The sequence below is a fragment of the Lentibacillus salicampi genome (assembly GCF_004565465.1).
Taxonomy (GTDB): Bacteria; Bacillota; Bacilli; order Bacillales; family Amphibacillaceae; genus Lentibacillus; species Lentibacillus salicampi.
The window spans coordinates 1-57,671 of the sequence record NZ_SRHY01000007.1 but is presented as its reverse complement, the minus strand read 5'-3'; the positions used below and the strand labels follow the sequence as shown (position 1 = coordinate 57,671).

General features: G+C 44.2%; 56 protein-coding genes and 1 tRNA gene. 3 read left to right on the top strand and 54 right to left on the bottom strand.

What is annotated here, in order from left to right; genetic code table 11:
* Nucleotides 1-158: 158 nt before the first annotated feature.
* Both E4U82_RS07635 and E4U82_RS07630 read right to left on the bottom strand, forming a co-directional pair.
* Complete coding sequence (locus E4U82_RS07635) at nucleotides 159-2,417, bottom strand: YhgE/Pip domain-containing protein (protein ID WP_135109613.1); 2,259 nt, start codon at nucleotides 2,415-2,417, stop codon at nucleotides 159-161.
* Nucleotides 2,418-3,001: 584 nt separating this feature from the next.
* Nucleotides 3,002-3,075: transfer RNA gene (locus tag E4U82_RS07630), tRNA-Arg, on the bottom strand.
* A gap of 365 nt (nucleotides 3,076-3,440) precedes the next feature.
* Between E4U82_RS07630 and clpP the strand changes: the two genes are divergently transcribed.
* Nucleotides 3,441-4,034: an ATP-dependent Clp endopeptidase proteolytic subunit ClpP gene (gene clpP / locus E4U82_RS07625; RefSeq protein WP_135109612.1), complete on the top strand. Its 594-nt coding sequence runs from the start codon at nucleotides 3,441-3,443 to the stop codon at nucleotides 4,032-4,034.
* 75 nt (nucleotides 4,035-4,109) lie between these two features.
* Here clpP and E4U82_RS07620 read toward each other — a convergent pair whose 3' ends face one another.
* The 7 genes from E4U82_RS07620 to E4U82_RS07590 form a co-directional block, all read right to left on the bottom strand.
* A complete protein-coding gene (locus E4U82_RS07620; protein WP_135109611.1) occupies nucleotides 4,110-4,367 on the bottom strand; it encodes an HPr family phosphocarrier protein in 258 nt (85 codons plus the stop codon).
* A 124-nt stretch (nucleotides 4,368-4,491) separates the two neighbouring features.
* Complete coding sequence (whiA, locus tag E4U82_RS07615) at nucleotides 4,492-5,445, bottom strand: DNA-binding protein WhiA (protein ID WP_135109610.1); 954 nt, start codon at nucleotides 5,443-5,445, stop codon at nucleotides 4,492-4,494.
* Between the two features lie 37 nt (nucleotides 5,446-5,482).
* Entirely contained in the window at nucleotides 5,483-6,445 is a 963-nt protein-coding gene (locus tag E4U82_RS07610) for a gluconeogenesis factor YvcK family protein (protein ID WP_135109609.1), read from the bottom strand.
* Nucleotide 6,446: 1 nt separating this feature from the next.
* The gene (gene rapZ / locus E4U82_RS07605; protein WP_135109608.1) at nucleotides 6,447-7,331 is read right to left on the bottom strand and encodes an RNase adapter RapZ; all 885 of its coding nucleotides are present in this window, start codon (nucleotides 7,329-7,331) and stop codon (nucleotides 6,447-6,449) included.
* A gap of 16 nt (nucleotides 7,332-7,347) precedes the next feature.
* Nucleotides 7,348-7,812: an NUDIX hydrolase gene (locus tag E4U82_RS07600; RefSeq protein WP_135109607.1), complete on the bottom strand. Its 465-nt coding sequence runs from the start codon at nucleotides 7,810-7,812 to the stop codon at nucleotides 7,348-7,350.
* 299 nt (nucleotides 7,813-8,111) lie between these two features.
* Entirely contained in the window at nucleotides 8,112-9,065 is a 954-nt protein-coding gene (trxB, locus tag E4U82_RS07595; protein ID WP_135109606.1) for a thioredoxin-disulfide reductase, read from the bottom strand.
* 99 nt (nucleotides 9,066-9,164) lie between these two features.
* Nucleotides 9,165-10,172 carry a tetratricopeptide repeat protein gene (locus E4U82_RS07590; protein WP_135109605.1) on the bottom strand — a complete coding sequence of 336 codons (1,008 nt, stop codon included), beginning with the start codon at nucleotides 10,170-10,172 and terminating at the stop codon, nucleotides 9,165-9,167.
* Between the two features lie 133 nt (nucleotides 10,173-10,305).
* Between E4U82_RS07590 and E4U82_RS07585 the strand changes: the two genes are divergently transcribed.
* Nucleotides 10,306-10,860, top strand: coding sequence for a hypothetical protein (locus tag E4U82_RS07585; RefSeq protein ID WP_135109604.1), 555 nt, complete (start codon nucleotides 10,306-10,308; stop codon nucleotides 10,858-10,860).
* Between the two features lie 71 nt (nucleotides 10,861-10,931).
* On the opposite strand, the gene E4U82_RS07580 is transcribed toward E4U82_RS07585, so the two are convergent.
* The 21 genes from E4U82_RS07580 to E4U82_RS07480 all read right to left on the bottom strand — a co-directional run bounded on the left by E4U82_RS07580 (nucleotide 10,932) and on the right by E4U82_RS07480 (nucleotide 33,615).
* Nucleotides 10,932-12,593, bottom strand: coding sequence for a glycerol-3-phosphate dehydrogenase/oxidase (locus E4U82_RS07580; RefSeq protein ID WP_135109603.1), 1,662 nt, complete (start codon nucleotides 12,591-12,593; stop codon nucleotides 10,932-10,934).
* Nucleotides 12,594-12,796: 203 nt separating this feature from the next.
* Nucleotides 12,797-13,171 carry a dihydroxyacetone kinase phosphoryl donor subunit DhaM gene (gene dhaM, locus E4U82_RS07575; protein WP_135109602.1) on the bottom strand — a complete coding sequence of 125 codons (375 nt, stop codon included), beginning with the start codon at nucleotides 13,169-13,171 and terminating at the stop codon, nucleotides 12,797-12,799.
* Between the two features lies 1 nt (nucleotide 13,172).
* Nucleotides 13,173-13,793, bottom strand: a complete 621-nt coding sequence (gene dhaL / locus E4U82_RS07570; protein WP_135109601.1) for a dihydroxyacetone kinase subunit DhaL — start codon at nucleotides 13,791-13,793, stop codon at nucleotides 13,173-13,175.
* Between the two features lie 16 nt (nucleotides 13,794-13,809).
* The gene (dhaK, locus tag E4U82_RS07565) at nucleotides 13,810-14,793 is read right to left on the bottom strand and encodes a dihydroxyacetone kinase subunit DhaK (RefSeq protein WP_135109600.1); all 984 of its coding nucleotides are present in this window, start codon (nucleotides 14,791-14,793) and stop codon (nucleotides 13,810-13,812) included.
* 88 nt (nucleotides 14,794-14,881) lie between these two features.
* Nucleotides 14,882-16,375, bottom strand: a complete 1,494-nt coding sequence (gene glpK / locus E4U82_RS07560; protein ID WP_135109599.1) for a glycerol kinase GlpK — start codon at nucleotides 16,373-16,375, stop codon at nucleotides 14,882-14,884.
* Nucleotides 16,376-16,429: 54 nt separating this feature from the next.
* Nucleotides 16,430-17,239 carry an MIP/aquaporin family protein gene (locus E4U82_RS07555; RefSeq protein ID WP_135109598.1) on the bottom strand — a complete coding sequence of 270 codons (810 nt, stop codon included), beginning with the start codon at nucleotides 17,237-17,239 and terminating at the stop codon, nucleotides 16,430-16,432.
* Nucleotides 17,240-17,461: 222 nt separating this feature from the next.
* Complete coding sequence (gene fdhA, locus E4U82_RS07550) at nucleotides 17,462-18,679, bottom strand: formaldehyde dehydrogenase, glutathione-independent (RefSeq protein WP_135109597.1); 1,218 nt, start codon at nucleotides 18,677-18,679, stop codon at nucleotides 17,462-17,464.
* Between the two features lie 110 nt (nucleotides 18,680-18,789).
* Entirely contained in the window at nucleotides 18,790-19,335 is a 546-nt protein-coding gene (locus E4U82_RS07545; protein ID WP_135109596.1) for a glycerol-3-phosphate responsive antiterminator, read from the bottom strand.
* 116 nt (nucleotides 19,336-19,451) lie between these two features.
* Nucleotides 19,452-20,891 carry a nicotinate phosphoribosyltransferase gene (locus E4U82_RS07540; RefSeq protein WP_135109595.1) on the bottom strand — a complete coding sequence of 480 codons (1,440 nt, stop codon included), beginning with the start codon at nucleotides 20,889-20,891 and terminating at the stop codon, nucleotides 19,452-19,454.
* A 127-nt stretch (nucleotides 20,892-21,018) separates the two neighbouring features.
* On the bottom strand, nucleotides 21,019-21,537 hold the full coding sequence (locus E4U82_RS07535) for an acyltransferase (RefSeq protein ID WP_135109594.1): 519 nt from the start codon (nucleotides 21,535-21,537) through the stop codon (nucleotides 21,019-21,021).
* A 5-nt stretch (nucleotides 21,538-21,542) separates the two neighbouring features.
* Nucleotides 21,543-22,178, bottom strand: a complete 636-nt coding sequence (gene ppaX, locus E4U82_RS07530) for a pyrophosphatase PpaX (protein WP_135109593.1) — start codon at nucleotides 22,176-22,178, stop codon at nucleotides 21,543-21,545.
* The gene (locus tag E4U82_RS07525; RefSeq protein WP_135109592.1) at nucleotides 22,153-23,112 is read right to left on the bottom strand and encodes a nucleoside recognition domain-containing protein; all 960 of its coding nucleotides are present in this window, start codon (nucleotides 23,110-23,112) and stop codon (nucleotides 22,153-22,155) included. Before E4U82_RS07525 ends, ppaX begins: the two co-directional genes overlap by 26 nt.
* A gap of 21 nt (nucleotides 23,113-23,133) precedes the next feature.
* On the bottom strand, nucleotides 23,134-23,976 hold the full coding sequence (gene lgt, locus E4U82_RS07520; protein ID WP_135109591.1) for a prolipoprotein diacylglyceryl transferase: 843 nt from the start codon (nucleotides 23,974-23,976) through the stop codon (nucleotides 23,134-23,136).
* Between the two features lie 5 nt (nucleotides 23,977-23,981).
* Nucleotides 23,982-24,920 carry an HPr(Ser) kinase/phosphatase gene (gene hprK, locus E4U82_RS07515; protein ID WP_135109590.1) on the bottom strand — a complete coding sequence of 313 codons (939 nt, stop codon included), beginning with the start codon at nucleotides 24,918-24,920 and terminating at the stop codon, nucleotides 23,982-23,984.
* 172 nt (nucleotides 24,921-25,092) lie between these two features.
* Nucleotides 25,093-25,449, bottom strand: a complete 357-nt coding sequence (locus E4U82_RS07510; RefSeq protein WP_135109589.1) for a phage holin family protein — start codon at nucleotides 25,447-25,449, stop codon at nucleotides 25,093-25,095.
* Complete coding sequence (locus tag E4U82_RS07505) at nucleotides 25,449-25,643, bottom strand: PspC domain-containing protein (RefSeq protein ID WP_135109588.1); 195 nt, start codon at nucleotides 25,641-25,643, stop codon at nucleotides 25,449-25,451. The genes E4U82_RS07510 and E4U82_RS07505 overlap by 1 nt, the downstream gene beginning before the upstream one ends.
* 23 nt (nucleotides 25,644-25,666) lie before the next feature.
* Nucleotides 25,667-26,335 (bottom strand): bacillithiol biosynthesis deacetylase BshB2, encoded by a 669-nt coding sequence (bshB2, locus tag E4U82_RS07500; protein WP_135109587.1) that lies wholly within the window; start codon nucleotides 26,333-26,335, stop codon nucleotides 25,667-25,669.
* Nucleotides 26,336-26,514: 179 nt separating this feature from the next.
* Entirely contained in the window at nucleotides 26,515-26,862 is a 348-nt protein-coding gene (locus tag E4U82_RS07495) for a YojF family protein (protein ID WP_135109631.1), read from the bottom strand.
* Between the two features lie 456 nt (nucleotides 26,863-27,318).
* The gene (uvrA, locus tag E4U82_RS07490) at nucleotides 27,319-30,198 is read right to left on the bottom strand and encodes an excinuclease ABC subunit UvrA (RefSeq protein ID WP_135109586.1); all 2,880 of its coding nucleotides are present in this window, start codon (nucleotides 30,196-30,198) and stop codon (nucleotides 27,319-27,321) included.
* A gap of 95 nt (nucleotides 30,199-30,293) precedes the next feature.
* A complete protein-coding gene (uvrB, locus tag E4U82_RS07485) occupies nucleotides 30,294-32,276 on the bottom strand; it encodes an excinuclease ABC subunit UvrB (protein WP_135109585.1) in 1,983 nt (660 codons plus the stop codon).
* A 229-nt stretch (nucleotides 32,277-32,505) separates the two neighbouring features.
* Nucleotides 32,506-33,615: an MGDG synthase family glycosyltransferase gene (locus E4U82_RS07480; RefSeq protein WP_135109584.1), complete on the bottom strand. Its 1,110-nt coding sequence runs from the start codon at nucleotides 33,613-33,615 to the stop codon at nucleotides 32,506-32,508.
* 95 nt (nucleotides 33,616-33,710) lie between these two features.
* Here E4U82_RS07480 and E4U82_RS07475 point away from each other — a divergent pair, with 95 nt between their 5' ends.
* Nucleotides 33,711-34,592 (top strand): metallophosphoesterase, encoded by an 882-nt coding sequence (locus E4U82_RS07475; protein WP_135109583.1) that lies wholly within the window; start codon nucleotides 33,711-33,713, stop codon nucleotides 34,590-34,592.
* Here the strand turns inward: E4U82_RS07475 and E4U82_RS07470 are convergent.
* From E4U82_RS07470 to E4U82_RS07355, 24 genes are all read right to left on the bottom strand, one after another.
* On the bottom strand, nucleotides 34,552-35,091 hold the full coding sequence (locus tag E4U82_RS07470; RefSeq protein ID WP_135109582.1) for a YkoP family protein: 540 nt from the start codon (nucleotides 35,089-35,091) through the stop codon (nucleotides 34,552-34,554). The genes E4U82_RS07475 and E4U82_RS07470 overlap by 41 nt on opposite strands.
* Nucleotides 35,092-35,317: 226 nt before the next feature.
* Nucleotides 35,318-36,502, bottom strand: a complete 1,185-nt coding sequence (locus E4U82_RS07465) for a PDZ domain-containing protein (RefSeq protein ID WP_135109581.1) — start codon at nucleotides 36,500-36,502, stop codon at nucleotides 35,318-35,320.
* A gap of 182 nt (nucleotides 36,503-36,684) precedes the next feature.
* On the bottom strand, nucleotides 36,685-38,142 hold the full coding sequence (locus E4U82_RS07460) for a S41 family peptidase (RefSeq protein WP_135109580.1): 1,458 nt from the start codon (nucleotides 38,140-38,142) through the stop codon (nucleotides 36,685-36,687).
* A gap of 166 nt (nucleotides 38,143-38,308) precedes the next feature.
* On the bottom strand, nucleotides 38,309-39,694 hold the full coding sequence (locus E4U82_RS20450) for a murein hydrolase activator EnvC family protein (protein ID WP_135109579.1): 1,386 nt from the start codon (nucleotides 39,692-39,694) through the stop codon (nucleotides 38,309-38,311).
* Nucleotides 39,695-39,751: 57 nt separating this feature from the next.
* The gene (ftsX, locus tag E4U82_RS07450; RefSeq protein ID WP_135109578.1) at nucleotides 39,752-40,645 is read right to left on the bottom strand and encodes a permease-like cell division protein FtsX; all 894 of its coding nucleotides are present in this window, start codon (nucleotides 40,643-40,645) and stop codon (nucleotides 39,752-39,754) included.
* Nucleotides 40,635-41,321, bottom strand: a complete 687-nt coding sequence (ftsE, locus tag E4U82_RS07445; RefSeq protein ID WP_135109577.1) for a cell division ATP-binding protein FtsE — start codon at nucleotides 41,319-41,321, stop codon at nucleotides 40,635-40,637. The genes ftsX and ftsE overlap by 11 nt, the downstream gene beginning before the upstream one ends.
* Before the next feature lie 471 nt (nucleotides 41,322-41,792).
* Entirely contained in the window at nucleotides 41,793-42,161 is a 369-nt protein-coding gene (gene cccB, locus E4U82_RS07440; protein ID WP_135109576.1) for a cytochrome c551, read from the bottom strand.
* 160 nt (nucleotides 42,162-42,321) lie between these two features.
* Nucleotides 42,322-43,423, bottom strand: a protein-coding gene (gene prfB / locus E4U82_RS07435; protein WP_135109575.1) for a peptide chain release factor 2 whose coding sequence is annotated in 2 segments (ribosomal slippage) — nucleotides 42,322-43,350 and nucleotides 43,352-43,423 — 1,101 coding nt in all. Because the reading frame shifts where the segments join, the coding sequence is not laid out codon by codon here.
* Between the two features lie 81 nt (nucleotides 43,424-43,504).
* Entirely contained in the window at nucleotides 43,505-46,024 is a 2,520-nt protein-coding gene (gene secA / locus E4U82_RS07430; RefSeq protein ID WP_135109574.1) for a preprotein translocase subunit SecA, read from the bottom strand.
* Nucleotides 46,025-46,428: 404 nt separating this feature from the next.
* On the bottom strand, nucleotides 46,429-46,575 hold the full coding sequence (locus tag E4U82_RS19835) for a hypothetical protein (RefSeq protein ID WP_167751355.1): 147 nt from the start codon (nucleotides 46,573-46,575) through the stop codon (nucleotides 46,429-46,431).
* Nucleotides 46,576-47,081: 506 nt separating this feature from the next.
* Nucleotides 47,082-47,639: a ribosome hibernation-promoting factor, HPF/YfiA family gene (gene hpf, locus E4U82_RS07425; protein ID WP_135109573.1), complete on the bottom strand. Its 558-nt coding sequence runs from the start codon at nucleotides 47,637-47,639 to the stop codon at nucleotides 47,082-47,084.
* Between the two features lie 370 nt (nucleotides 47,640-48,009).
* Complete coding sequence (gene fliT, locus E4U82_RS07420) at nucleotides 48,010-48,363, bottom strand: flagellar protein FliT (protein ID WP_135109572.1); 354 nt, start codon at nucleotides 48,361-48,363, stop codon at nucleotides 48,010-48,012.
* Complete coding sequence (fliS, locus tag E4U82_RS07415; RefSeq protein ID WP_135109571.1) at nucleotides 48,363-48,764, bottom strand: flagellar export chaperone FliS; 402 nt, start codon at nucleotides 48,762-48,764, stop codon at nucleotides 48,363-48,365. Before fliS ends, fliT begins: the two co-directional genes overlap by 1 nt.
* 254 nt (nucleotides 48,765-49,018) lie before the next feature.
* The gene (gene csrA / locus E4U82_RS07405) at nucleotides 49,019-49,249 is read right to left on the bottom strand and encodes a carbon storage regulator CsrA (protein WP_135109570.1); all 231 of its coding nucleotides are present in this window, start codon (nucleotides 49,247-49,249) and stop codon (nucleotides 49,019-49,021) included.
* A 4-nt stretch (nucleotides 49,250-49,253) separates the two neighbouring features.
* Entirely contained in the window at nucleotides 49,254-49,703 is a 450-nt protein-coding gene (fliW, locus tag E4U82_RS07400; protein WP_135109569.1) for a flagellar assembly protein FliW, read from the bottom strand.
* 15 nt (nucleotides 49,704-49,718) lie between these two features.
* Nucleotides 49,719-50,291: a DUF6470 family protein gene (locus E4U82_RS07395; RefSeq protein WP_135109568.1), complete on the bottom strand. Its 573-nt coding sequence runs from the start codon at nucleotides 50,289-50,291 to the stop codon at nucleotides 49,719-49,721.
* Nucleotides 50,292-50,353: 62 nt separating this feature from the next.
* Nucleotides 50,354-51,238, bottom strand: coding sequence for a flagellar hook-associated protein FlgL (gene flgL / locus E4U82_RS07390; RefSeq protein WP_135109567.1), 885 nt, complete (start codon nucleotides 51,236-51,238; stop codon nucleotides 50,354-50,356).
* Nucleotides 51,239-51,247: 9 nt separating this feature from the next.
* Complete coding sequence (flgK, locus tag E4U82_RS07385) at nucleotides 51,248-52,834, bottom strand: flagellar hook-associated protein FlgK (RefSeq protein ID WP_135109566.1); 1,587 nt, start codon at nucleotides 52,832-52,834, stop codon at nucleotides 51,248-51,250.
* 24 nt (nucleotides 52,835-52,858) lie between these two features.
* Nucleotides 52,859-53,347: a flagellar protein FlgN gene (locus tag E4U82_RS07380; RefSeq protein WP_135109565.1), complete on the bottom strand. Its 489-nt coding sequence runs from the start codon at nucleotides 53,345-53,347 to the stop codon at nucleotides 52,859-52,861.
* A gap of 14 nt (nucleotides 53,348-53,361) precedes the next feature.
* Complete coding sequence (gene flgM / locus E4U82_RS07375; protein ID WP_135109564.1) at nucleotides 53,362-53,628, bottom strand: flagellar biosynthesis anti-sigma factor FlgM; 267 nt, start codon at nucleotides 53,626-53,628, stop codon at nucleotides 53,362-53,364.
* An 83-nt stretch (nucleotides 53,629-53,711) separates the two neighbouring features.
* Nucleotides 53,712-54,125 carry a TIGR03826 family flagellar region protein gene (locus E4U82_RS07370; protein ID WP_135109563.1) on the bottom strand — a complete coding sequence of 138 codons (414 nt, stop codon included), beginning with the start codon at nucleotides 54,123-54,125 and terminating at the stop codon, nucleotides 53,712-53,714.
* Between the two features lie 71 nt (nucleotides 54,126-54,196).
* On the bottom strand, nucleotides 54,197-54,880 hold the full coding sequence (locus E4U82_RS07365; protein WP_135109562.1) for a ComFC family protein: 684 nt from the start codon (nucleotides 54,878-54,880) through the stop codon (nucleotides 54,197-54,199).
* 1 nt (nucleotide 54,881) lies between these two features.
* A complete protein-coding gene (locus E4U82_RS07360; RefSeq protein ID WP_135109561.1) occupies nucleotides 54,882-56,252 on the bottom strand; it encodes an ATP-dependent helicase ComFA in 1,371 nt (456 codons plus the stop codon).
* An 80-nt stretch (nucleotides 56,253-56,332) separates the two neighbouring features.
* Nucleotides 56,333-57,175 (bottom strand): DegV family protein, encoded by an 843-nt coding sequence (locus E4U82_RS07355; RefSeq protein WP_135109560.1) that lies wholly within the window; start codon nucleotides 57,173-57,175, stop codon nucleotides 56,333-56,335.
* Between the last annotated feature and the right edge of the window lie 496 nt (nucleotides 57,176-57,671).

The following is a 57,671-nucleotide window of genomic DNA, read 5'->3' as shown; positions in this document are numbered from 1 at the left end:
TCGATTATAAATGAAATATTCGGTAACGATAAATTAGAAAACATTCTCTTTACACTTTATTGATCGTTGCTGTAGCAACGATCAATAAAGGAAAAAAAAACTTGTTTTCCGACCATTCATGCGCTTTTTAATTGATACTTTTTCTAAATCGATAAACATTAATGGAATAAACCAGCATCCTTGGACTTTTTCATCAGCTTGTCAGTATATTTATTAACCACATTTTTTAACAAGATACCGAATAACAGGAAGCCGAGTCCAAATAAACCCAGAATAGCCATATCGTATATTGCTGATTTCCATATAATGCCCCCGACTGCTTCGCGCATTAAATCAATGGCATAAGTGAACGGAAGGAATGGATTGATTGCCTGGAAAAGTTCAGGAAGCAAGACAACCGGATATGTGCCGCCCGCACCGGCAATTTGCAGAACAAGCAGGACAATGACCATTGCTTTTCCAACATCGCCAAAAAGTGAAACAAGTGTGAAGATAATCATCATAAACACCAAACTAATCAGCAGGCCGAATATCACAAACCAGACAGGATGCGCCATGTAAGCATCAACAATAAACCAATCACCCAGCGTCACAACAAGTGTCTGCAGTAATCCAATTGTAAGGAACGTAAATAACTTTCCGATATAACGCTCCCTGCCGGTTAGGTCTTCCCCACCATGAATATCTGCGGCCAATAGGGAAATCAGCAGCAAGCCACCGACCCATATAGCCAAAACAGTATAGAATGGGGTCATCCCGGAACCATAGTTCGGAATTGGAAAAAGCTCATTCTTGCTCAGCTTGACCGGCTCCTCAAAAAAGTTCCGTTCTGCCTCAGGGTCGTTCTGTAATAATTCAATAATTTCATTGATATCTGTTTCACCCTGGATATCACGAATTTTACCAGCAAGTTCGTTGATTTTACTATTCACGTACGGATATTCGTCAAGAATTGTATTCAGCATGTCCTGCCCCTCACCAATATGATTTTCGGTATTTGACAGGACTTGCCTCACCTCCGGAATTGTTGACTTGATTTCTGATAAAGTCCCTTTTGCATCAGATAGTGTCTGTTGCGCATTGTTGATTTTCTGTTTGACTATTGGCTCAATATTTTCTTTATAATCTTTTAGGAAATCTCCTATTCTGTTTGCCGTATTGCCGGATAATTCTTCTAAATCGGTGATAACGGAATCGATTTCCTGATTTTTATCCTCAATAAACGTTGTGATATTTTGACCATTCTTCTGCGCTTCTTCAAGGGCTCCACGCAGTTTGCTCAATCGTTCCATTGCATTATCAATGACCTGATTCTGATTAGCACTGCTATTTGGGCTGTTGTTCTGATTATTGTTTTCCTGACCGGTTGAACCCTCATCACTATTCTGATCATTGCCATGTTCACCGCCACCGGTCTGTTGCTCCTGATTCATTTCCTTCACCTGCTTCAACTTTGCCTCTATTTCACCGATGCGGCTGGTTGCATCCTCCAATGAACTGTCAATGCTCTGCTGCAGTTCTTGCCCCTTATTGAAATCAATGTTCACATTCTGGGCATCTTTAAGCAGTTTGTTGATGTCTTCAGCAGTGCCTTGTGCTTTTTTCAAATCCTCCTCCATTTTCGGTGCCATTTCATTTAAGCGGCCTTCAGCTTTTGACATTAAGTCAGCTGTTTCATTAACCGTTTGAATGCCTTCATTAGTTGTACGCTCAGCTTCAGGAAGCATGTTTTGCGCTTTATTGATGATAGATTGCGCATCTTTTGTATCCTGCAGGCCATTTGAAACCAAATCATGAATTTCCGGTAATTTTTTTTCCATCGTAAAAACATAATCCTCAAATTTTTTAATGTCAGGCAGCTTTTGATTCAGTTCTACACCAATTTCATCAAACATATCAAAAATAACGCCATTTACTGTGGAAATAAAGTTGCTGCTGATCTGCTCCACAATCGTACTGGCACCCTTATCTGTTATTTTCGGGGATATGGCATTGATTTTTTCATTTACATAGTATTCCATTTTGCTTTTTTTTGGATTATCTGTGATTACCGTTGACAGGTTATCGGAGAAATCCTCCGGTATGACAATGACAGCAAAATAATCGCCATATTTTAAACTTTCCATTGCCTTTTCACGGTTTGTAAAATGCCAATCCATTGAATCATTGTTTTTAAGTGTATTGACAAGGTCGTTACCAGCATTGATTTTTTCGTCCCTGATCTGCCCGCCTGCATCTTTATTCACAACACCGATTGGAATTTGATCGGTCTGACCATATGGGTCCCAGGAAGCCTTTATGTTAAACCATGCATATAATGATGGCAATATAATAAGCCCCCCAATCAACATAGCTGCAACCCAATTACGTGTTATATTCCTCATATCTTTTGAGTAAATTTTCCAGCCATTCTTCATGTATATACCTTCTTTATCATTTTGACAGTTTGGGGATTAATCACTTTTCCATATTTAAACATTTTAGCACTCATCATGTTGAAAACAAAATCGAAAGAAAAACCTTAGCGTTTCCTCATTAGTAGTATACTTGTTTTCAACAAATATTTGCCACAAAAACTAAAGGTCTTTAATGAGGTCTGTTTATAAGTTGTTTGATCGTCGATATATGATCTGGCAATAATTCGGCTTGCCCAAAGCGGAGCTGATATTATGGTTCAGCATAATTGGCTGGAACAACCACCTGGCATAAAAAATGCTAGAAAATTAACGAAGAACAAACAAAAAGGCTGACTTTAAAGGTTATTCCGAAAAATAGCCCTAAGTAAGCTTCAAGTAATCCCCACCTGTATTCAGATCGTCCTGCGATTAATAAGTTGCCTTGCCTTTCCGTGCCAACACAAAAAGCGCCCTTTCCACTACTCCGAAAAGTAACGAAAAGAGGACTCCTTGCCTTCCAGTATATACGATTGAAACCGTGCGCTTTTCCAGTTGGATTTCCCGGAAGATTCCGCTTTTAAGGGCGCGGCATGACGGTGATTAAGTGCGCTCGGAGGGACTCGAACCCCCGACTCCTGGTACCGGAAACCAGTGCTCTATCCAACTGAGCTACGAGCGCATATGACGATTGTTCATTTTAGACACAATTGATATTATAATACGTAAATCGTGAATAGACAAGTGTTTTATCAGAAGACAATATTTTCTGATTACAACATTTACGGATACAAATCCGAATAAAATCTTTATTATACATAAACAGGTAACTTTTATGAATCATTTTCAGTAACAGGTTTTATCTTCAACCTTTTAAGGGTATGATGGTAGATGGTAAATAATATAATAACAACTTTATTAGTTGTCACTGCGTTATAAAGGACGTGTCAATCCAGACGTTTTTGTTTGACCTTTTTTGACCTATTCGTTATGATAGGAATATCCACTATATGGGTAAATTTGAAATGAAATGAGGAGGATGAACATATGAATTTAATACCGACAGTTATTGAACAGACGAACCGTGGAGAACGCGCATATGATATCTATTCACGTTTATTGAAAGATCGTATTATTATGCTTGGAAGTGCCATTGACGACAATGTATCCAACTCGATTGTTGCACAGCTCTTATTCCTGGAAGCAGAGGATTCAGACAAGGATATTTCGCTGTACATCAACTCACCAGGTGGTTCCATCACAGCCGGTATGGCTATTTATGATACCATGCAATTCATTAAGTCAGATGTTTCCACGATTTGCACAGGTATGGCGGCATCTATGGGCTCCTTCCTGCTGGCAGCTGGTGAAAAAGGCAAACGGTATGCCCTGCCAAACAGCGAAATTATGATTCACCAGCCACTGGGCGGTACTCAAGGTCAAGCAACCGATATTGAAATTCATGCGCGCCGCATCATCCAGATCAAGGAAAAAATGAACAGAATTCTTTCCGAACGTACTGGACAGCCTATGGAGGTTATTGAGCGTGACACAGACCGTGATAACTTCATGTCCGCTGAAAAATCAGTTGAATACGGTCTGATTGACAGAGTTCTGGAACGAAATACAGATAAAAAATGAATAAAAGATAACGCTTAAAGGCTGCATCGAATACGGTGCAGCCTTTTATATTTTCACTCATACATATACATTCATTCACTTTCCATCCGAAACAAATTCGATCAGCTCATGAAGTGCCGTTTCCTCATCTTCACCATCTGCAATCATTTGAATGGTCTCACCCGGTGAAATGGCCAGACTCATCAGCCCCATAATACTTTTAGCGTTCACCCGCTTGCCATCTTTTTCGAGAAATAAATGTGCAGTATACTCATTTGCCTCCTGTACGAACTGCGCTGCTGGTCTTGACTGGAGACCTGTATCAAGCTCAACTTTTACCGATTTCTCAACCAACCATCTCACACTCCTTAACGTTTTATTTGTAACCGTTTTCATCATTTTCCTAAAACAGCAGTGGGATGAACCCACTTGCTGTCGCTACTATTTCATCATATATAGAGTATACCATATTGAATGCCTACTCATGTTGCAAAATGAACCCGTCTTCACGCAATTTTTCGGCGAATGCATCAATTTTTTTCAGCCGATGATTGACGCCGGATTTGGATATTTTCCCGCTGGATAAATGTTCGCCCAGGTCTTTTAAGGAAATATCCTGATGTTGGACCCTTAACGCTGCAACTTCCTGTAATTTCTCCGGAAGTGCCTCAAGCCCGACCGTTTCCTTAATCAATTTAATATTTTCAATCTGACGAAATGCCGCACCGATTGTCTTGTTCAAATTGGCTGTTTCACAGTTGACAAGCCGGTTGACTGAATTACGCATATCCCGGACAATCCGAACATCTTCAAATTTGAATAAAGCGTTATGTGCGCCAATAGCATTTAAAAAGTCAGTGATTTTTTCCGCTTCCTTCAAATAAGTGATATATCCGGTTTTCCGTTCCAATTTTCTCGCTCGGAGATCAAATTCGTTCAGCAATTCACACAAAGAATCATTATGTTCCTGATACGAATTGAAAATTTCCAAATGATAAGACGATGTTTCTGGGTTGTTGATGGATCCGCCAGCCAAAAAGGCACCTCTTAAGTATGACCGTTTACAGCAGTCTTTTGCGTAATACTGATCAGGGATTGTTCGAATTAAAGTATATGAATCCTCGATAATGCCTAAATCAGTGAGTAATGTCTGTACGTCCTGTTTCATCCGCACTATATAGACATTATTTTTTTTCAGCTTCATTTTCTTTCTGACAAGCAATTCAATCGATACGTCATAAAGTGATTTGATTAATGTGTATATGCGGCGGGCAATAGCTGCGTTTTCCGTCTGGACATCCAACGTGTACCTATTTCCGGACATATTGACGACGCCATTCATCCGGATCAATGCAGACAGTTCAGCATATTGACAGCATGAATTCAATTCAATGCCTGTCAATTCTTTTTTTATTTCCGATGCAAATGACACTTCTGACACCTCCTGAGCTCAGCCGTCAAATGCAGATCTATTCCTTATCAATCAGCGAATACAGCAGTTTGGCTATTTTCTGTGTATCGTGACGTAACGTCGTTCGTGATGGGTCGATTATATCCCCTTCAATAATCTGCAGTCCCATTTCAAGCAAACGATCCGTATCATAAATAACCGGTGTTGCATTTTCTTCAGCATATACTTGACGAACGTGTTTACTAATCGGTTCGTTATGGACAACAACTGAATCAATACACGCTTCACCGATGTGCCTGCGAATCGCCTGCACGTGATCTGCTGCGGTGTATCCGGTCGTTTCCCCCGCCTGGGTCATCACGTTGCAGACATAAACAACGTTGGCTTTGGTATTGCTGAGCGCCACATCAATTTGCGGAATGATCATGTTTGGTAAAATACTCGTATATAAACTTCCGGGTGCTACCACGATCAGATCTGCATGCTGGATCGCGTTTACCGCATCCGGAAGCGGTTGAACCGGTTGCGGACGTAAATAAACTCTTTCTACTTTTTTGTTTGCAAGCGGGATATTGGACTCACCCGAAACAATCGTTCCATCTGCCATCTCCGCATGCAGGGACATGCTCTCATTCGATATTGGGTAAATGTTTCCTTTAACGTTCAGAACGCGTGATATTTCCTGTATACCGGTAAAAAAGTTCCCGGTAACAGATGTCATAGCCGCGAGCAACAGGTTGCCCATCGAGTGACCGGACAGGCTGTTGCCGACTGTAAACCGGTGCTGAAATAATTCCAGCAGCATCGGCTCAGCATCCGACAATGCCGCAATCACATTTCGTATGTCGCCTGGCGCCGGAATAGACATTTCATCCCTAAGTCGTCCTGTACTGCCGCCGTCATCTGCTACTGTGACAAGTGCAGTCAAGTCAATCGGCAAATTTTTCAGCCCGCGCAAAAGCACCGGCATACCCGTACCACCGCCTATGACGACGACACTTGGTTGTTTCTCACTTCCCATATTAATGACCCTTTCTTTTATCAATGTCGCGGTGGCTGACATGTGTAATGTAATGTGTTGACAGCTGTTTGGCGAAATACTCAGCAATAGCAACAGAGCGATGCTGGCCGCCGGTACATCCAATCCCTACAACCAGCTGTGACTTGCCTTCTTTTTTATATTGGGGAAGCATGAACTGTAAAAGATCCAAGACCTTGTCATTAAATTTTTGGGTGTCCGACCATTTGAAAACATAGGACGATACTTCTGAATTAAGGCCGGTCAATGGCTGCATATGTGGAACATAATGCGGGTTTGGCAAAAACCGGACATCAAACAACAGATCAGCATCAATCGGGATCCCATATTTATAGCCAAACGAAACCATGTGAACCGAAAAGATGTCCTGTGTGTCTTCTGTATATGCTTTCAGGATTTTTTCCCGCAATGCCCTCGGCTTCAAATTGGTCGTATCAATAATTCGCTGCGCTCTGCCTCTCAATTCATCCAGGATTTTCCGCTCCTGCTGAATACCGTTCAACGGCAAGCCTTCAGTTGCCAATGGATGCGTGCGCCTTGTTTCTTTGTAACGTGTCACAAGTTCTTCGTCTTTGGCATCAAGAAAAAGGATATGTTCATTGAGCCAATCCTCTTCACCTAATATATCCAACGCTTCGAAAAGCGAGTCAAAAAACTCCCTGCCACGCAAATCCATGACAAGCGCCACATTTTTAATATTATTCCGCGAATCTCTCATGAGCTCCAAAAATTTTGGCAATAATGCGGGTGGCAAATTATCAACACAGTAATAGCCGAGATCTTCAAAACTTTGAATGGCCACTGTCTTCCCCGCCCCTGACATTCCGGTAATAATCACCAGCTTTGTTTCCTGTTCATTGTTTGACACGATACATTTCTCCTCTTCAGGGGCCTGGTGGATCCAGACGATAATGAATCAAATCGTAGTCTTCAGTATATGAAAACGACCCGTATAGCGTTTTATTGGAACCCAGGACATGGTCGAAAATTTTCCTGTCCCCTTCAGCCATTGGCAAGTTGCTTATAGCGTCGTGTGTGACCCATTGCAGTTCACCTTCACGGCAGTAATCCGCTAATGTTCCGGTGAACGAACGGCTAATAAACGTGAACATCATCCATTCCTGTACAATTGTCTCTCCACTATAGACCAGGAACGTAAAAGTGCCAGCGAGTTCCGGATCTGTCAGTTCCAGTTCGGTTTCTTCCCGGTATTCACGGACCACAGATTCTTTAATGGATTCTCCTTGCTCCATCTTACCCCCGGGAATCGCATACCAGCCGCGGCGTGGTTTTTTCAGCAATAAAACTTTATCATCGTTTAACAATATGCAATTCGTTACACGTTGCATTCTTATGTCACTTCTTTCTCTAAAAAACCATGACGCTTCTTCCATTATACACTGAATTCGATCCAGCCAACAACCATATAAATTGACGGTTGTTCGACATAATAGGACAAAGCGTCTGAATCCCTGTCCCAATTTGAACAAAAAAATACAGGTGAACGCATCACCTGCAAAGAACTAATTTATTATTAAAAGGGGGTCAATTAGTTAATTATAGTATACCCCATTAATGTTTCGTACGTGTTACAACGGCGTTAAAAAGTAATGACTTTTTGTGAAGTTGAGCTTACAAACCTGTCATGTCAGGACTGGGTCGCTTTCAACTCTTCATGAAGATCCTCAAGATACTTTTGTGCAGTTTCGGCAGCAATGCTTCCATCTCCGGTTGCTGTCACAATTTGGCGAAGGGATTTCTCACGGATATCCCCTGCCGCAAAAATGCCCGGGACCTGAGTTTCCATATTTTCATCTGTCGTAATATAGCCTTCATCATTCGTGATCCCGAGTGATTTGAATGGCTCATTCAGCGGCAGCATGCCAATATAAATGAACACGCCATCAATCGGATGCTCGTATTCTTCACCGGTTTTATTGTTGTATAATGAAATCGCACTGACTTTACCATCTGGACCATTAATGGTCTTCGCTTCCGTGTTCCAGATGAAATCAATTTTATCGTTATCAAAAGCACGGTCCTGCAGAATTTTCTGCGCACGCAATTCATCACGACGGTGCACAATCGTGACTTTATCAGCAAAGCGCGTCAAATACATACCTTCTTCTACGGCAGAGTCTCCACCACCGATGACAACAAGATTTTTCTCTTTAAAGAAAGCACCATCACATACAGCACAATATGAAACGCCTCGTCCGCCCAGTTCTTCTTCGCCAGGAACGCCAAGTTTCTTATACTGAGCACCGGTTGTGATAATCAGTGCGCGTGTGTGATACTGTTTTTTTCCTGCATCGATTGTTTTGTAGTCACCATGATCCTCCACGCTTTTGATGTCGCCATAAGCGTATTCAGCACCAAACTTCTTTGCATGTTCAAACATTTTATTGGATAAATCCGGACCCAATATGTGCTCATAACCGGGGTAGTTTTCCACATCTTCAGTGTTGGCCACCTGACCACCCGGGATGCCGCGTTCAATCATCAGTGTATCGAGATTGGCACGAGATGCGTAGACCGCTGCGGTCATGCCGGCAGGGCCTGCACCAGCAATAATCACATCATACATACGTTCTTCGGCCATATTATCAGCCCTTTCTCAACTATTATCTTCAAACCACATTCATCGTATTAAAGACTCAAGGATTCGTCTACTTTTATGCTCAACGTTTGCAGGCAGGATTCAGCTTGTTTTCCACGGACCTTCTTCGTCTGCCAACACCGGATGTTTCCGGCATCCTTCTTCCCATAATGAAAGAGCTTTCGATGGTCTTCCAAGCTTATAGGCTGAGATGCTGTACCATTTATAATAAGCCAAGTGATTTTTCACCTGCTGTTTAGCCAATTTGCCAAACCGCATATACGCCTGCTCATATTTACCAGTTGCCGCCAGCGTCACAGCTATTCGTAATTTCTGCTGTTCATGAATCGGATATACATTTAGTAATCCCTTAATGTGTCTTTCATATTCCGCTTTCCGTCCTGTTTCATAATAAAACAAGGCCAGATTGGTGTGACTGTGCAGTGAACCAGGCTGCTCCTCCAGTAAATCCAGCTCCATTTTGATTGCCTCATCAGGGGAACCGGAGAAAAACAAGGCATATGTATAATCGTGCCTGACCAATTGAAGATCCGGGAATAACATCATCATTTCGTCAAGCAGCCCGAGTGCTTTTTCCCATTCCTTGTTTTCCAAATGATGAAAAACCATGTCCTGGTAAATAATCAATTCATCTTCTTCATCAAATTCCCATTCATTGCCTTCTTCTTTATCACTATGCATTAAATCCAGCAGATGTTCAGCATCTTCGCGAAAATCGCCATCTTCCTGCTTATTAAGATACATTTCGGCATATTTTTTGGCGTCGCTTAATAGACCTAAATGGGCGTAATTATTTGCAAGCAGGTAGTAACAATCGGTGTATTGTTCAGCAGTTGCCTGCAGCACTTCATTCAGCAGCTGATTGGCAGCATGATAAGCCCCAATTTCGGTGTAAACAATTGACATCTGACACTGGTATAACGGATTGTCCGGTACTGCTTCAATCGCCTTACGCAGCCACTTGATAGCGACATCAAATTTATTTTTTTCAAACGCTTCGACACCTTTTGTGAAATAAAAATCACCGTCCGGAATATAGGGGATAATATTCTCCTTTTTTCCTTGCACATTATTGTCTGATTGTAGCATACATCATCCCCCTTTATTGTCGAATCTCATCGAACAAAAGTATATCATAATTGTTGAAAGAATTATACACGGAATTGATAAAATAAGAAACGGTTCAAGCTGCCTGGGCCCAATTTTGGGGGAGGGGGCCTCCTTGTGGGTTGATGTTGGTGCCTTGACCGTTGATGTTGGTGCCTTGACCGTTGATGTTGGTGCCTTGACCGTTGATGTTGGTGCCTTGACCGTTGATGTTGGCGCTTTGACCGTTGATGTTGGCGTCTTGACCGTTGATGTTGGCGTCTTGACCGTTGATGTTGGTGCCTTGACCGTTGATGTTGGTGCCTTGACCGTTGATGTTGGTGCCTTGACCGTTGATGTTGGTGCCTTGACCGTTGATGTTGGCGCTTTGACCGTTGATGTTGGTGCCTTGACCGTTGATGTTGGTGCCTTGACCGTTGATGTTGGCGTCTTGACCGTTGATGTTGGCGTCTTGACCGTTGATGTTGGTGCCTTGACCGTTGATGTTGGTGCCTTGACCGTTGATGTTGGTGCCTTGACCGTTGATGTTGGCGTCTTGACCGTTGATGTTGGCGTCTTGACCGTTGATGTTGGCGTCTTGACCGTTGATGTTGGCGTCTTGACCGTTGATGTTGGCGTCTTGACCGTTGATGTTGGCGTCTTGACCGTTGATGTTGGGGGAACAAAATGAGTTCCGCCAACATCGCCACATCAATGAAAAAAGGGCGAGAGGCTGCAAAAACTGCGTCTCTCGCGCCTGATTTACTTCATCGGATTCACGGCTTCATACAGTAATTGATCAAGCTCTTCGGTATAGCGCTGTTTCTGCTGGTCACTCCACTGCAGAACCTGTGCCATATAGTCGATCACATGATCTTTATGGGCTCTGACAAATTCAATATCGAAAAACAGTGCCCCAGTCCGCCGTACAAAAAAGTCGACCGGCTTGTACGTCATTTCATGCTTCAGGGCGTAAGTCAATTCTGCAAACACAATCGGTTCAATGCCTACTTCTTCTGCGCGTGTTTTTTCGCTCTGATACAATTCAAAAATCTGGTCAATATTGGCGCCATACTTTTGAATGAGAAATGTAGCCGTTTCTTCGGCAATGCCTAAGCCAGCAGCTTCAGCTATTTTTTGTTCCTTAAACCGCTGAAATCCGTTTGAACCGCCTACTTCCCCGCCGGAAATCGGCAAATGCTCTGTATCTGAATCAGAATATAAAATACCTTCTTCTTCTTTCAACTGTTTCACAACCGTGTCCACAGCATTCTCAGCCATTTTTCGGTATCCGGTCAGTTTCCCACCAGCCATGGAAATGAGACCTGAATCTGAAATAAATACTTCATCTTTCCTTGAGATTTCATCAGGATCGTCCTGGCCTTCTTCTGCAATTAACGGACGCAATCCAGCATAGCTTGAATCAACATCATCTTTTGTCATATCAAGTGACGGAAACATATAGTTGATCGCATCCAACAAGTAATCACGGTCATCTTCAGTCATTTGCGGATGGGCAATGTCTCCTTGATAACTTGTATCCGTCGTCCCTACATACGTTTTTTTATTTCGTGGAATGGCAAAAATCATCCGGCCGTCCGGTGCATCAAAATAAATTGCCTGCTGCAGTGGGAAGCGTTCTTTCTGAAATATCAGGTGAACACCTTTCGTCAACTGAAGTGTTTTGCCTTTTTTGGAACCATCGACTTCCCGCAGATCGTCCACCCATGGTCCGCCTGCGTTAACAATTTTTTTCGCGTAGATATGATGCTGTTCACCTGTGATTTGGTCTTCCACGACAGCACCGCATATCTTGCCGCCATCATAAATGAAATCAGTGACTTTCGCATAATTGACCGCGTGGGCACCCTTCTCGACCGCTTTTTTCATAACCTCAATCGTCAGTCGGGCATCATCTGTTTTGTACTCAACATAGAAACCCGCCCCTTTCAAATTGTTCCGTTTAACAAGCGGTTCTTTTTCAAGAGCTTCCTGGGGTTTTAGCATTTCCCTGCGTTCCGATTTTTTAACCCGTGCCAAAAAATCGTAAACGCGCAGGCCAACATTTGTTGTGAATGGACCAAACGTTCCGCCTTTATAAAATGGAAGCATCATCCACTCGGGTGTGGTGACATGCGGCCCGTTTTCGTAAACGATCGCCCGTTCCTGCCCGATTTCTGCAACCATCTTTACTTCAAATTGCTGTAAATAACGGAGCCCGCCGTGCACCAATTTGGTTGAACGACTTGATGTACCAGCTGCAAAATCCTGCATTTCCACAACAGCGGTATTCATCCCGCGTGTAGCCGAATCCAGTGCAATACCTGATCCGGTAATCCCGCCACCAATGACGAGCACATCATGTGGCTGTTGCTCGATTTGCTGAAAAATGGTATCCCGCTGAAGACTTGAAAATACTGCCATATTCATTCACTCCTTGTCGTCTGTATCTATTAATAAACTGATAACTGCTATTCCATATATTCCCGAAAAAAAGAAACCGCAAAACAGACTAATGAAAAGATATCATCAGTTATTTGCGGTTTCTCCACTTCTCCGGCACATTTATTAACTTGCCACTATCATATCACACTTACTTGCATGGTGTATAGTGATTGACTGCGGTATTAACCGAATTCTTTCTCAACAGCAGCGGCAACGCTTTCCTTATCTTTATCCATGCCGGATTCAACCGCCGCAACATAGGAACCTTCCACCAAGGGCGCTTCCATGACTTTGACATCTTCTGCTTGTGACATCTCCACAGCCATTTCCGCATTCATTTTGGCACTGCCAATATCATAAAACACGACGGCACCCTGGCCTTCATTGGCACGGTTGATTGCCTGCTGGATCTTATCTATACTTGTTCCGATTTCATTTTCATCTGTTCCACCGGCAGCCTCAATTGGGACATCTTTGATCACTTGGCGGATCATATCTTGAATGCCTTCCGCAACTTTTGGGCTGTGGGAAATGAGCACGACACCAACATAGGACATATTAGGACTTCCCTCCAATAACATCGGCTAATGCCTTGAAAATGTAACATGAGGAAGCAGAACCCGGATCGATGTGGCCGTCTGACCGTTCTTTAAAATAGGCTGCCCGGCCTTTCGTTGCTGTCATAGTCTTTGTCTGTTCCATCGCATTCTTTGCCTCTTCTGCGATTTTTTCGCCATCGAAATCCGCTTGCCGACTGAAAAAGTCCGCCATCGGTGACCATACATCAACAAGGGTTTTTTCGCCTTCTATTGCTTTCCCCCGTTGTTTAATGCCATTCACAGCTTCTTTCAGACCGGTTGTAAACGTTGCGTAATCAACCGGGTCATTTCCTTTAACCGCTGTGGATAACTTCAAAAACGCCGTGCCGAATAACGGGCCTGATGCACCGCCAATTTTGGACATGAGGGTCATGGCCGTATCTTTTAATACATCCGCACTGCTCGTATAATTCCCATCAGCAATTTTTGCAGCAGCTTCCTGAAAGCCACGGGCCACATTAATGCCGTGGTCGCCGTCACCGATTGCCTGGTCAAGCGTTGTAAGATAGTCTTTATTCGTCTGGATTGTTTCGTTTGATTTATCTATCCATGCCACAACATCCTGTACCGTTAATGCCATGTTCAAAACCCCTTTCTCAGCTGCGAAAAGCAGGTGCCTGTGATGGTTCATTCAAAAGTGTTTTTAATTCATCATCCAGCTTTAATAAGGTGACCGAACAACCGGTCATTTCCAATGATGTCATGTACTCGCCGACAAATGTAGTGTAAACGGTAATGCCCTTTTCAGCCAGGATTGCTTGTACTTGTTTGTTGACAATATACAATTCCATTTCCGGAGTGGACCCTAATCCATTGATCATAACGGCTACATCACCGCCAGTGAAATCAAAATCATCCAGGATCCTGTCGGTCAGCTCTTTCGCAATGTCATCCGCTGTGGTGATGGATTTGCGTTCGATCCCTGACTCTCCATGAATCCCGATCCCGATTTCCATTTCGTTTTCACCTAATTGAAAACTTGGTGTTCCAGCGGCGGGTACGGTACACGGCGTGAGGGCCATGCCCATGGACCGGACGTTCTCAACCACTTTTTCTGCAGCTGCCTTCACTTCCTTAAGGGTTCCGCCCTGTTCAGCTTTTGCTCCGGCCACTTTATGGACCAAAACAGTTCCGGCAATCCCTCGTCGTGACGATTCTTCATCCACTGCTACATCATCGTTTACGACCACTTTTTCCACGTCAATGCCTTCTGCTTCAGCAAGTTCCGCTGCCATTTCAAAATTCAGGACATCACCTGTGTAATTTTTAATGACTAAACATACACCTGCGCCTCCATCGACAGCTTTGATCGCTTCAAAAATCTGGTCAGGCGTCGGGGATGTGAATACTTCTCCGGCAACCGCAGCATCTAACATGCCTTTTCCGACATAACCGGCGTGGGCAGGTTCATGGCCGCTTCCCCCGCCGCTGACAATTGCAACTTTATTCTTGATCGGGGCGTTACTTTTCGCGATCACCGTCGTCCCAGGTAACTGTTGCAATTCATCGGGATGTGCAGCAATCAAACCTGCCGCCATATCCTGTACAACTTCATTTGGATCATTGATAATCTTTTTCAAATCCACTACCCTCCTTATCGTCCTGTTTGGTTAAATCAAAGGGGCGATCAGTTCTTACCTTCTCTTATTGATCTCCCCTGAGAAAAACTTATTTAAACACTCTCGCTGCCTCGACAGCTTTTTTCCAGCCGGCATAAAGTTCGTCACGTTTTTCTTCTGCCATATCGCTGTTAAATGTATGTTCATTTTGCCACTGTTCAGCAATCTCATTCTTATCTTTCCAATAACCTACTGCCAGCCCGGCAAGATAAGCTGCGCCCAGAGCCGTTGTTTCCTGAACGACAGGCCGCTCGACAGGGACGCCGACCATATCACTCTGGAACTGCATCAGAAAGTCATTTTTAACGGCACCACCATCAACGCGCAGTGTTTTTAATTCGATGCCGGAATCTTCTATCATAGCATCCAGGACGTCTTTTGACTGGTAGGCGAGTGATTCGAGAGTTGCCCGGATCATATGCTCTCTGGATGTACCGCGTGTAATGCCGAAGAAAGCACCGCGTGCGTCACTATCCCAATATGGTGTTCCAAGCCCGACAAATGCCGGTACCATATACACTCCATCTGTTGAGTCCACCGCTGTGGCATAGTCTTCACTCTGTGGTGAATTTTCGATGATCTTCAACCCATCACGCAGCCATTGAATCGCCGATCCGGATACAAAGATACTGCCTTCCAGCGCGTATTCCACTTTGCCATCGACACCCCATGCCAGCGTGGTAAGCAGGCCATTTTCAGATACGACGCCTTCTTCACCTGTATTCATCAACATGAAGTTACCGGTTCCGTACGTGTTTTTCGCCATACCTCTTTCAAAACAAGCTTGGCCAAATAGCGCCGCCTGCTGGTCTCCAGCAATACCGGCTATTGGGACTTCATGACCGAAGAAATGGTAATCAACGGTATTCGCATAAACTTCGGAAGACTGCTTGACTTCGGGCAGCATACTTTTCGGTACACCCAGTATGTCCAACAATTCATCATCCCATTTAAGATCGTAAATATTGAACATTAAGGTTCTGGCAGCATTGGAATAATCCGTGATATGTGTTTTGCCTCCGGAAAGCTTGTAAACAAGCCATGTGTCCATTGTACCGAATAACAATTCATCATTATCAGCTTTTTCCCGGGCACCCTCAATATTATCAAGAATCCATTTGACTTTGGTACCGGAGAAATACGGATCAATCAACAATCCGGTTTTGTCGCGAATAACCTCTTCATAGCCCTGTTCCCTTAATTCTTTACAAATGCCGTCTGTCTGGCGTGATTGCCAAACAACCGCCCTGTAAATAGGTTTCCCGGTATTTTTGTCCCAAATAACGGTTGTTTCACGCTGGTTGGTAATACCGATCCCGGCAACTTGCGATGGATCGACATCTGACTTGCGCAGCACTTCTGAGATACAAGCGAGTACAGACGTCCAAATTTCATTCGCGTCGTGTTCCACCCAGCTTGGATGATCGAAAAATTGCTCGAATTCCTTTTGCGCCGTTTCCACGATTTCACCTTTGTGATTGAAAAGAATCGCCCGTGAACTTGTGGTCCCTTGGTCTAATGACAAAATAAAAGTTTCACTCATTATGTTCTCCTCCTTAAAAATGCTTGTTTAGTCTATACGGTTTTATCCGCTGCTTTAGTCTGCTGCTGTTTTTGCTTTCTTCAACTCCGAACTTGCAGCGCCAATTAAAATAATGGCCACTACAACACTTAATACCCAAAATAGCACAGAATATTCACCTAGGAAAAACGCATTGTAAAAAACCGCACCATAAACGCCTCCTAAAATCGGGCCAACAATAGGGATCCAGGAGTAGCCCCATCCTGACCCGCCTTTACGGGGAATCGGCAGCAGCGCATGTGCAATTCTCGGGCCAAGGTCACGGGCAGGGTTGATGGCATAACCGGTCGTACCACCCAATGACATTCCAATCGCAACAATCAGCAGTCCGACAACCACTGGATTCAGTCCTTCAGAAAACTCATTTGCCCCGATAAACATAAGTCCCAATAAAAGGACAAATGTGCCAATCATTTCACTGACCAGATTGGAAAAGGGACTGAGTATGGCCGGGGTTGTGGAAAATACATCCCGTTGTGCCACTTGATCATCCGTTTCTTTCCAGTGTGGCAAGTAATTAAAGAACACAATCACCGCCCCAATAAAAGCACCAATTACTTGAGCGCTTATATACATCGGAACTTTTGCCCACGGAAATTCGCCCGCTGCGGCAAATCCAAGGGTTACTGCGGGGTTAATATGAGCATCAGTAACTACACCGGCTGCATATACCCCCATTGTAACACCAAGACCCCAGCCAATAGTAATCATCACCCAGCCAGTGCCTTCTGATTTTGTTTTCTTCAGGACAACGCCCGCAACGACACCGCCCCCTAATATAATCAGTACCATCGTACCAATCAGTTCCGCTAAAAACTCGGTCATTTTAACACTCCCTTAACAGTAATACAATCTCTTAAACAAGTTATGACCGCACATTATGACGGCAAAAAACCCACACTGCAATAGTCGTACTTGTCCCGAAAGTACTATTGCAGCGTGGGTCTCCATGTCTCCACCACGTTCTTAACTTGTTGACTATTACTTTACCACACAGTTGTAAACGCTGTCAACAGTTTTTCATAAGTCCTTTTTCATAAAATAGTCCTAACTTCTCACCAAACCGTGCGGGTCAATAACAAATTTTTTCGATACGCCGCCATCGAACTGTTTATAACCCTCAGGCGCCTCGTCAAGTGAAATGAGTGTCGCGTTGACTGCCTTGGCGATATTCGCTTTGCCGCTTAAAATCGCCTTCATTAAATCCCGGTGATATTTCATAACCGGCGTTTGGCCCGTTACAAATGTATGGGCCTTCGCAAACCCCAGCCCGAAACGGATTTTCAGTGTTCCCTCTTTCGCATCAGCATCCTCAGCACCTGGGTCTCCGGTTACATAAAGACCAGGAATACCCAGACGTCCGCCAGCTCTGGTTGCACCCATAATCGAATTCAGTACCGTAGCGGGGGCTTCACCACCATTTTCACCATGACCGCTTGCCTCAAACCCAACCGCATCAATGGCACAGTCTACTTCCGGAACCCCCAGAATTTGCTCAAGCTGTTCACCCAGATCATCATGCTCACGTAAATTGACGGTTTCACAGCCGAAGCTTCTCGCCTGTGCTAAACGTTCTTCAATCATATCCCCGACAATGACAACTGATGCTCCAAGGAGTTGTGCTGAATGCGCAGCTGCTAACCCTACCGGCCCGGCACCAGCAACATAAACAGTTGACCCCGTCTTAACACCGGCACTGACTGCTCCGTGATAACCGGTTGGAAAAATATCCGACAGCATGGTTAAGTCAAGAATTTTATCCATCGCCTGGTCTTTATCGGGAAATTTCAACAGCTGAAAGTCCGCATATGGCACCATCACGTACTCAGACTGGCCGCCTGCCCAGCCGCCCATATCCACGTATCCATACGCTGAGCCCGGCCTGTCCGGATTGACATTTTCACAAATATGCGTATCCTGTCTTCTACAGCTTGGACATCGTCCGCACGCAATATTGAACGGGACGGATACCAAATCACCTTTCTTAATAAATTCCACGTCACTCCCGGTTTCAACAACCTCACCCGTAATTTCGTGCCCCAGTACCAGCCCGCTTGGTGCGGTCGTCCGGCCTCTGACCATATGCTGGTCACTGCCGCAAATGTTTGTTGTAACGACTTTCAGGATGACCCCATGATTACACTTCCTGCCTACGTTGAGCGGATTAACCCCCGGACCGTCCCTTAGAATCAGCTCAGGATAATTGGTGTCCTGTACCTCTACTTCTCCCGGCTTTAGATAGACGACTGCCCTGTTACCTGCCATACAATCCCAACCCCCTCTAATGTTAGTGATGCCCTCCATGTAAGCGTTATCATTCTATGTTCTATTATATAAATTATGACTGAACATTTCAATAAATAAAGGGTGAGTTTTTAAGTATCCCACAATTCCGTGTTCGACGTCGATACCGCAATCGCTCCAGCACTCAATGCAGAAGAGACTTCTTCATTATTTCTGATCAGCCCTCCAGCAATGACCGGGACCCCGGATTCTTTATCAATTTCCTGAATAATATCCGGAATAAGTCCTGGCAGTAATTCAATGCAATCCGGCTGAAATCTGTCAATCAGTTTTAAATTGTGTTCAACCGCCATGCTGTCTAATAAAAACATACGCTGGATGGCAAACAGTTTATGTTTTTTGGCTAACTTAATAATATTACCTCTAGTTGAAATAATCCCATCCGGTTTAATGTCACGAATTAAAAATTCCATGCCGTACTCATCGGCTTTTAACCCCTGTATCAAATCAAAATGCAGCAGGACCTGTTTATGCTCCCGTTTGGCATACTTGACCAGACTTTTTAACTGGGCCAGACGGGTTTCAAGAAAAACAATCGTCTGATGATCCGTTTCAAGTGCTTTTTCAAAATCTTTCATTTGGCGAATGGCAGGAATGATTCCTTTCGGCAGTTCCATTTGACGCCTCCTCCATGTTTCATTTTATCCTATCAGAAACTTTAACAACAAAACGCGGTACCTGCACTGGAGAAGGATACCGCGTCGATTTGCTGTGGACATTATTTCCTTATACATTACTCCATCGAATGCTTCTCAATCATGTCCTGCTTCATCTTCCACAAATCATAGCTCAAATCAACGTAATAGGTTTGTGGATTAAGCAGTCTCAGCGTTTCCTCCCAAATATAGGAAAGCTGCTCTTTGTGATAACAATGAATTTCCTCAAGTGACGGGAGTGGATAGACTTGTTCTCCGTTGACGAAAATTGGCTGCAGCAGATCATGTGCTTCGTAGTCATTCACGTATTTGAATTTCTGGGGAAACAGCGGATCAAACATTTTGAGCGGTTTGTCATCTACTGTTTCACTATCTAACGCAACATAATCACCTTCCGATTTATTGGTCTTACGGTTAATAATCCGGTAAACTTTCTTCGGACCGGGCGTTGTTACTTTAGCAATATCGTCGGACAGCTTAATCACCGGAATCATGCCTTCTGCGTCTTCCCTGGCGACAAGTTTATAGACGCCACCGAGCGATGGCTTTCTGGCACCGGTGATCAATTTGGTACCGACACCCCATGATGTAATTTTGGCCCCTTGCAGCTTCAAATGCATGATAACTTCTTCGTCGAGATCATTCGAGGCCATGATCTCCACGTAATCCATATCAGCCTCATCAAGCATTTGCCGGCCTTCAATCGATAACCGGGCCAAATCACCACTGTCAAGGCGTATCGCTTTTAACTTTTTCCCTTGGGATTCGAGCATTTTCCCAGTTTTGATGGCATTGGGGATTCCGGATTTAAGTGTATCGTATGTATCCACCAGTAAGATTGACTGATCGGGCAGAGCTGTGGCAAAATTCATGAACGCTTCTTCTTCTGTGTCATGATCCTGAATCCAGGAATGCGCGTGCGTTCCCTTCGACGGTATGTTAAATAACTTGCCGGCGCGCATGTTGGATGTTGCGTGAAACCCGGCAATATAGGCACTGCGGGCGCCCCAAACCGCAGCATCAGCCTCTTGTGCCCGACGGGAGCCAAATTCAACCAGTGTATCATCATTGGCAACCTGCTTAATACGGCTTGCCTTTGTGGCAATCAAGCTTTGATAGTTCATGAAATTCAGAATGGCTGTTTCAATCAGCTGGGCTTCAAAAATACGCGCTTCAACTCGGATGAGCGGCTCATTTGGAAATACAATTTCACCTTCACGCATTGCATAGATATTCCCTGTAAAGGAGAACGCTCGCAGCTCGTCCAAAAATGCTTCTTCATAATTTTCTTCCTGCTGTTTTAAATAATCAATGTCCTCTTTCGTAAAGTGCAGGCTGTTTATGTAGTGCACAATCCGTTCGAGCCCGGCAAATACCGTATAACCATTCCGGAAAGGATTCTTGCGGATATACGCATCAAAAATCGCCCGTCTGTTGTGAGAGTTATTTTTCCAGTGCGCATACATCATATTGATTTGATACTTGTCCGTGTGCAAGGTTAAATTTTCGTAGTCCATTGTTCTCCTCCGTTACATGGCATTACTGCTATTGTATATTAAAACGCTTTGTGTTCAAACAAAAAGGATATTAGCCTTCGTTCATGATACGGCGACCTGTTCATTCAGAGATATTTTCAAGCCTCCACTATTCTCTATCCTCTTCCATCCGCTTGGCTATCTCTTCTTTCGTATAAATCACCTGCATCGGGTTGCCGCCCACAAACGATCCGGACGGGACATCCCGATTGACAAGCGTCGCTGAGGAGATAACCGCACCGTCACCAATTGTTACACCCGGAAGAATCGTGGTATTGGCTCCGATCATGACATCATTGCCGATCACGACGTCCCCGAGCCGGTATTCCTTAATTAAATATTCATGCGCCAAAATCGTCGAATTATAGCCAATCACACTGTTTGAGCCGACCGTTATTTTTTCCGGAAACATGGTATCGGGCATCACCATCAGCGCAAATGCTGTTTTTTCTCCAACTTTCATCCGTAAAAACGTCCGGTACAGCCAATTTTTCACGTTCAAAAAAGGTGTGTATCGTCCCAATTGGATCACGATGAAGTTTTTAACAACTTTCCAGAATGGGACGGTTTTATAGATTTGCCATAAGGAATTGGCCTGCTCAACAGGATATCGATTCGTTTTCCGCATATAGCTTACACCTCTGTGATATCCAGCAGATCCCGCATGTCTTCCAACATGTACGACGGGTTATAGGTCGCTAATTTTTCCCGCCCTTTCAAGGACCAGGCGACACCTGCCGTCTTCGTCCCGGCATTTTGACCTGCTTCAATATCATGCGAATTGTCACCGACCATTAACGTTGAATCCGTACTTGCATCCAACACCTTGAGTGCTTTTACGATTGGTTCGGGATGCGGTTTGGCGTGGGTGACATCATCAAGTGTAATGATCGTTTTAAAATCATGTTCAAGCCCTGTAACCTGGAGGCCCATGTCAACTGTCTTGCGCGTCTTGGTCGTTACAACACCGAGCTGAATACGTCTTTTCTGCAGTTCTGCCAGTGTATCGACAACATGGGGAAATGCCGTCACATAATCATCATGATGCTGCTGATTGTGCTGCCTGTACGTTTCAACCAGCGCGTCCACTTGTTCCGGGTCCGCTTGCTGAAATGTATCTCTTAATGGCGGTCCGATAAATTCAATAGCTTCCGAACGTGTGAGCTTTTTTCCATACGTGTCAAACGTATGCATAAATGATTCAATGATCAGTTCATTCGTGTCAATGAGTGTGCCGTCAAGGTCAAAGAGTATGGTATGAATGGTCATGTGCTGGTTCCTTCCTGTGTCGTTTTTCCAGTCGCTTCCAAACGAACGCGACCGACATTGTCAATAGAATGGCCGTTACCAAACGGATTAACAATAATGGCCAGACGGGAATCCCCAATGGTATAAATACGAGGGTATCTTCCACAACCGCGTGACAGGAAACCAAAAAGATTAGAGCCAAATACATATCCCGCCTTGATATCCCGTCTTCTTTCACCGCCTGGATCATCAGACCTGCACCATAGGCAAGCCCGATGGTCAGACCAGCGACAAGTGTCATGGACGTCTTTTTCTCCATCCCCAGTATTCTGGTGAACGGACCTAGCTTATCGGATATTGCTGTCAACCAGCCTTTTTCACGAAAAAATTGCATAGCGATCATTAACGGAATCACAATAAGTGCCAGCTGCACAATCGCAACAAGTGCTGTTTGCAGTCCGTGCAGTAAAATCTCAGACCATCCGTTCAACACAACATCCGATGACGAAATCAGGCCATACTGCGCTTGTTCCGCCCCACCATTCCACAGCAGGTTAATCACAGTGGCAGCAATCAGCGCAAGTGAAATGCGAATGCCGGAAATAAGCCACCAGCTGACGCCGACTTTAGATGCAACCGTTGATTCAATAAACAAATTATGCGAAAACGACATCATCACGGCCAATATAAAGACTTCTTTTACTGTAAATTCAAATGACACGATTGCTGCAATGCCAGCATATAAATTCAGGGAATTCCCCAGTACCAATGGCACCGCAGCTTCCCCGGACAAGCCCAAAAGACTCATTAACGGGCTGATTTGTTCAATTATCCAGGGCAGTACCGGTGTATATTGCAATATGGTTACAATCAGCGTAATAGGAAAAATGACTTTCCCTAATGTCCATGTCACCTGGAGCCCCTGCTGTGCTCCCCGCTGTAAAATACCAGTCAATTACCCATCACCCGCTTTTCATCATTTCTTCTTCTTTACCTTTGTACCGTCGTAATGTTTCGTGGTTTTACCTGTTCTGCGGCGGTACCACATAAGTGCTGCCAATCCTAAAATAATAAGGACCGAAATGAGTTGTGCCATCCGGATCTCAGTCCCAGGTACGTATAAGCTGTCGGTCCGCATGCCTTCGATTACGAGACGGCCGGCTGAATAGGCCATCAGATAGCTCAGGAATACTTCACCACGCAGCGGATTTTTGCGCCGCAAGACTAATAAGAATACAAGCACCAGGATGTTCCAGACCGATTCATATAAAAAAGTCGGGTGGTACATCACGCCTTCAATGCACATCTGGTTCATAATGAAATCCGGCAAATATGTATGAAAACTGTTAAACGTCTCCTCACTGATTGGTCCGCCATGCGCTTCCTGATTCATGAAGTTCCCCCAGCGTCCGATTGCCTGCCCCAAAATCAGACTTGGTGCAGCAATATCAGCCAGCTGCCAGAATGAAACATGTTTCACCCGGGCAAATATAACGGCTGTCAAAACAGCGCCGATCAGGGCACCATGAATGGCAATTCCGCCTTCCCATATAGCGAAAACGTCCCACCATGGCCCGCCTATATAGCGGTCCCATTCAAATATAACATAGTAAATACGGGCAAATATAATGGCAACCGGAATGGCAAACACAACCAGATCAACCATCAAATCTTTCTGTAAACCCAGTTTGTCAGATTCTTTTGTTGCGATATATAATCCTAAAAAAGCGCCAAACGCAATAATCAGCCCATACCAGTAAATGGTCAAAGGACCAATGTTTAAAAAAACCGGATCCAACGCTGGTGCATTGCATGTCATTTCAATCACCCCTCATCTAAAGCATTTCCCTGATCAATCATCTCTGTCAGCCGTTCAGAAAATTCCTCAGCAGCGTTTACCCCCATCCGCTTCAGCCGGAAGTTCATGGCAGCAACCTCAATAATAACAGCAAGATTCCGGCCCGGCCTGACCGGAATGGTCGCTTTCGGCAGTTTAACGTCCATGATTTTCATTGTTTCTTCATCAAGGCCAAGTCGATCATACTGTTTTTGATCATCCCATAATTCCAAATTGATGATCAATGATATTTTTTTATGACTCCGGACCGCACCGGCACCGAAAAGGGTCATAACATTAATGATACCCAGCCCGCGGATTTCCAGCAAGTGTTCGATTAACGGCGGTGAATTGCCGATTAACTGATCATAGTCCTCCTGCCGAATTTCCACACTGTCATCAGCGACCAACCGATGTCCCCGCTTGACCAATTCAAGTGCAGATTCGCTTTTGCCGACACCACTTTGCCCTGTCAAAAGTACCCCTACACCATAGATGTCAACTAAAACACCATGGATGGCTGTAAACGGGGCGAATTTGGCTTCCAGATAATTTGTCAGTCTGCTGATGACACGAGTTGTTTTCCGGGGTGAATGCAGAATCGGAACACCTGCCTTATCCGCTGTTTCCAGCATGACCTCAGGGATATCCATCCCGCGTGATATGACGATGACAGGTGTGATATCTGTGCATAGATGTTCCATGCGATCTTTTTGCTTTTCATCGGACAAATCAAGAAAGTACGCCATTTCCGTTTTGCCGATTAATTGAACACGTTCTTTTGGATAGTATTGAAAATAACCGGTCATTTCAATCCCGGGACGATGAACATCACTTGTAATAATTTCCCGGTGAACGCCATCTCCCCCTGCAACAAGGGTCAAGTTAAAATTTTCCAGCAAATCTTTCGTACGGACTGTCGACATGAAAAGAAACCTCCATTAACTCATACAATAAAATGAAACTCATTCAGTGGGTACGTTTTCCCATCCGTTACATGCGAGATAAGGCTGATTTATATTGTAGCATATTTTAGCATGATGGAATATTCTCATTACCTGGTAGAGCTGAAAAAATCGCAGGAAGTTTTGCCTGCGATTATCTGACGGTATCGTTGACAAGTTTGTTCAGCAGTAAGGTTAATAAAGATATCACAATGGCTCCAATAATGGCTGTTCCAAATCCTTCAATTACGAATGAGTCATCCATTATAGCCTGGGTAATCATAAGTGTGATGGCGTTGATGACAAATAAGAACAAACCGAGTGACAGTAATGTAATCGGCAGCGTCAAAACAACCAGCACCGGTTTAACAATGACATTTAAAATACCCAGAATAACACTGGCCAAAAGCGCCGTGCCAAAGCCATCAAGCTGGAAAGAATCAAACAGTTCAGCAACGACAATCAGTGCGACTGCGTTTAGAAAAACTGATATGACCCAACGAAGCAGCATTAACGCACCTCCCGTTCATTCGGAATAACGAAAATACCAATAATATAAGCGTAGATAGACGCACCCCCTGCGAATGCGAATGCCACAAACAGCAAGCGGATAATGGTCGGGTCAATATCGAAGTATTCCGCCAGGCCTCCGCAAATCCCTGATACCATCCGTTCGGAATTCGACCGGTATAATCGTTTTTTCATGATAAACCTCCTCTCACACTGGATTATTCACCAAAATCCCATATATAAAACGCTTCTTTACCTAATTGCTTTTTGGCTGCCTCATTCAGATCATCGGTGGACCAGTTTTCCTGAAATTGGCCCAAAATTCCGCTTGCCTGCGATTTATGGCAAAGAACAGCGTCCATTTTTTGCTCGAAGAAGGGCGTTACATCATTGATAATGTTCGGCCTGCCCAGTTCCTCAATGTGATTGTTACTGATCGCTTGTGCCCAGACAGTCGGGCGGGTCTCGGGATCCATCAGCCGAACTGCTTCAATGGCTGCTGCCCCCATAGCGTTATGATCAGGGTGTACAGCATATTCCGGATAATGCGTGATAACCAGACTTGGCTGCAGGTTATCCAGGATGCCTTTTAAATGCTTTGCTACTTCACGTCTGTCTTCAAATTCAACCGTTTTGTCCCGGTACCCGAGCATGCGGAGTTCAACATCCAATTGCTTGCATGCGTTCACCAATTCTTCTTTGCGGATTTCCGGCAACGTTTCCCGGTTGGCAAAAGGCGGCGCCCCCATATTCCGGCCCATTTCGCCCAGTGTTCCGCATAAATACGTGACAGGCACGCCCTGTTCGCGGTATTTCGTGATCGTTCCGGCAGCACCGAATGATTCATCATCGGGATGCGGATAAATTACAACAACATGTTTTTCCATTATTTTTCACCTGACCCTTTGCAGCAGAATAATTATAGTGAAGCTTATCAGGCATTTATGGACAGTTCACCCTCATTTTTGGAGGGCTTATTGTCCCATTACATGCGGGATAAAGTGGAACTTCATTCAGTGGAGGCGTCCCCTCCTTTACTGATACGATTTTTAGCTGTTGATTATGATTAACCCAGCGGCGTTTCACTGATATGCAAGGCAACCGTCAGCCGGCCTTCGTGATCATGCCCCGCCATCAATAACTGATGGTCTTTGTGTATGGTCCAATCCGTCAAGCCCTCAGCGTAGACCCAGCCCATTTCAGTTTTCAGTCCGGCCCGGTAACTATGACCGTCACCGATAATTTTTGCCTGTGAAAAATTGATCTTCGCATTGCGGATGTAAGCACCCACTTTATTCGCTTTATTAAAGTGACCCGCATAAGCGCCATTCGTCGTTTCCAAATGAATATAGACATCCTTATTTATGAACCCTTCCAGCAGTTGTTGAACCTTTTCAATTTCGATTGGTTTCATCATGACGTTCCTCCCCGGTAATCCTTCTTTTTTAACCTTATCGGAACGACGGGATTGCGTCAAAAGTTTTGACTGGATGTCGATCTCCGGCTCATGGTCAGTTTTGTTGATGGTCGCTGCTTTAGCGTTGATAGTTCCTCCTCCACCTTTGATGGTCACCGCTTTACCGTTGATAGTTCCTCCTCCACCATTGATGGTCACCGCTTTACCGTTGATACTTCCTCCTCCACCTTTGATGTTCAACTCTTTACCATTGATGTCCCTTGCCCCACCGTTGATGTTCACCGCACTACCATTGATGTCCCTCGCCCCACCGTTGATATTCACCGCACTACCGTTGATGTCTCTCGCTCCACCTTTGATATTCACCGCTTCACCGTTCATGGTTGCTGGCATGGCCCACTTCTAAAAATCAAAAAAGACAGTAAGCTCAAGCTAAGCTTACTGTCTGTATGACTATTTCGATCCGACTTCTTCCCGTTGCTTCATGTCTCGTTCCATTCGTTTGCGGTCTCGTTCCAAAATCGGTTTCAAATAGTGCCCTGTATAGGAGGCTCCGTTATCCGCGATTTCTTCAGGCGTTCCGGTCGCAATAATTTCGCCGCCGCCACCGCCGCCTTCTGGGCCAAGATCAATAATGTGGTCCGCTGTTTTGATCACATCCAGATTGTGCTCAATAATCAGGACCGTATCACCATTATCGACGAGCCGTTGCAGCACATCCAACAGCCGTCTGATATCGTCGGTGTGCAACCCTGTAGTTGGTTCATCCAGAATATAGAGTGATTTCCCATTAGACCGGCGATGCAGCTCACTTGCCAGTTTTACACGCTGTGCTTCACCGCCTGATAAAGTTGTGGCAGGCTGTCCCAATGTGATATAGCCAAGTCCGACATCGTAAACGGTCTGTAGCTTCCGTTTGATTTTCGGATGATTTTCGAAAAAGTTCAGTGCTTCTTCAATGGTCATTTCCAGAACGTCTGCGATATTTTTCCCTTTATAGGTCACTTCCAGCGTATCACGGTTATACCGTTTGCCATGACATACTTCACAAGGCACGTAAACATCCGGCAAAAAGTGCATTTCGATTTTGATGATGCCGTCGCCTTTGCAAGCCTCACAGCGGCCGCCTTTCACGTTAAAACTGAACCGGCCCTTTTTATAGCCACGGATTTTGGCTTCATTTGTCTGGGCAAAAACATCACGGATATCATCAAACACACCAGTATAGGTTGCCGGATTTGACCGTGGTGTCCGGCCGATTGGTGACTGGTTGATATCGATCACTTTCTCAATGTTCTTGAGGCCGTTAATCTTCTCGTGTTTTCCCGGTTTAACTTTAGCGCGATTCAATTGTTTGGCCAATGATTTGTGCAAAATTTCATTGACTAACGTACTTTTGCCGGAACCGGAAACCCCAGTCACAACCGTCAGCAGCCCAATCGGGAAGGATGCATCAATAGTTTTCAGGTTATTTTCTTCGGCACCGACAACTTTGATCTGCTTCCGCTTGTTTTGTTTGCGTCGTTTTGTCGGAATTGGCACATACTCGTCACCTGCCAGATATTTTCCTGTCAGTGACGCTTTGTTTTTTTTCACATTTTCCGGTGTATCGCTTGCAACTACCTCTCCACCGTGCTCGCCAGCTCCCGGACCAATATCGATCAAATGGTCAGCTGCCAGCATGGTATCCTCATCATGCTCAACGACAATTAATGTATTATCCAGATCACGCATCTGTTTCAGCGTATTGATCAGCCGGTTATTATCCCGCTGATGCAGGCCGATTGAGGGTTCATCCAGCACATACAACACACCTGTCAGCGCTGAACCAATTTGTGTTGCCAGCCGGATGCGCTGTGCCTCACCACCGGACAATGTGCCGGCAGTACGTGACAGTGTCAGATAATTAAGTCCCACATTGTTCAAAAATTCCAGGCGATCGATTATTTCTTTCAAGATCATGCGGGCAATGGTTTCTTCCTTCTCGGTCAGTTCGAGACCCTCAAAAAAAGCCTTGGATTCCGTAATAGCATAATCCGTCACTTCGCTGATGTGCTTCCCGTTCACTAACACCGCCAGTGCTTCTTCTTTGAGCCGGTGCCCGTGACATGTTGGGCATTTTTTGTTTGCCATGTATTTTCCCAGCAGTTCCCGGGTAAAATCAGACGGTGTCTCCCGGTACCTTCTGGCGATGTTATTCAAAACACCTTCAAAATAAATATGATTATCGCGCAGTTTGCCAAAGTCATTTTGATAGCTGAAATGAATTTTTTCCTTGCCGCTTCCATATAAAATTTTGTCCATCTGTTTCTTCGGAATATCCTTGACCGGAATCGTCATGTCAATTCCATAATGGTCACAAACACTTTTCAGGAGCTGCGGGTAATACTGTGAACTGACCGGTTCCCATGGTGCAATCGCATGTTGTTTAAGTGTTTTCTCCCAATCCGGAATCACCAGATCCAGATCCACTTCAAGATTTGTGCCGAGACCGTCACAAGACGGACACGCCCCAAACGGACTGTTGAATGAAAACAGCCGTGGTTCCAGTTCGCCGATGGAAAAACCGCAAATGGGGCATGCATGGTTTTCGCTGAACGTTAGCTCCTCATCACCGATGACATCGACGATAATATTCCCGTCACCCAACCCCAGTGCGGTTTCAATCGAATCACTCAGACGGCCGGAGACACCTTCTTTGACAACGATCCGGTCGACAACCACTTCAATTGAATGTTTTTTATTTTTTTCAAGCTGAATGTCGTCCGTCACCTCACGCATTTCTCCGTCAACACGAATCCGGACATAACCTTCCTGTTTCAGTTTTTCAATCGCTTTAACATGTTCACCTTTACGGCCGGAAACGACAGGTGCAAGGATTTGCATTTTCGTCCGTTCAGGGTACTCGAGTATCCGATCCACCATCTGCTGTACCGTCTGGGAACTAATTTCAATCCCGTGCCGCGGACATGTCGGGTGTCCCACACGGGCATACAATAAGCGTAAATAATCATAAATTTCCGTAACGGTGCCAACCGTCGAACGCGGGTTATTACTCGTTGTTTTCTGGTCGATTGATATCGATGGTGACAGTCCTTCAATGGCGTCTACATCAGGCTTATCCATTTGGCCTAAAAATTGCCGTGCATAAGCGGACAGCGATTCCACATAACGGCGCTGGCCTTCTGCATAAACTGTGTCAAAGGCCAATGATGATTTACCTGATCCGGACAATCCAGTCAGAACGACGAACTTATTTTTAGGAATGGATACATCGATATTTCGTAAATTATGCGCACGGGCGCCTTGGATTTTAATTTCTTTCGTTGGCATGAACAGGTCATCCTTCCACTTTGCTTGATCGGCTGCATTTAAAGATTGCCGTACTATTTATCGCCTTAATGGGCGCTGTATGAAGTTTCGCTTTATCAGGCGCCTTCTGCCTTTAGTTCAGACACAATATCCCGGAGCTCGGCAGCTTTTTCAAAATCAAGCGCTTTTGCTGCTTCCTTCATTTCCTTTTCCATATTGTCGATCATTTTCATTTTCTCTGTTTTTGACAACTCGGCAACGGTGTTTTTGTTTTCGTAATCTTCCGCGTCCTCGGCTGCAACGGTTGCCTGAATGACATCGCGGACTTCTTTGCGAATCGTTGTTGGTGTAATATTGTACTGTTCATTATAGGCCATTTGTTTTTCACGGCGCCGGTTTGTCTCATCAATCGCGACTTGCATGGAATTTGTAATCTTATCACCGTACATGATGACTTCACCACGTTCATTACGAGCCGCACGTCCCATCGTCTGGATGAGTGAGCGTTCAGAACGGAGAAAACCTTCCTTATCAGCGTCCAAAATAGCGACTAGGGACACTTCCGGAATATCCAGTCCTTCCCTCAGAAGGTTGATACCAACAAGCACGTCGTATTTACCGACGCGCAAATCCCGAATCGTTTCGAGCCGCTCCAATGTCTTAATTTCCGAGTGCAGGTAAGCAACTTTTATACCAATTTCCTTTAAATAATCTGTTAAGTCCTCGGACATTTTTTTCGTCAGCGTCGTGACCAGCACACGTTCATTCCGCTCAGAGCGCTTCTTAATTTCCGCAATCAAATCATCCACCTGACCATCGATTGGTTTAACCTGAACTTCCGGATCCAATAGACCGGTCGGACGAATGATCTGCTCCGTAACGTCCGGAGCATGCTCTTGTTCATATGGCCCAGGTGTTGCCGAGACATAAATCAGCTGATTGGTCGCTTTTTCAAATTCCCCAAACTTTAATGGGCGGTTATCGAGTGCAGACGGCAGACGGAAACCGTGGTCAACCAATACCTGCTTACGGGCCCGGTCACCATTATACATTCCTCTTATTTGCGGCAATGTAACATGTGATTCATCAATGACACACAGAAAATCATCCGGAAAAAAATCCATTAATGTGTATGGCGTTGACCCAGGTTCCCGAAACGTCAAATGCCTGGAATAGTTTTCAATCCCAGAGCAAAAACCCATCTCTTGCATCATTTCAATATCATAATTGGTTCGCTGTTCAAGCCGCTGCGCTTCCAGCAGTTTATTTTGTTCGCGCAACTCAGCCAGCTGTTCTTCCAATTCTTTTTTGATATTTTCAATTGCTTTTTTCAGCTTTTCTTCACGAGTGACAAAGTGGGACGCCGGGAAAATGGCCACATGTTCCCGGTCACCGATAATTTCACCAGTTAACGCATCAACCTCTCGGATCCGATCGATTTCATCCCCGAAAAATTCAATCCGGATACAATGTTCTTCTCGTGAAGCCGGAATGACCTCGACCGAGTCACCGCGAACGCGGAATGTTCCGCGTTGAAAATCGATATCGTTCCGGGCATACTGAATATCAACCAAATCACGCAAAAGCTGGTCGCGGTCCTTGTCCATTCCCATTCTTAACGAAAGCACCTGGCTCGCATACTCTTCTGGTGAACCCAGACCATAAATGCACGATACACTGGCAACGATCAACACATCACGGCGCTCAATCAGCGAAGATGTTGCCGAGTGCCGCAGTTTATCGATTTCGTCGTTAATGCTGGCGTCTTTTTCGATAAACGTATCGGTCGATGGGACATACGCTTCCGGCTGATAATAGTCATAATAGCTGACAAAATATTCGACAGCATTATTCGGAAAAAATTCCTTGAACTCACTATACAGTTGGCCAGCTAATGTTTTGTTATGGGCGATCACCAGTGTCGGCCGATTAATCTCCTGGATAGCGTTGGATACGGTAAATGTTTTTCCAGTACCTGTCGCACCCAATAATGTTTGATGCCGCTGTCCGGCTTTAACTTTTTCCACGATGTCCCTGATTGCTTCAGGCTGATCACCGCGAGGCTCGTATTGTGCTACCAGTTCAAATTTATTTTCCAAAACGAAAACCTCCGTTCATCATCTCAATCTATTCTATCACATTTAATGATTAACGAACAAATATTCGTTGTTCTATTCATTTCTTTTATACATTATCCATTTTACCCGATACGCGGGGGGAAAATCATTTATGAAGGGTTCGCTTGCCTTAACTGTTTCAGCTTAACCCGGGGGAGAAGGATGATGATCGCGGAGAACTACATACTAAAAAACATCAGCTTCAGGCCTGCTAATGTTTTTGCCCAATCATTTCTCTCATCAATACCGATGGGGGCCGTTTTTCAAGACATTCATGATAGATGTCAAGATTTTCGTCATACGCCCTTCGTTTCACTTCATCCGATAAAAATCGCAGCAATTGCTCCTCTATATTCTCACCTATATCAGCCGGAATGGCCACGTTCAGCTCCAGCAGTTGCCTGGCATTGATTCTTTCCTGTCCGGGCAATGGATGATATAAAAAAACCGGTTTTCGTTTCATGAGGCATTCACTGACCGTAACCCCGCCAGGCTTAGTCAAGACCGCATCAACTTGATCATACAGCAGATTCATTTCGGCTTTGTTTGCGATATACGGAAACGGTGTGACCATACGCGATTCGTTCGCGAGCAATTCCTGATACAATGCTTCATTTTTGCCACAAAGCACATAATAATGAATATTGTCGGACTTGGGCGCTATCAGCAAATGTCTAAGTGACCCCACTCCCAGACTGCCGCCGGTCACCAGTACTCTGGTAATCGTGTCGTCTGTCTTCACCTTTCCTGTCTCGGTCTGAAATACATGCCCAACTGGTATGCCAGTTACGTAAATTTGTTCGGGCCGCACGCCTTTTGCCATTAAATAGTCTTTGACCTGCATCGTCGGAGCAAAGTGGTAATCGATCCCCTCGATCCCCCAGAGGTCATTTACGAAATAGTCCGTATAAACATTGACCGTGACAGGTTTCAGTTTGTTTTTCATTTTTAAAACGCTTGCCATATTTGATGGCAGGGCGTGGGTACAAAATAAAATATGGGCGTTTTGCCGGTTCGTCAGCTGTTTAAAAAAATGAATGAACATAGCTTCATAAAGATACTGACGGTTATGGAAGGATGTTTTTTTATAAGCAGCACACCTGTACAGCCAGTCATAGACATCCGGGAAATATTTAATCCAGTTTAAATAGGCGAACGAAACAATTTTCTCCAAACTGCCATAACTATACGACAATATATCCACTTTGCTGCATACGATATCCTGAAGCTGGCGGGATTCGATGTCTTCGATTAAGGCATCTGCCACATGATGATGCCCGGTTGGAATTTGCATAAATGGTAAAAATAGTGCCGTTTCCATTGTGTTCCCTCCATTGCAAACCAGCTTGTTGGCTTCAATTACCAATGCGTGTTGATGATGTGAATGCTATAATCTGATTGGAAAGGAGTCGTTCAATGATCTATGTCTTAATAGGATTTATAATCGTATGTATTAGCTATTTCCTGTACAAAGCCTACAAAAATACACAGGATATACAGATAAATAAAATCAATATTCTTCCTGATTCGACTAAGCAGTTCCCGTCGTTATCCATCCTTCATCTATCCGATTTACACTTGGAAAACATATCCTTGACACCATCTCAGCTGGCCTCCAAGCTGAAAGATGAATCCGTTGATATCGTCGCTCTGACCGGTGACTTCCTGGATCGCAAACGCAGCATCCCAAAGCTATTGCCCTATTTAGACGTTCTCCAAGACATGAAACCCGCCTATGGTATCTATGCCGTTTTGGGGAATCATGATTATGTCCTGAAACCCGAAGATTTGGCCGAGCTAATGACCGTTTTGCAGGAGCATGATATCCATGTACTGCAAAATGAAAGTGAAACCATTTCCGTGCATGGGCAACTGCTCAACATCGTTGGGATTGATGACGACAGTACGAACCGAAGTGACGTGACGTTAGCGTATCAGGATGTTCAAGAAGGAACGGGAACGACGGTCGTCCTGACGCATGATCCCAACGTCGTTCTTCATATGCAGGGATACCGGTTCGATTTTTTAATGGCCGGGCATTTTCATGGTGGCCAAATCTGCTATCCGAAAGCCTACCATCTCGCTAAAATGGGCCGACTCGCAAAGCAAAATGTAATTAAAGGCTTGCATATGCATCATGAAACTCCCTTTTATATCAGTGAAGGACTTGGACAGACCGGGCTCAATATACGGATCGGTTCGAGACCCGAAATAACATTTCACCAGATTCCTCTTAGTCATTCCAAACGTGCCTCATTTAAACGTTTGAATAGTTCAGCAGCCGGTTCATCGACATGAACAGATAGGCAGGCGGGCTCCCGCATGACCTGTCTGCAATAAAATTAATCAGCAGGCATGTCAGCTGTTTAAATCGCCGGTAATACCCATTTTGGATTGCAAATGTTTCAAATCCCAGTCGCTTTGTTCCTTTGGTTAACATCGTAATGCCAATAACAGCTTTTATTTCGTGGCGTCTGGGGTGTTTTGCAATGTAGTGGGAAAGACACTGTAAATCATTACGGATCCTATGATATAACAGTAAGGCGCGTTGAACCTCGCTTTTAGCATTCTTTAGCTCACGGATCATTCGAACGTTGTGCAAGTGAATTTTCAGAAGCAAGTCCTGTTTATGAATGGTTGTGCCATCTTCCAGAACGACAGACGAACCTCTGTATTTGGTGAGCCTGACTCGGAATATCGTTTGATTGCGTTCATGATCAGCCACATGATGAAGCCTTGTAAAGTTGAAGTAAATGGGATCAAGCGTGTTCCATATCGTCAATAAATAGCTTTTCATACCTTTTTTCCTTTTCTTTAACTGGTTTACACTCCTTAGTTTGCTTTATGGGAAATAGAATATTGAAGGTATTTTAAACCAAAAATAAAAACCCGGCAGTGGAGGATGCCAGGTTTTTCCTTAATCTGTTCGGGGCTGCAATGCAGGTCACAAGGGCGTTGGCAGTTGACTTACGATTAGCCATTGCGCCCCTTTATCAGAACACGCCACGAAATGAAGTTTCACTTTAAGCGAGCTGTTTATCCCGATGGCGACTGGCTGCCGTAATGACCCCTAATTCATGGTGGTCTTCCTCATAAAGAGCACTTTGAACAAACCGGACTTCGCCATTGTCCCCGACTATTTCCAGTTTGAAAAAAGCCCCGCTTTCCTGCAGTGCGTAATAAAACTGTTCGATCCAGTCTATTTTCTTTCCATTGACTTTGACAATCGTTTCACCAACCAGAATTCCCACGCGATCTGCAGGTGTCCCGGGAATGACTGCCAATACCTTAATTCCTCTCGGTGTCTGACTAAAGAAAGGTGTTTTTTGCCGGTCCATTATCCGGTGTCTGTAGCTGAGATACTCGCGTCCGATGATGCCGACAACAATAGCTGCCAGGGAGAGCCAGCCGATAAAAATACTTCCGCCTGCCAGAAGCAGGACCACCACACTTAATATATGGGTTGATCTCGCTAAACGAGCAGCGGCTTTTTCAGGCAGATCGCTTCTGATCACATGATCAAATCCGATTATAAACGGTACGAGCATCAGGCTGTACGTTTCACCACCCAATGAAAAATACGGCCAAAAAGGCGCAATTGAGGTAATCGGACCCGCCGGAATCAAAACAAAAAAAGGAATGAGTGTCATTTTTTTAAGATGATGGACACCAATCCACGTTCCACGCCGTCCCAATTCCATATCCGGAAATGTTTTATTCCGTTTGTGCCGCTTTAACAAAAATGCCTCAGCCGGGAGTAACAAGGCTAACAGCAAACTCAAACCGGTAAAATTAGGCGCCGCAAATAAATTCAAATCGGTAAACGATTGATTTTCAAGTATAATAGGAGCCAGCAACAACAGTAAAAACGTTATTCCGAACGTATAAACAGGCGACAGCATCGTCAAACGTAATGATAAACTAAGCAGAATTGTCACAACTGCTATAAGCATGATGGTATCATATGAAAAAACCATACCCGCTCCGATGGTTATAATGGATAATCCGAAACCAAATAGCATCGATATCAGCCATGTATTTTTCCATTCTGAAAAGATATCAAAAATCTTCAGGCCGAAATGGTGCCGTTCTTTTTTAATTCGTTTGTAGCCGACAGCCATTGCTAAAATAATTGCCCAGTATACGAGAGGATTTAAGAAAAACCTCCCGACTCCATTTGCCAGTTCCACCATCCAGGATTCTACCATCATGATCACCCTCTGCCATAACTTCTGGTCTATGATTATATTCGCGATTTGTCGAAACATTTCCTGCATACTGTGAAAAGAAATCCGCGGGCATAACCCGCGGATAAACCCTATCCCACATGTAACAGATATGAATCTCTCCTTAAACAGGAGGCTAACGAACTTTAAATGCTCGATTCTGTTTACTTATACAAAACATCCATTGCCTTATCCATTTGAAGGTCGTCTTCACCGTTGCGGATTCGTTCAACGACAGTCGTTTCGATTAATCCTGCTGTTTCTTCATCGACTTCTCCGGTCACTTCCAGATCATTGTCTGCTTGAAAGCTTTCAACGGCAGCTTCCGTTTCCTGACTGAAATAACCATCGGTACGCCCCGGATCATAGCCCGTTCCTTCCAGCATCACCTGTACACTTTTCACATTTTCGCCGTTCTTATCATACGTGAGAGGTTCTTCGATCTGCACAGGGTTTGTAAAATAATAATCAGGCTGTTCCGCTTTGACAGTCGGTTTCACGCCTTTTTCATGGATCCACGTACCTTCGGGTGAAAGCCATTTGAAAAAGGTTAATTTAATCCTGCTTCCATCATCGCCAACCGGTACAGCACGTTGAACGGTGCCTTTGCCAAAGCTTTTCGTCCCAACAACATCATAGCCAACTTCTTTCATGGCCACTGCTAAAATTTCTGAAGCCGATGCACTACCCTCATTAACCAGTACACTGATTGGATATGGCTTTTTCTCTTCCCGGTTTGAATATGATTTTTGTTTTTTACCATCCGGATTTTCAATTTGAACATACGGTACATCTTTTGGAATGAAATTTTCCAGCACGCCTTCAACAGCTGATAAGACACCCCCCGGATTGCCTCGAACATCAATCACCAGGCCTTCAATATTATCATCTTCCAGTTCTTTCAATTGTTGGGTGAAATGTTCTGCTGTGTTTTCCGCAAATGACGTTATTTCAATGACACCCGTTTTCTTCCCATCGATTGACTCCACTTCAGAATAAACGGTTTCCACAGGTATGTCATCGCGTTCAAGGGTCACATCAAACGGGTCGGACACACCGGAACGTTGCACTTCGATAACAACTTCGGAACCTTTTTTACCGCGAATCTTTTCAACTGCTTCATTTAAATTCAGCCCATCAACACTTTCACCATCAACACTCAAAATCTGATCGTTTGGCCTTAACCCAGCTTCTTCGGCAGGTGAATCCTTAATAGGTGAAACAATGGTAACCTTCCCATTAACCATGCTTACTTCAGCGCCAATACCTTCGAACGAGGACTCAATCGTTTCGTTAAACTGTTCCATTGACTCCACATCCATATAGGAGCTGTATGGGTCTTCCAATGAGGCAACCATACCTTGGATGGCACCTTCAATTAATTGCTTGTCCTCAACATCCTCCAGGTAATGTTCCTTGATTAAATTATAGGACTGCGTCACTTTTTGCATGTTGGCCGGTGGTGCGCTGCTGTTCTGGCCGGATGTCTCCGTCTGATCTGCCAGCTCTCCCGTCGGATCGGGATCAGGCTGTGCCAATCTCACACCCAGAAATGCACCCACAAATCCAAGAATCAGCGCTGCCATCAGCAAAAGTGCTATATGCTGCTTTTTCAATTTCATCTTTTCACCCCAACTTATAATTTGCCGGTCGCTTGTCCATTTTAGAAGTCGAAGGAAGTAGGCAAGGATTATTGCTTATTATCTACAAAAAGGCATCACACCGTAATGTGCGATGCCTATAATACTATAGTTTATGCAAGCAAAATGCAATGCCATTCACTTAATTTTAGTTGAGATAATTGATTGGATTAACGGAATTACTTTTTGCTGCGTTCCAGCCGCCTTTATGAATTTCAAAATGCAAGTGCGGTCCGGTTGAAGCTCCGGTATTTCCGCTTGCCCCAATTGTCTGGCCGTTACTGACTGTCTGGCCTGCTGAAACAGAGATACTGCTCAAATGGGCATATAATGTCGTGTAAGATATCCCATTCATTGAATGAGATACTAATACAGCATTTCCGTAACCATTCATCGAACCATCATTCTCTCTATGGGTTGAGATAACAACACCGGAAGCAGCGGATCCAACTGACGTACCTACTCCAACCCCGAAGTCAACGCCGGCATGAAGTGAACCCCAGCGCTGGCCATATCCGGATGTAATACCAGCTGAGACAGGCCGACTGAACTTTCCATTACCTGAATTGGTTACTGTACCAGATGATCCACCTGAATTACCACCTGAGTTATTATTTGTTTCTTTTTCCTCTGCAAGCTGCTGCATTTCTTCTTTCTGCTGCTTGGCAAGCTCGATCGCTTTTTGATTCGCTGCTTCCTGTTTTTGTAATATTTCCTGTTCATCTTCCAGACTTACTTTATAGTCCTCAAGCTGATGCTGCTCTTCTTCCAGTTCACCCAGCAGGCTTTCTTTGTCACTCATCTGCTCGTCCAATTGTGCTTTCAGTGATTCAAGCTCTTGCTTTTGGCTCTCAAGCGATGCTTTCTTGTCTTCTATTTCAGCTTTGTTCTGTTCAACCTGTTTTTTCTTATCCTTTACTTCAGCTTGCTTATCCTCAACTTCCTGTTTTTCCTGCCTATGAACTTCCATAATGTTTTTGTCCTGGTCCATAATCGTATTGACTGCCGAGGTTCTGCTGATTAGATCACCAAAATTTTTGGAACCGAATATTACTTCTATGTATTTCATGCTCCCGCCATTTGACTGAATGGCGAGAAGACGATCTTTGAGTAATTCTTCCCGCTTTTTTATCCGTTCTTTTAATTCCTGAATGTCTTCTTTTAATTGTTCGACTTGTGCATTAAGTTCATCAATTTGACTGCTTAACTCGTCAAGCTGTGCATTTGTATCAGCTATTTCATTTTCTTTTGTTGCAATTTTTTCCCTGGTACCGGAAAGTTCCTGATCAATTGAATCAATCTCATTGTTAACACTGTCCTGTTCATCCAGATTTTCTTCAATTTTTTCTTCTGTATCCTGTTTATCGTCCTTCAGTTCGGATTTCTTTTCTTCTATTTCATTTTGTTCATTTTTTTTACTTTTAATCTCCTCTTCAAGTTCGTCACTTGATTGAGCAGATACTTTTTGCCAATCGATAAGACCGGTGCCGACAATCATGAGCACAATCAGTAAATAGGAAATAAATTTTCTCATTCTCGTTTCCCCTCTCTCTGCTATATCTGGTGCAATTTGACTTTAAGTTGTGTTTTCTTAGACTTTCAGGAATTTGCGTACGCTCATGACACTTCCCCAAATCCCGATGAATGTTCCAATCAGCAAAATAATGAGCGATAACTGCCAGGCAAATGGGTTAAATGGCAATAATTCCACGAACGAATAGGTAATCTGATCGCCAAGATTGTTGTACAGGTAATAGTACCCTGTCAAGACAACCGTAATTGGAATAATGGCACCTAACACCCCGTGCAGCATGCCCTCAATGAAAAATGGCCAGCGAATGAAGGCGTTCGTTGCTCCAACGAGCTTCATAATACCGATTTCTCTGCTGCGTGCCATAATCGTGAGTTTAATGGTGTTGGAAATCAGGAATATAGCAGTAAAGACTAGCCCGGCAATCAGAACCAATCCAATAGTTCGTGCATACTCGTTAAATTGGAATAACCGGTGAATCACATCCTGACCGTAGTTTACTTCCTGAATATTATCCAGGTCATTAATCTGACTGGCCAGGGCTTCTGTATCGGTTGGGTCCGTTGCCTTGACGATATACGCATGGCGTAATGGATTATCCTGTTCAAACATCTGCCAGGTATTGCCTTCTTCCCCCATGCCTTCAATTAACTGGTTAAGCTCTTCATCACTGGAGGAAAATGCGACACTTTCTGTTCCTTCAATTTGTTCAATGGTTGTTCCAAGTTCCTGTATTTGTTCTTCATTTGCAGTGCGATCAATTAATGCTTTAATCTGTACATCTTCCTCAAGGCCGCCAGCCATATGATTCAGATTCAGCATTAACGCGAGAAAAGCCGCCACCAGCAGTAATGTCGTTGTGACGGCTCCAACCGCCGCTACAGTCATCCAGCCATTCCGGAAAATATTTTTCAACCCTTCCCTTAAATGGCGCTTGGTTGTTCTAAGCTTCATAGCCGTATTCACCTCGATGTTCGTCACGCGCGATTAATCCGTCTTCAATTGCAACAACACGTTTTTTAACCGTGTTGACAATTTCTTTGCTGTGGGTGGCCATAATGATCGTCGTACCACGAGTATTAATCTCTTCAAAAACTCGCATGATCCCCCAGGATGTTTCGGGATCCAAGTTTCCGGTAGGCTCGTCCGCAATGACAATTTTAGGCTGGTTAACAATCGCACGTGCAATCGATACACGCTGCTGTTCACCTCCTGATAATTCATCCGGAATGAACCGTGCCTTATTCTTTAAGCCAACAAGCTCAAGTACATCCATGACACGTTTGCGGATATTGCGGGGGGATTCTTCAATGACTTCAAGGGCAAATGCGATATTTTCGTAGACTGATAGTTTGGGCAGCAGTTTGAAATCCTGAAAAATAACGCCAACATCCCGTCGTAAAAATGGTACTTTTTTTTCTTTCAAGGTGCTCAAGTCCGTATCATTAATGATGATTGTGCCATTTGTCGGCTTTACTTCACGGTAGATAAGTCTGATAAATGTTGACTTTCCCGCACCGCTTGGTCCGACAACATACACAAATTCACCCTGTTCAATATTTATATCAATCCCATTCAGGGCCGTAACGCCATTAGCATAGGTCTTATAAACATCCGTCATATTTATCATGTATCTATCACCTTTAATCCATAATGTGGTCTATCATGTTGTTGGTTCTTTGTGTAAACTGTATCAAACAAAAAGAGGAAAAGGGTGACTCTTCCTTCAAGGATTCGGAAGTCAGTTCGGGTGGAACGAGGAATTTCGGTAATTAAACGTCTAAACCCCGAATAATCGATTTCAATCTTTCAAAAAAGACTTTGCTCTTTCTTTCAAGCGAGCTAGTTTATGTAATTTTTATCTATTATAACATTTTTCATCATAAATTTTAGGCTTATTATATTACATTTTCATTTCATTTTAAGTTTCCGGGTTCTTTTTTTGTAACATTTTATAAGATTGCCTCAGATTATGGAGAATTGGAGAGGGTGTTTTTATCTCTGTTGACTCTAATGGCGTGTCGTCAGAAGCTCAAAGAACACAAAAAAGTTTGGCCTATAAACATCCAACAGACCAAACTTTTATGAGGAAAAATGCGTATTATTTTTTATCGGCTAACCAGGAAGCGAGTGTTTGAGCATCTTCATCTGAAACCTGCTTCTGCGGTGGCATGTCGCCTTTACCATTGTGTATAATATCCACAATTTCATCGGCGGAATGATCTGCACCTACTGATGTCAGATCAGGACCCATTCCACCTGAAAGATCCTGCCCATGACATTGTGCACAGTTGTTTTGGAAAATTTCTTCGCCAGCTGCTGCGGTTTCGCCGCCATTATCGTCGGCGGATTCTTCAGTACCCGTGTCACCATTATCACCAGTGTCACCGTTTCCGCCTTCATCACCTCCGCCGCAAGCGCCAAGCACAAGCGCAGTACCGAACAGGATGGTCAATAACCACTTTTTCATGTTAAATCCCCCTAACATAATTTAGTAAAAAACTTATCATCATTATTATAACCCAATACTAAAAAAATAAAACGACCAAACCACGTTTCTGAACACCGACGGGCTTGTATAATCAGGCAGGTCAGGGGTTTAACAATATATGTCAAATTCATGAACTTTTTTAATTGATCAAAGAACGCAAGTAGGCGTCAATAAATGGGTCCAAATCTCCGTCAATGACACCTTGCGCATTGCCTGCTTCCACATTTGTGCGGTGGTCTTTTACCATCGTATAGGGCTGGAAAACATACGAACGAATTTGACTGCCCCAGCCGATCTCCCGCTGTTCTCCACGTATTTCAGCAAGTTCCTGCTGCTGACGTTCCAGTTCCTGCTGGTACAATTTTGACCGGAGCATTTTCATCGCACGTTCACGATTCTGAATTTGTGAACGTTCTGACTGACACGTTACAATCGTGTTGGTCGGCAAGTGTGTCATCCGGACAGCCGAATCGGTCGTGTTGACATGCTGACCGCCCGCACCACTTGCCCGATACGTATCAATCTTTACATCTTCATTTCTTATTTCGATGTCCACGTCATCGTCCATCTCAGGCGTGACATCACATGATACAAATGATGTATGCCGCCTGCCGGATGAATCAAATGGTGAAATTCTTACGAGCCGGTGGACGCCTTTCTCCGCTTTCAAGTAGCCGTATGCATTGTGGCCTTTAATCCATAATGTCACACTTTTGACCCCGGCTTCATCCCCAGGTAGATAATCCAATGTTTCAACCGCGAAATTCTTTTTGTCTGCCCAGCGCTGATACATCCGCAAAAGCATACTTGCCCAATCCTGTGATTCCGTGCCACCAGCGCCTGGGTGCAATTCCAGGATAGCATTGTTCTGATCGTACGGCTCGCTCAGCAACATCAGCAATTCAAAATCGTTCATCTCTTTTCGCAAACCTGCTAACTCTTCTTCAAGGTTATCGAATAATTCCTGATCATTTTCTTCTTTCACCAGTTCATAGGATACTTCAAGATTTTCGAGGTTTTTTTCCAAAGAGTCGAACCCTTGTACATAGTTTTTAAGGCTGTTGATCTCATCAATCGATGTTTGTGCTTTCTCCTGATCATCCCAGAATGCAGGATCCGCCATTTCCATTTCCAGTTCTTTGATGCGCTCTCTTTTGACGTCTAAGTCAAAGAGACCCCCTGAAGTCAGTCATCCGTTTCGCCATGTGTTCAAGTTCATTTCCAATTTCAACAAGTTCCATATGTCTCACCTCAAAAGTTTAATGATTACATCAGTGAGAACACTCCCACCGTGCCGGGAGTGTTCTATCGTAAAGGTACGATTACGCACCATGACAATGTTTGTATTTTTTGCCGCTGCCACATGGACACGGATCATTCCGGCGGGTGGTTTCAGTTTTCACATACGGTTTCCGGCTCTTTTTCTTTTCTTCCTGATCCTGCCCGCCGGATACCGCTTGTGTGTTTTTCACAACTTCCTGCCGTTGCAGATTGTCACGTATTTCGGCTTTCATGATATATTTGGCAACTTCCTCTTCAATCTCAACAACCATTTCCTCAAACATCTGGAATCCTTCTGCCTGGTATTCCTGTAATGGGTCATTTTGGCCGTATGCACGCAGGTGAATACCTTGACGCAATTGTTCCATTTGGTCGATATGGTCCATCCATTTCGTATCAACCGTACGCAACACAATCACTTTTTCAAATTCACGCATTTGTTCAGATGTTAATTCCTGCTCTTTCTCATCATAACGAGCTTTGACTTTTTCCAGAATGGCGTCAATGATTTCGTCCGGTTCCTTCCCTTTTATATCATTCACGGACATATCATCGGGACGAAGCAAGTTTCCATGCACATATTCGATGATCGAGTCAAGCTCCCAATTTTCATCAATTTCATCCTGTGTATTCGCTCCGACAACACGTTCCACTGTGGACTTGATCATCCCTTCGACAATTTCACGTAAGTCTTCGGTCTCTTCAATCACGTCAAAACGCTGTTTGTAAATGATCTCGCGTTGCTGGCGCAATACATCATCATACGATAGAACTGTCTTCCGGGCGTCAAAGTTATTCCCTTCCACGCGTTTCTGTGCGGATTCGACAGCACGTGATACCATTTTACTCTCGATCGGCTGGGAATCATCCATACCCATACGTTCCATCATCGAGCGCATATTGTCGGAACCGAAACGCCGCATCAGCTCATCTTCCATGGATAAATAAAATTGGGACATGCCAGGGTCTCCCTGACGTCCTGAACGCCCACGCAACTGGTTATCGATTCGGCGTGACTCATGACGTTCGGTACCGATGACAGCAAGACCGCCAGATTCCACAACGCCTTCACCAAGTTTGATGTCAGTTCCACGTCCGGCCATGTTCGTGGCAATCGTTACCGCACCTTTTTGACCGGCATTTTCAATGATTTCCGCTTCCCTGTAGTGGTTTTTGGCATTCAGCACGTTATGTGGAACACCGGCTTTTTTCAACATTTTGGAAATGAGCTCGGATGTCTCAACGGCAACAGTTCCGACCAGCACAGGCTGTCCAGCCTTATGGCGCTCTTTAATATCTTCCGCAACGGCCCGGAATTTGCCCTCGACAGACTTATAAATCATATCCGCCTTGTCATCACGAACAATTGGCTCGTTTGTCGGAATGGCAATAACGTCCATATTATAAATATTACGGAATTCTTCTTCTTCCGTTTTTGCCGTACCTGTCATGCCGGAAAGTTTCTCATACATGCGGAAAAAGTTCTGGAACGTAATGGAAGCAAGCGTCATGCTTTCATTTTGAATCTGCAGCCCTTCTTTAGCTTCAATCGCTTGATGGAGACCATCACTGTAGCGGCGTCCTTTCATCAGACGACCGGTAAACTGGTCGACAATGATAACCTCGCCTTCCTGGATCACATAGTCGGTGTCACGATGCATTGATACGTGTGCTTTCAACGCCTGATTAACATGGTGTGTTAAGGACACATGATTTAAGTCAAATAAGTTTTCAATATTGAAATACCGTTCGGCTTTATTAATGCCTTCCTCCGTCAATTGAACACCTTTTGTTTTCTCATCATACGTATAATCCGTTTCCCCGCTCAGTGTACGCACAAAGCCATTCGCCTGCTGATACATGGAGGCTGATTTTTGCGCAGATCCGGAAATAATCAAGGGCGTCCGCGCCTCATCAATCAGAATCGAGTCAACCTCATCAATGATGGCAAAATGAAGCGGACGCTGGACCATCTGCTCTTTGTATAACACCATGTTGTCACGCAAATAATCAAAGCCAAATTCATTATTGGTACCATACGTAATGTCGCTATTGTACGCTTCCCGTTTTTCTTCTTTGCTCATGCCATTGCCGTTTAATCCTACCGTCAGGCCAAGAAAATTGTACAGTTCTCCCATATCCTTGGCGTCACGGCCGGCCAAATAATCATTAACAGTAATGATGTGAACGCCTTTTCCGGTTAAAGCATTCAAATACGCAGGCATCGTGGACGCAAGTGTTTTACCTTCCCCTGTTTTCATTTCAGCAATATTGCCTTCGTGAAGTGCTATCGCGCCCGACAGCTGAACAGGGAACGGACGCATGCCCAATACACGTTTGGAACCCTCACGGACGACAGCAAATGCTTCCGTAAGCATATCATCCAATGACTCACCATTTGCGTAGCGTTCTTTAAATTCCTCGGCTTTCCTGCTGAGATCGTCATCGGACAACCGTTCCATTTCAGGTTCCAATGCTTCAATCTGATCGACTCTATGCTGAATTTTATTTAGCTGTTTCTTATTACCATCACCAAAGATCTTTGTCAATAATCCTGCCATATAAAACGCTCCTCATATTTTTTAGAAAAACTCGGCATTCGCCTCGTCTTATAGCGAGTGCCGAAGTTTTTCTTATAAGGTCAACCATAATCTACACTTTCTGACGTTGTAAGAAAACTGAACTTTGCCCTCATTCATAGTGGCAAAGCATAAGAATATTCATTAAGGAATTAATTGTAGTTGCTTATTCGAGTCCACTACTTATGATAACGCATCTCAAGTTGTATGACAACTGATAGAAGCAGGTGGCCATCCCTCCATCGACGCCTGTACAAGTTATTCGCTGCAGCCGTTTTTATTTGGTCAAAATTGGCACAAAATAAAAGAACAGTCCGAGGATGAACTGTTCCTTTCATGAGGAAAAAAGAGGTAACGCGAGGATGCTGAAAATAGGAAGGCCTATGTCAATGAATAAGTATGTCTTCTTTTAGCTTCCCATCCAATTCTGAAAGACGACGATTTGTAACTGCTATGATTTCCACCAGTTGTGAAATCGTTTCTTCATGTTGTCGGACTTTCCTGACTAACTCCTCATACTTGATGTCACTCACATAAGCACTTCCCTTCACCTTGTATGATTCTGTTATAGCATGAAGCCCTCTTAAAAAGCGAATAGCCATTTTGGAAATTTAGCTTTTAATTCGACATGAACATGCTTTTAAAATACAATTTTCGACAGGATTTCATCAAAAACAGTGAAATACACCCACTATTAAATACACAAAACTAAATTTCGGCGTTTCGTTCGACAAAATCTGACACATGGATAGTGAACCTTGTCATGCTGGCCTTTTTAATGGGTATACACGACTTATTTTCTCTCTTGACGTTATAAAAAATACGCAAAAAATTTATGACAACTTATTTCTCAAAGGACATTTTGCTGCAGATACCAAGCCTTATTTGATTCTTCATGCTCTTCGCATTTCCTGATAAACATAGAAAATAGCAGGAAAATTTATGGATAAATTTTCCTGCTATTTATTTCGATGCTGATGCTAAACTGTCATTATTGGAGCACTTCAAAAGAAACCCGTTAAACTTCGGGATAATTTATTTAACTGTTCGGCTCGATCAACCCATATTTTCCATCTTTTCGGCGGTAAACAACGTTGGTCGTGCCGGATATAGCATTAGTAAACACGTAAAATGCGTGTCCCAGCATATCCATTTGCAATACTGCCTCTTCAGAATCCATTGGTTTTAAATCAAACTGCTTCTTGCGGACAATCTCCACTTCATCCGATTCTTCTTTTTCATCTTCTAATGCAGCTTCTTTCTCAAGCTCGGCAAATATGTGTTTCGGAGAACCTTCTTGTCTAAATTTACGATTCACTTTTGTTTTGTACTTGCGGATTTGACGTTCCAATTTATCGACTGCCAGATCAATAGCTGCATATAAGTCAAGATGTTGCACTTCAGCCCTGAGTAGCAGGTTTGGCATTGGAATCGTAACCTCAATTTTCTGTTCATCGTTATAGACACTCAAGTTTACATTCACATCCGAAGATGGCGGTGTATCAAAGTATCTTGCCAATTTGCCGATTTTCTTTTCGACGTAGTCCCGAATTGCTCCGGTCACCTCAATATTTTCACCACGAATGTTGTACTTCATAAAAAAGTGTCCTCCTTTCATCCTTATGTATTTATTATACTACATTACCACCTTTTTTTCCTGCTTAAACAAGCAATAATATCATAAAACGTGAAATGGTGCCGCTCTACTTATCCGATAGAAAGGTACCGGAAGCTGGATGAGAGGCAGATAGGGAGTCTATCTTGGTATAATAAAAGAGGCTGGAACAAAAATATTAAAGGCAAAGAAAAATCCGAACAACTAGAGTAAATAGTCAGTGCAGATAAACCGTTCCGGAAATACACTTCGCTTTTCGCTGGCGGGTCGGGCCTGCGTATTTTTCTTCCGCCAAACTCATTCCTGTTCGTCTTTGAAATAATCATTTACGTTATGCCCCAGCCTCTTACCGTTAATTTTTGCTGTCCATGAAAACGCCATCTGCTGTTTTCACGTTTTCATATGGATTGATATATGAACGATTGGATTTTTTCTGCTTTTTCATTTGTTTCATTTCCAGCTTTAAATCGTTAAACAATTGATTCAATTTATCCTGAATCTGCTCGTTTAGAACGACCAGGCTTTCGCCAAGTTTCCGTTCTTCTTCCGTAAACGGCGGATCGATTGCGTTAAGGTGCTTTCCTCTAGTTTCAATCAAATGATTGACCTGTTCAATGATGGCATCGCGATTTTTGGCATGAACAGCTTCATCGAGCAGGTTATCCAGCTGCTTGGTGACGTCCAACAGTGTCCGCAAGTCGTTCATTATACCCGTGCACCCTGGGCATATTGGGATTGACGTGTCTGTTTGATAACCTGCTTCCACGTATCACGGAATTCGGTAACGTACTGTAAAGCTTCTTCCAGAAAAGCGGCGTCATTCTTGATGTTGCCTTCCTTCAGCTGATACTGAATATAGTCATACAGCGGCATGATCTGCTGAGAGATTTCCATTTTCGGATCCAGCGTCACCATTAACTCCTGGATAATGTTCTGTGCTTTTTGGACATTTGTATTTTTGGCTTCAAATTTTTCCTCTTCCATATCCCTGATTGCCTGTTTAATGAATTTGATGCAGCCATTATATAATTTGAGCGTCAGTTCCCCGCTTGATGCCGTGTTAACCGAATTGTTCTGATAAGTTTGGAATGGTTTATTGGCTGACATATATGAACAACCCCTTCTAAATCTTTTCATCTGCCATAATACCCTTAAACTCCGCCATTGCTGCATATATATCAAGCATTTTTTCGGCGGTACTTCTCTAATGACCTCATGACGAGCTGCCATTGGCCTGTTGTCAAGTCATTTTGCAAAAGGAGGAAATGGTTGTTCGTGCACTCCCAATCTTCAGTGCCCATGCAACTCCTCTGTTTGTATGGTTTTGTTTATATCGGCAGCAAAGACAGATTGTTTAAGAGTCACGGCTCTTTTGATTCGTTTTTCAGTAAATCAAGGACATCCACGGAGAGATTCGCTGCTTCGTTATTCCGGTGCTGAATATCCAAATAAACTTCTGTGCGGTGAATATCGACTGACTTTGGTGCATTGATCCCAAGTTTTACTTGATCCCCTTCAATGCCCAGCACTTTTATGTCAATATCATCACCGATCCGAATTGATTCGTTTTGCTTCCTTGTCAGTACAAGCATCGCTCTACTCTCCCTTCACCAGTGAAGAATCTTGTGGAGTAATAGCAGCTTTCGACGGATAAGCGTCGGAATTTAGTATGTATTGCTTGCCCCGGTTGGTCTGTGAATTAATGATAACAGGTGCCTTCAGGTTCATCGTACTCGTATCAAACGGATCTTTTACCGTTACAATACTCAACACAGCTACATCCTGATCATCTTTGATTTGCAGACTGTCCATTAGATGGTCATCCAAATCAATCACATAATCCTGGTAAAAAACGTACGGGTTAACAACGATAAAAGCAACACCTTTATTTCGCGTTGATTGCAGTATCTGGTAAACGGATGTTTCCGACAAGTTGAACAACACAAACTCATTTTCGTCCACAAAACCTGGCAGTCCTGATGGAAATTGAATGGTTTTGGTAGTGTCAACGGACATTTCACCAAAGTATTTCGTCTGTATATGCATTCCAGCCACCCTTTCTTAGACGGATTCCGAAAATAGGTTAACAAAATCGATCTGTACGTCCGGATATTGCCTTATACTGATGGATACATCGCCAGGGATGTATGTGTGTACCGGCTTTTGCGGCTGTACATCGATGATCGGTTCATTCACCGTGGCATCAACCTGGACATCTGCTGGCTCATAATTTGTTTTGACAGAAAAATGTGATGGGATAAATGTGATACCGATGCGTTTCATCTGATCAAAGGCGTTTATATGAGCCTGCTCCGCAATTGGATTACCGCCGTTTTCAATTTCCATCAGTTGAGAACCTTGCTGCGCGCGGCGGGAGATGCCTTCCATGGCACCTTGGCGTCCTTCATCAGCAAATGTTTCAATCCGTTTGGAAATGTGCATCAGGTTCATGTCCTCCCAGGCCTGTGTCTGGTCAATTGTTAATTGTGAGGGGATCGTTTTGATGGAAAGTTCAGCTTTAGGCTGCTGAATTGACATTTCTGCTTTAGGCTGCCGAATTCTCTGCTGAGCTGAGGTCTTTTGTATTTGTATCCTGGCCGCTTGTGAGGTCAGCCTGATTTGCGGTAATTTCATATCCATCAATCCCTGTCATGTTAATCATGTCCGTTCCAATGATGCCCCCCGTGGGTAACAGGCTAACGCAGAAAATCAATCAGTGTTGGCTGGATCATCTTTGAGCCCGTTGACAGGGCCGCACGATGAACACTTTCCTGGGTAATCAATTCCGTAATCACCTTTTCGTAGTCAATATCCTCATTTTCCGACATCGTTTTCTTAGCCGTTATTTCCTGTTCACCCAGCCGGTTTTCCACTAATTCAAGACGGTTCATGCGCGCACCAAGATCTGCACGGGCATTGATGACATTGTCGATATTCCCCTCAATGGTTTCGATGCTTTTCTCAATACCTTCCTGTTCATTGTCCTCCAGTGCGGTCACGAATGTTTCAATGTCATTGAACACGTTCTCACCAAAAAGCTCTGTCGCATCAACATTGGCCTTAAGTTTTGTTCCTTTCGCTACTTCGATCATGACCGGTGACCCGCCGTCAGGGAGACTGGTTATGTCGCCGGCATTATCGGTCGTTACAGGCTCTGTGTCTGTTTTAGTTCCGTTAAAAATATAGCTGCCATTGACATTTGTATTCACGATATCAATTAAATGCTCTCTCAGCTGCCCGACTTCCTCTTGAATCGATTGGCGTTCTCCAGCGTCATATGTATCACTGCTTGCCTGAACAGCTAATTCCCGCATTTTTTGAAGTGCCTTGGTGGCTTTATCCAATGCGGCATCGGAATTATCCATCCAATTGTGTACTTCGTTCGTATTGCGTTTAAATTGTTCCACTTCCGTAACCTGCGTGCGATAGCCCATTCCCTTCATAGCGATAACCGGATCATCAGAGGGACGATTAATTTTTTTACCTGAAGATAGCTGTTCCATATAGGAATTGAGTTTCGTGTAACTACCGGACAAATTACGGAGCATATTATTTGAAAGCATGCTTTGCGTAATGCGCATGTTTTTCACCTACCTTCCCACTAACCCCATATTGTTAATGACCCTGTCAATCATCTCGTCAACCGCTGTCATACTTCTGGCGGCAGCGCTATAGGCATGCTGGAATTTAATCATGTTCGACATTTCTTCATCAAGCGATACTGAGCTGACAGACATTCGCTGTTCTTCCACCTGCGATCGGAGAATCCCCGAATTTTCGGCCATCGTATTGACTTTTTCTGTATTGACGGCCATATCACCAATCATCGATTCATAGAAGCTTCTGACCGATGTATTTTCACCTAAGCCAACTTCAGTATCATCAAATACATCAGCTAAAGCAGAGGCATTACTACCGTCACCAGGACCTTCGTCTTTATCTGCAGCAGCAATCAGGTCCGGATTATTTAAAATGTCCTGATTAACAGTGATAGCGGCGGCTGTATTATAAGATGATTCCCCCCGTGCAGAGATATTGTTAAAAAAGCTTGGAATATCTTGACCCTGGTCACCTTCCAAATTTTCACCGTCATTGTGAACATCATTAAACGTGTTGGCAAATTTTTGCGCCATTTCGTCCAGGTGGTTTAGCATATCGGTATATGTACCATTCACAGCTGCTACGTTCTCAGCTTCATTCACATCACTGACGTTATCCACATCCGTATAGCCATATGATTCGACGAGCCCCTGCAAAGAACCATTTGAGGCAAACGATGTTGGTTTATAATGTTGGCCGTTAACACTGATCTCATCGACAGCATCATAGATTCCGCCTGAATAGGAAACACGCAATTCATTATAACCCATCTTGCCACCATCCGTTATATCACCATTCACCAATACAGCTCCATCAATCGCACTGCCATTTTCATCCGCCAGTTTAATCGTTGCCAGTCCGTCCGCATTATCTGGTGCGCCGTCACTGCTTTTTGTATAGCTGACTTCGACATTGACAATCTCTGACAACTCATCAATTAGCCGGTCACGTTCATCATATAAATCATTGGCCAACATCCCATTTGTTTCAATGTCTTTCACCTGTTCATTGATGTTATTTATTTTATCCAAAGTCGCATTGGTATCCTTGACGGTAACATCAATCTGATTCCGCAGATCCGTCCGCATTGAGCTTAGCGAATCCGATAAATAATGGAACGTTTCAGCCACAGCCTGGCCTCTTTGGCCAACGACAGACCGTGCTCCGGCGTTATCCGGGCTAACGGCTAAATCCTGAAGCGACTGCCAAAACTGATCCATCGTTTGATTCAACCCATTTTCAGAGGGCTCATTCATTAAACTTTCCATTCGGCTGAATGCATCTGCCTTTGTACTCCAGTAGCCGGACGAACTGTTTTCTGCCCTGAATTGGTGGTCGAGAAATTGATGGCGGACCCGCTGTATAGTTCCGGCTTCCACACCTGTTCCCATTTGACCGGGCATCTCCGGACGGTTCCGTGACGCTGCCGGATAAGGGGATGCAGTTTCAAAATTCACTCGTTGGCGTGTATATCCTTTTGTATTGGCGTTGGCTATATTATGCCCGGTCGTAGATAATGCTGACTGCTGGGCAAACAGGGATTGTTTAGCCATTTCCAGTCCATGAAAAGTGCTCATCGGCCTGCTCCTTTCCCTTGCTTCCTATGCTTTCGAATCAAAAACAGATCGTTCTGGTGAACCGGCTGATTTTTTTCCACCGTAATTCATATGTTTGAGTGATGGTGTCATCATGTTGAGCGATAAGTCAACAAATTGCATGGATTGCTTAATTAAACCCTGGTTAAGCTGTTCCTGCTGTTTCAATTGTGTCATCAGATGGGTCAGGTTGATTGCTGTGCGTTCAAGCTTTTCCTTTACTTTTTCATCTGATAATGTTCCCAAAATGCCTGTAATGGTTGCATTGTTGAAATCAAGCCCCCGGCTGGCTGCCCATTCCCTAACATTTTTTTGACGATCGGCTTCGGCCTGTTCCACTGCTTGTACATATTTTCGTTCATTCACAAGCAGTGATTGCAATTTATCGACAGAACCGTCTTTCACAATGCCGGTCTTCTGCTTCGACAGATCAAACAGCCCCTTGTGCAGGCTGATTAACTTCTCAAGCGATTGTATAATTGGTTGAACGGACAAATTGACGTCCTCCTTTAAGAGCGCTTCGACCAGAAATCAATCATCCGTTGTGCCGTCTTTTCATGATTAATCTGATAGTCACCTTTATCGACGGCGTCTTTGATTTGCTGGACATAGGCTGCCCGTTTTGCATCAGGTTTCACACGCTCCTGCAGTTGCTTCGCCTGATTGGAAATTTCCAGCTGATCCTTCTTATTGGCATCTTTCGGATAGTCCATTTGCTTTTGCATCTGGTTTTTATATGGGTTGAAGTTTGGTTGGTTAACTCCATTTATTTTCATACAAAATCACCCCGATTTCATGACGAACTGATAACCTTTCTACTTATATCGGCTGAATGTTACTTTTTTTAAAGCATCTATTATTATTTCTTATCCCTGTTAAATGTATAGTAAATGGTTTCCGGGGCCTGTTGTTCCGCTTCGCTGTTTTTTCTGTCTTCGTGCCGTTCAAGATCTCTTTTCAGTTCATCCGTACAATTTGCACAAAATCTTCCCCTGACGATATCCACACCACAGCGCTCGCATGGGTAGGCTAGCTTCGGGAATTCCGAGGGTCGCAACCGTTTATCCTTCATAAACCGAATAATCATAGCTTCCTCGACTCCGGTTGCTTTTACCGTTTCCTTTATCGTTGATTCTCGATTCTCACGCTTGGTTAAAAAACGATAAACAATCTGGTATGCTTCCTCCTCTTTCTGATAACATGACTGACAAACATTCCGAATCGTTTTAACGAAAATAGCATCACAGCGCGTACAATTAGCTAATTCAGCCATTGTCCTCCCCCTTTTTGTTCCAGTTTACCATATTTATGGTGGGCGGTGCGTGTTCGAGAAGAAGAATAAAGTTAGCCCCGAATCAGTGTCAGAGCGTACACAGCCGGACAGCCATGCTCTTTTAACACAAATGCGGCATGTCTAAGCGTTGATCCGGTGGTATAGATATCATCGGCAAGAATTACCGGATGCTTAACCGTTCTTGTCAGCTGAAATGGATTCGCAGCTGTGACGCGCTGCCGTCGGGTTTTTTTGGACTGTTTCTCACTGTGGTTACGTGTCAGAATATCCCAGGTTTTCAGCGGTAAAAAATCGGCAAGCATTTTAGCCTGGTTAAACCCGCGCTCATGCATACGTTCGTCACTTAACGGAATGGGGACGGCCACTGCTTCTCTTGAAAGAAATGAAAATGCCTGTTTAAAAGCTGTTTGGTAAGCACCTTCAAAAACTTTTCCAAGACAGTAGTCCCCACGATATTTCCACTTTGCGATCATTTCTTTCATAGCGTCATTATAGGAAAAAACGGCGTAATTCCGAACCAGTGGATCGTCCCACGCTGCATCTGCCGCCCACCACCTGCAGTCCGGGCATACTTCCTCGTCACTTTCCCGGCTGCATTTGCCGCAACGTTTTCCCTTTAGAATGGTCAATTGCTCCGCACAGGGCGGACAAAGATAGGTCGGTCTGGATAACCAAAAAATCGTTTTCCAGCTAAGTTCCGGAATCATATCAGCATCACACCATAAACAATGCATGTTAATGGAAACCTCCCCGTTTGTTCATCCTGGTAATCGATCTGACGGCCTCTCTCATGGCTTCTGTTTTACCATCATGAAAAAACACCACTTCCCCTGTCGGATCACTCGGACTCCTGCCCGCTCTTCCGGCAATTTGTACCAGCGCAGCTTCATCGAAAACAGTATGCCCTGCATCCAGAATCGCCACATCCACAGACGGAAAGGTGACGCCGCGCTCCAAAATCGTTGTGGTGACCAGAATTTGAAACCGTTTCTCCCGGAATTGCTGAACTTTCTCTTCGCGATCATGATCAGATGCATGGACAGCCATCGTCGTAGAGTTAGACAGAATGGCCGCTAGCTTTTGTGTCAAATTTCCGGCAAGGTTGATCGTCGGTACAAAAATCAGAAGTTGCCGGCCAGGCGTTTTCCGATGATGAAACCACTTGAAAAATGCTTTCGGTGGCTGAGATTTTTGCAAGTCTTTTTTTAATGAATAACACATGTGAAAGACTGGTACCGGCATCGGATGCCCGTGGAATCGTCTGGGGATGAATACATGCGGGAGTTTCTTGCGGGCCATTCGCATCTGCTGTTCCTGTCTTGGAGTGGCAGTTAAATAAATTGTTGTGCTCGTTTCCTTTTTGGCACGAGCTGCAGCAAATGGCAGTGACGTATCGTGTGTATACGGAAATGCGTCGACCTCATCAATAATCATAACATCAAAAGCTTGTTTGAACCGGAGTAATTGGTGTGTTGTTGCGATCATCAACTGGGCCGTCCCATCCTTTTCCAGACTGCCGCCATACAAACCCTGGATGTAAACCCCTGAAAAAGCTTCACGCAGCCGCGGGAGCAATTCTCGTACGACATCCGCTCTGGGTGTGGCGATGCAGACACGCATACCCAATTTCAAGGCCTCAGATATGCCAGGATAAAGTATTTCTGTTTTACCGGCACCACAAACCGCCCAAGTCAGGATTTCCTTTTCACGGCCCTGAATTTTCCTGACAATAAGGTCGGACGCTTTTTGCTGTGCAGTAGTTAATTCACCTTCCCATGTACAGGCATTTGGATGGCTTGGCCACGGCTGGTCAGGGCTGGTCCATTCGTATAACAGTGAACAGGCCATCACCCGCCCCATTTCAATGCATTTCCGGCAGTAAACATGCGTTTCGCCACAATGATGACAAGGGATTTGCCCAAACAAGGATGGTTTTTGATTCCCACAGCGCCGGCATTCATGATGCGACCATTTCGTTTGGATAGCTGTTTCGGAAGTGAAATAATGGGCATTCAGAAGATGTTCGAATCGAGGCTCATCAATGAGGATCTCATGTCTTAACAGAAGTTTTCCGGCATAACGCCGGCTTAATTCATAATCGTCCATGGCTTCACGCTCCTAATTGATTTAAAAAGGGAGATAAGGGATCAGCCACACGGCCGATTCCCGGTTTACTGATGGTTGTGTTATTTCGCATACCAGACTGCGCCGACAGCACCTTCCCCAAGATGTGTCCCAATGACAGGTCCGAAATAACTGATCATGGTATCCATATTCGGATAATCTGCATCGAATTGGTCTTTTAGCTCGATGGCAGCCAATTCATTGTTGGCATGGATGAACGCAACTTTAAGCGCTTTTCCCTGATTCGCATCCGCTTCAAGCATACCCATAATTCGGTTTAAGGCTTTTTTGCGCGTGCGGATTTTTTCAAATGGAACAATTTGTTTATCAACAAAATGAAGGACTGGCTTAACCTGCAGCAGACTCCCGACAATAGCCTGGGCACCATTCAGCCGGCCGCCGCGTTGCAGATGGTTCAAATCGTCGGCCATAAAATAAGCCCGCATGCTCTGCTTGATCCTATCGAGCCGTTCAATAATTGACTCTGGGGATTTTCCTGTTTGTGACAGCTCTGCCGCTTCAAGTACGTAAAAACCCTGGCCCATACAGCTTAATTCCGAATCATATGGATACACCTCAATGCCATCCACCATTTCCCCTGCACTGGCGACGGCTTGGCAAGTCCCGCTTATGCCGCTCGATAAATGAATCGAGATGACGGCATCATAATCCTCCGCCAGTTCTGTCAGTTTTTCAGTTATCATACCGATTGACGGCTGGGATGTTTTCGGCAGTTCCTTCGCTTCTTTTACTTTTTGATAAAATTCGTCGGTAGTGATGTCCATTCCTTCACGATAGGATTCATCTCCAAACACGACACTCAGCGGGACAATGTGAATCTGATAGTGTTCGATCAATTTTTCAGGAATATAGGATGTGCTATCAGTCATTACAGCAATTTTCATCGCTAACTTCTCCTCATACTTGTACTATTATCTATCATTTTACAACAGCTGCGACAAAAATGCATCAGGAAAATAACTCCCATTCACTTCTTCTTTTGTAGTATTTTATTAAGTCATTCATAACGGGGGCTGTGCTCCACCAAGACCTTTGCGAAAGCTTAGCGTTGGCACTGAGGGTGGCTCATAAGGCTGCCACCAATCATTCACAACCGTTCCAAACTATCATTTTATGGACAATTAAGAAAAGCGCGGGGCGCCTTGTTCACCCCCGAAAAGCCTGAGCAAGCATTTGTAGTGGCGGGTTTTGCCACGTAAAATAATTGCTTAAGACCTCGAGGGGGGGTAGGCGCTAGAGCTGGACTTGACTAACTAGGAGCCTTGGACAGAAGTATTTCAAAAAATCCCGCTTCATTTCACTACAACCTATTTTTATGTAAAAAAATGGAAATGATTTAAAAAAGGGTATGCCAAATAAGCTTCACGTTTATGTCATTTT

Coding starts and splice junctions, on each gene's coding strand:
- E4U82_RS07635 (WP_135109613.1), bottom strand. CDS start 2,417: ATGAAGAATGGCTGGAAAATTTACTCAAAAGATATGAGGAATATAACA.
- clpP (WP_135109612.1), top strand. CDS start 3,441: ATGAATTTAATACCGACAGTTATTGAACAGACGAACCGTGGAGAACGC.
- E4U82_RS07610 (WP_135109609.1), bottom strand. CDS start 6,445: ATGGGAAGTGAGAAACAACCAAGTGTCGTCGTCATAGGCGGTGGTACG.
- E4U82_RS07600 (WP_135109607.1), bottom strand. CDS start 7,812: ATGCAACGTGTAACGAATTGCATATTGTTAAACGATGATAAAGTTTTA.
- trxB (WP_135109606.1), bottom strand. CDS start 9,065: ATGGCCGAAGAACGTATGTATGATGTGATTATTGCTGGTGCAGGCCCT.
- E4U82_RS07590 (WP_135109605.1), bottom strand. CDS start 10,172: ATGCTACAATCAGACAATAATGTGCAAGGAAAAAAGGAGAATATTATC.
- E4U82_RS07580 (WP_135109603.1), bottom strand. CDS start 12,593: ATGGCAGTATTTTCAAGTCTTCAGCGGGATACCATTTTTCAGCAAATC.
- dhaM (WP_135109602.1), bottom strand. CDS start 13,171: ATGTCCTATGTTGGTGTCGTGCTCATTTCCCACAGCCCAAAAGTTGCG.
- dhaL (WP_135109601.1), bottom strand. CDS start 13,793: ATGGCATTAACGGTACAGGATGTTGTGGCATGGATAGATAAATCAAAC.
- glpK (WP_135109599.1), bottom strand. CDS start 16,375: ATGAGTGAAACTTTTATTTTGTCATTAGACCAAGGGACCACAAGTTCA.
- E4U82_RS07555 (WP_135109598.1), bottom strand. CDS start 17,239: ATGACCGAGTTTTTAGCGGAACTGATTGGTACGATGGTACTGATTATA.
- fdhA (WP_135109597.1), bottom strand. CDS start 18,679: ATGGCAGGTAACAGGGCAGTCGTCTATCTAAAGCCGGGAGAAGTAGAG.
- E4U82_RS07545 (WP_135109596.1), bottom strand. CDS start 19,335: ATGGAACTGCCGAAAGGAATCATTCCTGCCATTCGCCAAATGAAAGAT.
- E4U82_RS07540 (WP_135109595.1), bottom strand. CDS start 20,891: ATGGACTACGAAAATTTAACCTTGCACACGGACAAGTATCAAATCAAT.
- E4U82_RS07535 (WP_135109594.1), bottom strand. CDS start 21,537: ATGCGGAAAACGAATCGATATCCTGTTGAGCAGGCCAATTCCTTATGG.
- ppaX (WP_135109593.1), bottom strand. CDS start 22,178: ATGACCATTCATACCATACTCTTTGACCTTGACGGCACACTCATTGAC.
- lgt (WP_135109591.1), bottom strand. CDS start 23,976: ATGACATGCAATGCACCAGCGTTGGATCCGGTTTTTTTAAACATTGGT.
- hprK (WP_135109590.1), bottom strand. CDS start 24,920: ATGTCGACAGTCCGTACGAAAGATTTGCTGGAAAATTTTAACTTGACC.
- E4U82_RS07510 (WP_135109589.1), bottom strand. CDS start 25,449: ATGCTGCTTCGTTGGGTCATATCAGTTTTTCTAAACGCAGTCGCACTG.
- E4U82_RS07505 (WP_135109588.1), bottom strand. CDS start 25,643: ATGAAAAAACGATTATACCGGTCGAATTCCGAACGGATGGTATCAGGG.
- bshB2 (WP_135109587.1), bottom strand. CDS start 26,335: ATGGAAAAACATGTTGTTGTAATTTATCCGCATCCCGATGATGAATCA.
- E4U82_RS07495 (WP_135109631.1), bottom strand. CDS start 26,862: ATGAAACCAATCGAAATTGAAAAGGTTCAACAACTGCTGGAAGGGTTC.
- uvrA (WP_135109586.1), bottom strand. CDS start 30,198: ATGCCAACGAAAGAAATTAAAATCCAAGGCGCCCGTGCGCATAATTTA.
- E4U82_RS07480 (WP_135109584.1), bottom strand. CDS start 33,615: ATGGAAACGGCACTATTTTTACCATTTATGCAAATTCCAACCGGGCAT.
- E4U82_RS07475 (WP_135109583.1), top strand. CDS start 33,711: ATGATCTATGTCTTAATAGGATTTATAATCGTATGTATTAGCTATTTC.
- E4U82_RS07470 (WP_135109582.1), bottom strand. CDS start 35,091: ATGAAAAGCTATTTATTGACGATATGGAACACGCTTGATCCCATTTAC.
- E4U82_RS07465 (WP_135109581.1), bottom strand. CDS start 36,502: ATGGTAGAATCCTGGATGGTGGAACTGGCAAATGGAGTCGGGAGGTTT.
- E4U82_RS07460 (WP_135109580.1), bottom strand. CDS start 38,142: ATGAAATTGAAAAAGCAGCATATAGCACTTTTGCTGATGGCAGCGCTG.
- E4U82_RS20450 (WP_135109579.1), bottom strand. CDS start 39,694: ATGAGAAAATTTATTTCCTATTTACTGATTGTGCTCATGATTGTCGGC.
- ftsX (WP_135109578.1), bottom strand. CDS start 40,645: ATGAAGCTTAGAACAACCAAGCGCCATTTAAGGGAAGGGTTGAAAAAT.
- ftsE (WP_135109577.1), bottom strand. CDS start 41,321: ATGATAAATATGACGGATGTTTATAAGACCTATGCTAATGGCGTTACG.
- cccB (WP_135109576.1), bottom strand. CDS start 42,161: ATGAAAAAGTGGTTATTGACCATCCTGTTCGGTACTGCGCTTGTGCTT.
- secA (WP_135109574.1), bottom strand. CDS start 46,024: ATGGCAGGATTATTGACAAAGATCTTTGGTGATGGTAATAAGAAACAG.
- hpf (WP_135109573.1), bottom strand. CDS start 47,639: ATGAAGTACAACATTCGTGGTGAAAATATTGAGGTGACCGGAGCAATT.
- fliT (WP_135109572.1), bottom strand. CDS start 48,363: ATGAACGACTTGCGGACACTGTTGGACGTCACCAAGCAGCTGGATAAC.
- fliS (WP_135109571.1), bottom strand. CDS start 48,764: ATGTCAGCCAATAAACCATTCCAAACTTATCAGAACAATTCGGTTAAC.
- csrA (WP_135109570.1), bottom strand. CDS start 49,249: ATGCTTGTACTGACAAGGAAGCAAAACGAATCAATTCGGATCGGTGAT.
- fliW (WP_135109569.1), bottom strand. CDS start 49,703: ATGCATATACAGACGAAATACTTTGGTGAAATGTCCGTTGACACTACC.
- E4U82_RS07395 (WP_135109568.1), bottom strand. CDS start 50,291: ATGAAATTACCGCAAATCAGGCTGACCTCACAAGCGGCCAGGATACAA.
- flgL (WP_135109567.1), bottom strand. CDS start 51,238: ATGCGCATTACGCAAAGCATGCTTTCAAATAATATGCTCCGTAATTTG.
- flgK (WP_135109566.1), bottom strand. CDS start 52,834: ATGAGCACTTTTCATGGACTGGAAATGGCTAAACAATCCCTGTTTGCC.
- flgM (WP_135109564.1), bottom strand. CDS start 53,628: ATGAAAATAAATGGAGTTAACCAACCAAACTTCAACCCATATAAAAAC.
- E4U82_RS07370 (WP_135109563.1), bottom strand. CDS start 54,125: ATGGCTGAATTAGCTAATTGTACGCGCTGTGATGCTATTTTCGTTAAA.
- E4U82_RS07365 (WP_135109562.1), bottom strand. CDS start 54,880: ATGCATTGTTTATGGTGTGATGCTGATATGATTCCGGAACTTAGCTGG.
- E4U82_RS07360 (WP_135109561.1), bottom strand. CDS start 56,252: ATGGACGATTATGAATTAAGCCGGCGTTATGCCGGAAAACTTCTGTTA.
- E4U82_RS07355 (WP_135109560.1), bottom strand. CDS start 57,175: ATGAAAATTGCTGTAATGACTGATAGCACATCCTATATTCCTGAAAAA.